The organism is Echinicola sediminis, from assembly GCF_054777495.1.
The window spans coordinates 1-44,907 of sequence record NZ_BAAHAP010000046.1; the positions used below are offsets into that span (position 1 = coordinate 1).

The window sequence follows — 44,907 nt, forward strand, 5'->3', positions numbered from 1 at the left end:
TTACCCAAGCACAAAAGGGTTCGCAATGACGCAGCGATCCTATTTCACTGCTTTTAAATCGAACTCAGGTTCATAAGTTAGCTATTGCACGTTACTTTTTTATAAGTCTTGGAATTCGGGTTTAAAGGTCAATTTCCACTTTCTGGCTCTTCAAAGGAATTTTATAAGCTCCCCTGACTTTTTCGAAGGGCAAATCCACCGTTTCATCGCTGACTCTTAAATAAGCATTTGGAGTGAATTCACCTTTCTCGTTTAAGGTAAGGCTCACCTTTTCGGTTTTGGTATTATAGTGGACTTCACTGATCGTACCCGCATCAAGCGTTAACCATAGCTTTTTAGGGGCAATAAATACCTTGGATTTTGCTGCGGTGGTCAGCTCCACCTTTACCCAATCCTCTTTTTTGCTAAGGTTGCCACCAAAGGCCAACCAGCCTAGCGCCTCGTCTTTGGTGAGGTAGGTAGCGGTATTGACGGCATAGCCATAGAAGCCCGAACCGTAGTCACCGGAGAGGTAATCGATTCTCAGGGTAGAAGGGTAGGAGTGAAAGGCTGCCGGACCAAATCCGTCTTCCGTGATATTGGCAATGCCTCCCAAGAGTCCGCCATAACCTACTTTCAAAAGGTACAGGTTGTCCGGAGTTTTCCTAAATTGTTTTAACACCGGAATGGCATTTAAAGAAGAACCGTAATGGTGGATCTGACGCTCCACCCTGGATAGTTTACCTCCATATAGAAAGTCCCAATACCTACGGGCATTTCCATTATAAGCCCAGTGGGGCATGGTGGGCATATAGGCCATGATGGCTCTGAGGGTCACCCAGGCTTTATGATCATAGCCAAAGTAATCCGACCACATGTATACTTCCTCTTGTCCCGTGGAATCCCAGGGCATTTCACTTCCGAAAGGATATTCCAGGGCTTTCCAATGGATGGCCCTGCTTTTCATCCTCGTTTCCAGGTCGGAAGCCATATCGGCAAAGCTTTCAGTTTTGAGGTCTTCTAGGATAAACAAAAATACAGAGCCCTCCATTTGTCCAAATTGGGCATAGTAAGGTGCTTGCTCTACCATGGCAATGCTGGTGTGGTAAGCCTGCTCCAAATACCAGTCCCAGGGCCTGTTGTCGACCAGTCCCTCATGGTAGCGGGCCAGTCGGTACATCACCCAATAGGCAGCAGCTACATGGGGGTAATTGTAAGATCTCCCGGGATCGTTAGCGTGTTTGTGGTCCCAGGCCGCCCAAGTATTATAATTGATACTATCACTGTAAGTTCCCTTGGGTAAGGAATCAGGCTCATAATAGAACACACTCTTTTTGACCCCGTATCGATGTTTTCCTTCACTGTATTGGATATTGCCCCAAAGGGTATGGTCTATAAAGTCCTGAAGTTGGTTGATTTCCTTTTTGTCGGGTTGGATGAGTTGTTTCATGATGGCAGCCAACCAACCTCCTGCGCCTCCCTCATCACTCAGCCCTGCCACCCAGGCCCTGCTGTCCTGGGTCAATTGCTCTTTGGTTTCGTAATCGTAACTGATAACAGAGGGATTTCTGTTAAAGATGGGATCCGGTTGGTCAAACCATTGCTCGGTAGTCAGGAAGCGACCAAAGTCCTTGACCACCTCAGTTTCCGGCTTGATGACCTTATAGTTAATGGACTGCTTTACCCCATTTTCATAAGTTAGGGTTACTCTTGACTGGCCCCATTTTATGCCTTCTACAGTGTATTTTTTGTGTCCCTTTTCCGTGAGGCCGTTTTTATTGATTTTAAGTGCTCCCTTAGGTTCGATTTCAATGGATGCGACCTTGCTATGGTAATCGAGGAACAGCTGACCTTGTGTTTTTTGGGGGAGGACATATCCCGGGATGCCCGTGATGACAGGTTTTTGCTCTTCTTTCAGGGTATTTTGAATGGCTTCTATTCCTTCTGAAAGTACCAGCTTCAAAGCGAAATTTTTGGTTTCATCGGGAGCCAGCATCAAAGAAGTAGGCTGGTTCCATTGCTGCACCCCTTTCCATTCATTTTCGGCATAGGCTTTACTGTGCACCATCCACTCATGGAATCCCTCAAAGACAATGCTTCTCGGTGTAGGGTCATCCAACAGAGGCCGATAAGCTTCGAAGGACATGTTCTCTTCAGGTAAAACCAATAATGCCTGGCCGTTACCGCTTAGTCTTTTTACCTCCAGGTACCCTGCATCCAGTCCAATATAAGGGTCAAAAAACACGTTTTGTGCATGGGTTTCATAAAGGGACTTTCCTTCCAAAATGTTGTTGAAGATCATCGGAATGCCCAAAGCACCGATTTCCACATCTGCCCTGGAGGTATTGGTGATTTCAAATCGGAGCACCAAATGACCGTTTTCCAGTTCGTAATACCTGTTGATCCTTACCGGGATATCTTTGGGTAGGGTGTTGGACAGATCGGCTGCGGCCAATACCTTATCAGTAGTTGTCAGTGGAGTGACCGTTCTCCGCTGGGTGGCGGTGGAATAGTCTTTCCAGTCTTCGCCACCTTTTCTGATCCTAAGGTTGATGTCCCCCAAATGGTACAAGCCGTCTTTGTCCCTATACTCTAAACGGTCACTTGGGGTAAAGTCAAAGTGGGGAGTCTTTATTGGGCTTAAACTGGCCACGGTTTGGGAAGCTTTAACCAGTTTTAGGTGGAAATGCGGTGTTTTCAATTTTTGATAGACATCCGCTATACCCAAGGTAGGTTCTTTTTCTTCCAAGCGGCTCCAGTAACCTTGAGCCTGGCTTTCCATGCCGATTAGCAGGCTGATGAGGAAAATGGCTGTATATTTCAATGTACTCATGAGTTATGTTTGTTAGGTTGTCCGATCAATTGAAATCGGTAGAAAATTTCCACTTTGTTTTGTAGTCCTTGCTCAGGGGCAGATCCTGTAACAGGCATCTCAATATTTCCACAGGCATAAAGTTTTCTTTTAATACCCGGTCGTGAAATTCTTTTTCCGTCCAGCCTTTTTCCAGCATTTCATTGCGCAAGGCATAAAACTGTAGCCCACCGGTCATATAAGCCATTTGATAAAGTGGGGGAGTGTAGCTTGTGGCAAAGGAACGCCTCACTTCGGCCTCTGCATTGGCATATTCATGGCCTACTTGGTCTACCAACATATCAATGCATTGCTGGGGTGTCCATTCTCCCAACTGGTACTTTAATGAAAAAATGATCCTGGCGCAGCGGTGGATACGCCAAAAGAGCATACCCATTTTTTGCTCGGGAGTTTGGGGAAAATCCTTGTTCCATAAAATGATTTCCCAGTACAGGGCCCAGCCTTCCATCCAAAAAGGAGTGCTGAAAGTCCTGCGGTAGGTCTTATGGCGGGAATTCATGAAATATTGCAGGTTGTGTCCCGGGTGCAGTTCATGCTGTACCGTAGGAAAGGAAAAGTTAGGATTGTTTCCGCGCATGCTCATCATTTTATCTTCGTAGGACATCTCTTCTGTGGGGTAGGAGATACTGATTTCCCAACCACCCGTAAAAAAGGGATTCACTTTCTGTCGTTCAGGAGTCATCATGATCATCCCCCAGGTTTCTTTGGCCAATTCGGGAATGGTGATAAGCTCCCTGTCTTCGATGAATTTCACGCTATGGTCGTATAAGTCATTGATGGCCTGAGGCTGTTTGCCCGGTGCCACATAGGTGTCTTTGACGTGTTCCAGGGCAGCTTTCCAATCGGTGCCATAGCCCATCTCCTGGGAGGCTTTGATCATTTCATTTTTACACCATTCAAACTGTTGCTCGGCTGTTTTGATCAATTCTTCAGGGCTGTAGGGAATAAACTCAAAGGCCAAGGCATTTACCAGGGCTTCCCGGCCTGCAGGTTTTCCGATGATGCCAGATCCATCATCTTTGATGCTGTTTTTGGAGTAGTTCTCCATGAGGAAGTCATGATAGTTTTTCAGCTCAGCATCCAGCGCGGTATAAGGGGCTTTTACCCACCAGGTAAATTCAGGATCATATTTATAGTAGAATTCGAAAGCTTCCTTTAACCCTCTTTGCAGGGAGGAGATAATGCCTGCGGCCTTCTCGGCTTCTATCCAAGTTTTAAAAGGGCTTTCCTTTAAAGCCTGGGTTTTAGTGGCGATAAACCCCTTTGCTGTATTGAAGTCCTGTGCCAGTTTTTTGGCATCAGGCTCTTTTCCTCTTCGTCTTTCTTTGACAAAGGTGTACAGAGGGCCGGCAAAATCGGCCGTGTGGGCTACTTGTTTAAAGTCTTCGTAGCGGCTTTTCAGCTCGTATGCTCCTTTTTCAATTTCATTTTTGAGTAAAACATAATCGGTTTTGCCATCGCTGCTCAAATCATCAAATCCAATGGCCTTGACTTTATCCTCCCATTGCGCATAGAAAAGAAGCATTCTCTGATAATATTCGGAAGATTCTCTGATATTGTAGGTAGTCTCTAGGGCCCTTTTGTCCGCCGTATAGGTGTTGATAATATCAATGAGCTCACTTGCCCTGGTCACGGAAATACAAAGACAGATCAGAAGAGTGCTGAGGATTATTTTTTTCATGTGTTGTAGGGTTGTTTTTAAATTTTCAGCCAAAGCTTATTTTAAAAGCACATCAAGGTAAACCGAATGGCGGCCGTAAGTATCGTAAAAAGGCTTGTAAGTAACCCCGTCAATGATAAACTCCAGCTTTTCAGGATCTCCTTCGATGGATTGGCCAATATCACGGGCATCCAATGTCACCTTGCGCCACTCTTTTCTAGCTTCACTTTCCTGGGCGGCCAGCAGGATAGGGCCGTAAAACAAGCTGGCGATGTTTTGCTGGTCCATGACCGGTTCCAGATGAAACTGGAAGGGCATTTTGATCTCAACGGTATCCCCGTTTTTCCATTTGCGACTGAGGGTGATATAGCTGCCAGGTTGGGCCTCTAATGACTCTTTTTTACCGTTTATTTTTACGAAGAAGCCTTTGGTGGCCCACTGTGGCACCCGAACTTTGAGGTCAAATTTTCCACTGCCCTGGATGGTCAGGCGGGTTTCGTCCTGATGTGGAAAAGCGGTGGACTGGACGAGTTTGATATTGCGGTCCGTCCAGTTCAGGGTAGAAGGAATAAACAGGTTTACGTAAAGACGTTGATTGTCCGCACTTTTGAAATAGATGGAATTCTGAAGCTTGGTGCTGCTTTCAATGGCGGTTCCATTGCAGCAGGTAAAGCCTTTCATATGTGGGTTGCCGAAATGTTTCGAAGAACCCGGCCTTAGGGGAACATGGTAGGTGTTGGCAGGTGAATTTTCAGCCACGGACGCCAGGATATGGTTGTAGAGACCTCGTTCATAATAATCCATAAATGCCGGACTTTGGTCGTATAGAAACAGGTTTCTACTTAGTTTAAGCATGTTATAGGTGGCACAGGTTTCATTCTGTCCTCCAGCGGAAAAACCGTTTTCATAAAGTGTCGCCGGTTCACTGATAAAGCATTCAGCATTTGCGGGGTTACGGGCTCCGGCCACCCCTCCAATACTGTACATATAATCCCCCGTGGTCATGTGCCAGAAGTTGTCTGCAATGTGGTAGTAGGCAGGACTGTCGGTGCCCCGGTACATCTCCAATGCCCCCATGATTTGGGGTATGTGTTGATTGGCGTGAAGGCCTCGGAAGGTGTCCACATTTTTGGCCAAGCCATGGGAGTGGTCTGCATCTCCATAGAATACACTGATATTGTCGAACAGTTCGGCTACTGCAATATAATCTACCTCATTGGTCAGTCGGTAAAGCCGTGCCATGGCCTCGTTCATGCCGCCAAACTCACCGGCAATATAGCTGTTCCACATGCTGATCAATGTTTCAGTCGGTAGTTGGCTCAAGCGGGCATGCACCCAAGTTCCCATTCCTTCGGCGATTTGAAGGGCTTTTTCATTACCGCTTACCTCATAGATATCCATCAAGCCGGCGAGGATTTTGTGCAAGGTATAGTAGGGAGCCCATACCTGGTTTTTTTGCCCTCCATAAGTGGCCCCTTGTTCCAACATGATAAATTGATCCGGTGGGTAGGCACTGATAAAACCTTCTCCCCAATTCCAATAATCGGTGCGAATGCCAGCTTCACTCAAGTCCGAATCAAAGGCCGATTTCCCCGGCCCAAAAGGAACCGCTCTGGGGTCTGCCACAAATTCGTTTTCAGCCGCTGTTGGCCGCCCCGACATCTGGGACAGGTCAAAAAGGGTATTGACCATGTATTCCATCTTTTTTGCAAAGTCCGCTTGAAGAGCAGGATCATAAGCGGTGCTGGCAAAGGCCTGGGCAATTGCAGTGAGGTAATGGCCCGTGGCATGCCCACGTAGCTTGGTTTCCTGGCTGTCCCATACTCCCAATGGTGTTGCCCCTTCAGGCTGGGACTGTCCAAAGGCATTGCGAAACATGTACAGGAAATCGTCCGGATTGGTTTTGGCCAAAGTAAGAATAAACTTGTCCCTGTTCTCAATAAATTTGGATTTACGGCCCTGCTGATCAGTATCCAGGGATACCTGGTCCAGGTCAAAGGCGGCTAAGCTAAGTTCAGGCGTTTTCTGCTCCTTGCCCTTTTTGACCGTGACGATGGCTGTGGAAGTCAAATCTGAACCGGAAATTTTGCCGGTAAGGGTATATTGGCCCTCTTCCAGTACGGCACTGTTGTCTTTAGGGGCGGGCCAGATTACCCGAACCTTTGGCCCACTGATGCCTCCTTGGTAGGTGGCCTCCACAAAGCGGGGCAAACGCGGAAGGTGTCCTATACTGGTCTCCACCTTCACATCCTCCACTGCAGTCAGGAATTCATTGTACAATTGTGGATGGTTCCCATCGAAACTTTGGAAATGGTCATTGGCTTCTTTTCTTTCATTTACACGGTTTTCATTCCCTTCATTGAGCGCATTGCGAAAGATTCTGGCGATCTGAGTTTCATTTAAAGGAATACGGTAAATCCTGAAATCAAACAAATTGGCATTCAGGAAAGTCCCCTCCGCAGTCAATGACTTTCCGATAAAAAGCTGCTGCTCCTTGTCTGTATTATCGAAGGTTTTGTCCAATTCAAGGTTGAGGCCTTTGACCTCTTCAGAAAGGCTGCCGTTGAGGTAAGTCCTGAAAGATTTGGAAGGAATGTCTATGACAATTGCAATGTGGTTCCATTGCTTGGGTTTGATTACTTCCGAAACGGCTTGGTATTTTTGGTTGGCTGAGGCTGAAATTTCCGCCTTGAAATTTTGCTGACTTCCATCACCAGAGGGAGCTACATAAAAATGGGTGTCATTGTCTTTTCCAAAATCAAAAAACACCTGATTGGCTTGGTCAGAACGCAGGTAAAGCCACCCCGTTATGCTCAAGGATTCCGTTGCAGCTAAAACATCAGCAGGAATGGAAAGATAGGCTTGGCCCTTATCATTCAGTGAAAGCACTTTTTTGAACTGCTTGTCTGCGACGAACGAACCTCCGTCTCCCTTTAGCTGGGCATGCAGGTTGTTTCTGGACCAGTCCTGCACATTGCCATCAAACACATAGCGGGCTATCAGGCCTGTTTCACCGATTCCGTCCAGGATTTGATCTCCACTTTGTGCCTGGAGCTTTGTGCACAGGGAAGCAAAGATCACCGTGAATAAGACAAATAAACGAGTTAGTTTCATGTTACATCCTTTATATTTTGACCAAGTTGTTCTACCTAATATACTCAAGCTGCGGGCTTATTTTTTTAAGCTGCTCAGCCAGACAGTTTTCCAAGATTGGAATGAAGTATAAAAGTAGAGATAATCTTTGAGGGAGGATTGCGTCATATTGGCTGACAATTGCACTATATTAACTTCTCAAAATAAGCTCAGTTAAAGTGCTTCTATTTACTGAACAATCAAGTTGATGTTGAATTTTAGAAAGGCAATAGAAGGTCTGATATGTTTTTATTTTCTGACCAATAGGCTGTAGGCCTGGAGAAATAAAATACGTTATATTAGTACTTTCGTTTGATGCCCCTCTATATAGGAATGTAAAAAGATCCGATGCGTATAAAGTCCTGTTATTTTGCTCTCAATTAAAGTAAAAGATGCTGGTGGGTTTACCGATAGCTACAATGTCCCCTTATACTCGATATTGTTTATAGAAAAAGCCGGCAAGGTTGCGGTCAATTTTGTAAAGTATGAACTAAAAGAACATACCGTATTATTCCTCACTCCTTATCAAAACTTACAATTACTGGATGGTTTTTCAGGTAAAATCATTCTACTGCAGTTTCACGGCGACTTTTACTGTATTGAATACCATAAGGAGGAGGTGGCCTGTAATGGCTTTTTATTTAATAATATCTACCTGCAGCCCTTTATATCCCTGGAGAAAAAGAGATTCTATGAGCTGCTACAGATAACGGAGAAAATGGGGGAGGAATTCACCTTTAATAGAAGATTTTCTGATGCGGTATTAAAATCTTACCTGCAGCTTCTCCTGGCAATCTGCAGCAGTGAAAAGGCTGATATATTGGATGTCGAATTTCAGCAAGGGCCAGTAAACCCTATCATCCATCGGTTTCAGGAACTGTTGGAAGATAGCTTTAAGACAGAGAGAAGCCCTTCTTTTTATGCGGAACACTTGGCAATGTCATCATCCTCATTGAGCAAAAAGATCAAGGCTCATTTCGGTAAAACTCCTACCCAGCTGATTCAGGAGCGGGTAATTTTGGAAGCCAAAAAACTATTGCACCTTACGCATAAGCCCGTCTTTGAGATAGCCACCGAGTTAGGTTTTGATGATGAGTTTTATTTTAGCAGGTATTTTAAAAAAGAAGTTGGCCTTTCCCCAACGTATTTTAGGTCAACGGTGGGCATTTCAATAGTGGCAAAATAATCCATTAAAATTCCGTGTACGTCCATTCTCAGCATTTGAATTGGTCCATACCTTTGGATCCAAAAATCATATGCTATGAATAGAATATTGGATGTATTGATCGGGAGCCAGCCTGCTTTTATCAACGCCATAAGAATGGCCATTTTTATAGTTATGGCCTGGATAGGAGGCTTAAAAGCCTTTCAGTACGAAGCTGATGGCATTGTGCCTTTTGTTTCAAACAGTCCCTTTATGAGTTTCTTTTACAAGCATTCCGGTAATGAAGTGCAAAATGCCACAGGGGAAAAAATAGCTGAATACAAACTTTATAAAAACCCTGAAGGAAAGATGGTCGAAAAGAATATAACATGGCATAAGTCAAATGGGACCTACCTGTTTTCTTATGGTTTGGGAACAGTTATCGTTTCGATAGGCGTATTGACATTGTTGGGGATCTGGTTTCCACAAATTGGACTTTGGGGCGGTTTGCTGACTGTGGGCATGTCGGTGGTAACCTTGTCTTTTTTGATAACAACACCGGAAGTTTATGTGCCCAACTTGGGAGGAGATATGCCCACGCCTCACCATGGTTTCCCCTTCTTGTCAGGAGCGGGAAGGTTGGTGTTAAAGGATATCATCATGATGGCCGGAGGATTGGTTATTGCGGTTGATAGTGCAAAACAGATTAAGCTGTCCTCCTAAAGGATTGTTGGTGATTATTGAGAATTGGTGAAGTTTTACTGTTTTGAATCAGTGGAGTTGCGAGGGCCATAAGTATATCAAATAAGGTTCTCTATGAAATAGAGTGGGGAGTCAAATTTGAATTTCCAGCGACAAATATATCCTGATAATGTAGTGGTAGATCCTCCTGCATCTTCCGGCAGAGAAATCATTTTCGTAATAAGGCCGATCAAGAATGATTGGTTTTGTCCTATGTGATTAGTTAACAGAAGCTTCTGTCTTATTGAGGGGACCAAGGGACTGGCCTGGTGCCGATAGCCACCTTAGGCAGGAAAGATTTTTTCCCACCTGATATCATGGGCGGTTCAATTCGACAAGCTCAGTGACCGTATGATTTACTAGGATGTAACCTGGGGATAGCTCCAGCAGTTCCTCTAAGCATTAGCTGCCAAAACTTCCCATGGCACTTTCAACTTTCCACTAAGACCAATGGCCACTTTGAGTTGCCTAAAATCTTCATGCAATTTATCAAACAAAGATAAACGGAATAAAAATGGCCTAACCTGTTTAGCCACTGTGGATCACATAGGCCCATAAATCAAAATAGGGGAGCTTGGCAGTCTCGCTTTTCTGTTTTTGGGATGATTTTATTTTTTGTTTGCAGCTTACCATTCTTTGGACAGTAAAGGGGGAGCAAAATGACAAAAACGTTTCCGAGGATAATAATGGGCTAGAAATTATCTTTAACTATGCTAAACCGAAAGGTCAATCAACCACTTCAAAGGGAGGATAGCTATTGGATGCTTCGGGAGAATGGGGGTAGAAAACCAAGTTGATCGGGAAAAATTTAATGGATAGTAATTGGTATCCACTAGGAAACTCTCCCTCTCTTTCAATAAGTGGTGATAAGTTGACCATGCTGTCCAACGTGCTTGGGCATTAAAATGGAAGAATTTCCTATCGGTAGGAAATTGTAAGTTTGAACTGAAAATGAAAAAGTCCTGTTAAAAATTGGTCAAAAAAGTATATTTGAAGAATTACAGAGAAGCCGAATTTGAAAACAATCAGGAACATATTCACCATTGTAGGACTGGTGGTCATTTATTCGATGGCTACAGCGGTGGTCTGTTGTCTTCAAAATCAAGTTCGAGATTTCCATCAAACGGGCACTCAAACAAGTTATGAGCTTGTTGATTTATTGGAAAGTATAAATCATGCTGGTCCAGCAAAATATTCCGCCAGCATTCCTGTGCCTCCTCCTTATGATCCTACACTTCTTGATGGACAAGGGGCATGGACAGTACCATTTTTCCATACTTTTCAGTTCAAGTGCCAGTACAAAAATCAGCTGACAAAATTGTTCAATATATTAATTGAGCAAAAAAAGGTAACCCTTCTTTATCCATTTCATTTTTTCTTCAGTCCTTCCATGTAAATGATGTATTGGGGTGAATAATGCCCCCCTAATAGTAAACCGCTAGCAGCTTCTCTGTTAGCCAATTTATTCTACATCCAATTTAATAACTGTTTTCATGGAATTAGAAACAACTGTCATAGGACTAGTGGGATTAGTCCTGTGCATATTGCCTTTTGTGCTTCTACAAAGGAGCAGAAAGAAGAAAGAAAAAGAATTACACAAAGGATTGAATGCCATAGCATCCTCCGTTGACAGTGAGCTTGGGACCAAGGACTTTGGTTTTGAATTTGCCATAGGTGTGTCAACGAACAAAAATCATATCCTTTATTATAAGAAAACCAAAGAGGAAGAGGTAGAAGAAATCATTCCAATCCAAACCGTGGAAAATTGCTCTGTCAATGCCATAAAGCGAATAATATCAAGCAAGGAAAGAGAGGAAACCATTATTGACAAATTGGAACTTGAATTCTTATTGAAGAAAAAGTCAAAAATTAGCCTGGTTTTCTATAATAGAAAGGAAGGAACTCAATTAAATGGTGAATTGGCTTTGATAAAAAAATGGGAGTCTTTAGTACACCAATGCATAAGTTATACTGGTTAATTTCTATTGGTTTATCAGGTCCTCTCAGATTTAAACTGGGAGTATCTCATAAACCGTGCAAGTCCCGAGAGCGGGCTCAGCAGCTAAGGAAAGCACTTGAAAGTATCATTGTGATTGGTTACAATCGCACCGATATTTTGATGGGACGGTGGCAGGTGTTATCCCAATGAGTGCTGGAGCCATTTGGATGACCGTAAAAACGAACAGTCTAAAAACCCACTTCACATTTGGGGCACACTACTAAAAGATAAAGAACACCTTTAATGAATCACATAGCAAAGTTCCCATGGATAGTTGGAAGTTTTGGGCCGGCATTGGTGCTCAAAAGGAAAAGCATGGCTAAAGGTGTGGAGTAGAAGGATGAAGTAATGGTTTGTAAACGATCAAATTCAAAAAAGTTAACCATTTATATTTGGGGACGCTATTAAATGAAATAATTCTAGCTAAAATGAAGGGGTATTAAAACAATATGGGTATAGATGGTGTTTAAAGAACGCTTAAAAATGGCTTGTTCTAAAATGCAAAAACAAAACCGCATTTTATAATGCGGTTTTGTTGTTAGTTGACCCACTAGGGCTCGAACCTAGACTCTTCTGAACCAAAATCAGACGTGTTGCCAGTTACACCATGGGTCAGTAATTTGTGTGTTTAAGGCCTCGTTTGCCTTAATTGTGGTACAAATGTAGGGGGTTTTTCTTTTAATGCAAACCCCCTTATGATGTTTTTTTGAGGTTTTTTTGTAAGTCCCTTGAATTCAGCTTGAAAAACTTCCTTCAAGGGACTTAGGCTATTTCCTACTTCTGATGGGATGCTACCCAGTTTTTGGCGTTGACAAAAGCCTCCACCCAAGGGCTGATTTCCTCGTCTTTACTGGCAGCCGGATAATTCGGCCAGTTCCATGGGAACAAGGACCGCTCAATATGCGGCATGATCGCCAGATGACGGCCATCCTGGGAGGCCAGACCCGCTACTGCATAATCCGAACCGTTAGGATTGCCCGGGTAGGCCTTATAGCTGTATTTCATGCCTATATTGTAGGCTGATTCTTCTTTAGGCAGACTGAACTTTCCTTCTCCATGGGCTACCCACACGCCCAGTCTTTGGCCGGCTAGTGAGCCGAACATGACAGTGTTGTTTTCGGGGATGTCCACATTGACAAAGGAAGACTCAAACTTATAGCTTTCGTTATGGAGCATTTTTGGCTTCACATCATGGGAACGGTGGATCAAGCCCAGCTCAACCATCAACTGACATCCGTTACATACCCCAAGACTCAAGGTGTCAGGACGGGCGTAGAAGTTGTCCAAAGCTGTTTTGGCCTTTTCATTGTAAAGGAAGGCTCCGGCCCATCCTTTGGCGGATCCAAGAACGTCGGAATTGGAGAAACCTCCCACAAAAACAATCATGTTGACATCTTCCAGATTTTCCCTTCCCGAGATCAGGTCGGTCATGTGGATGTCCTTGACATCAAAGCCTGCAAGCCATAGGGAATAGGCCATTTCCCGGTCACCATTCACTCCTTTTTCACGGATGATGGCTGCCTTAAGGCCAGAAGCCTCTTTGCGGAATGGATTGATAGAGAAGGCATCGAAAGAGCCATTCCATTTTTCTCCAAACTTAAAGGACAGGGATTGGTTTTTATAATTGTCGTAACGGTCTTTGGCCAGTTTTGGACCGCTTTGTTTTTGGTCCAACAGGAAAGATGACTTGAACCAGATGTCCCGGTGTTCTGCTACATCCAGTACGAGGTTTTGTCCCTCCAGGCTTACTTTTCCGTCAAAGGTGACCTCTGCAAGTACGGTAGCGCTTATTCCCTGCTTATCCAACTCGGCTTGTACTTTTGTCGGGTCCTCTACCTGAACGATTACCCCAGGATTTTCTGCAAATAATGCTTTTACCAGGTCTTTTTCTGCCAGATTCGAGGTGTTTACTTTTAGACCACATTCGGTGGTAGGGAAGGTCATTTCCAACAAAGCAGTAATCAAACCACCTGCTGAGATGTCATGTCCCGCCAGCAATTGACCGTTTTCAATCAACTGCTGAACGGCCAAAAATGCTTTGGAGAAATAGCTGCTGTCTTTTACTGTTGGTGGGGTGTTGCCAATTTTGTTGACCACTTGGGCAAAGCTGCTTCCTCCCAGCTGGGCCACATCCTTGGAGAAGTCGATGTGCAGGATTTGGCTTCCCTTTACCGCTTTAAGGTCAGGAGTAACGGTTTTTCTGATATCGGAACATTCACCTACACTGGAGATGATGACCGTACCTGGTGAATAGACCGTTTTCCCGTCGGGATATTTCTGGGTCATGGAAAGGGAGTCCTTTCCGGTCGGTATGTTGATGCCCAGTTCAATGGCGAAGTCACTTACTGCCTGAACAGCTCTGTAGAGTCGGTCATTTTCACCTTCATTTTTGGCAGGCCACATCCAGTTGGCGCTTAGCGAAATTCCGCTGAAACCATCTTCGATAGGGGCCCAGACCAGGTTGGTCAACGCTTCAGCGATGGCCAGTTTGGAGCCTGCCTCTGGATTGGCCAAGGCTGCCACAGGAGCGTGTCCTATGGAGGTGGCAATCCCTTTGTTTCCGGTATAATCAATGGCCATCACGGCCACGTTGTTGAGCGGCAATTGAATAGCGCCGGTAGTTTGCTGCGTAGCCACCCGGCCAGTTACAGAGCGGTCCACTTTGTTGGTCAACCAGTCCTTACAGGCCACTGCTTCCAGCTGCAATACTTCTTTGATATAAGAAGAAAGGCTGCCTGTCTGATAGCTGGGCTCTTCAAACTTGTTGGCCACCTTTTTATCGGTAAGTATGGTTTTGGGAGAGCTTCCAAACATATGGGCAAGATCCCAATCAACCGGTTTTTCTCCGGTGGATTTATTTTCAAACTTGAAGTGCATGTCTCCGGTGGTTTCACCGACCACATAAAAAGGTGCACGTTCACGTTCTGATATTTTCTGTAAGGTATCCACATCTTTTTCACCGATGACCAAGCCCATTCTTTCCTGGGATTCGTTGCCGATGATCTCTTTGGCAGAGAGTGTGGAGTCGCCGACAGGAAGTTTGTCAATGTCAATGCTTCCCCCTGTTTCTTCCACCAATTCAGAAAGGCAGTTAAGGTGTCCTCCCGCTCCGTGATCGTGGATGGAGATGATCGGGTTATGGTCGTTTTCGGCCATGGCCCTGATCACATTGGCTACCCGTTTTTGCATTTCAGGATTGGAACGTTGGATGGCGTTCAGTTCAATATGGTTACTGAATTCCCCGGTATTTACGGAAGATACCGCACTTCCTCCCATGCCGATACGGTAGTTGTCACCTCCCATGATAACTACTTTATTGCCTTTTACAGGGGTGTTTTTAAGGCTGTATTTTTCTCTGGTAAAACCAATGCCCCCTGCCAGCATGATGACTTTGTCAAAGCCAAACTGCTTGTCATTTTCTTCATGCTCAAAAGTAAGCACACTTCCGGAAATCAAGGGCTGTCCGAACTTGTTGCCAAAGTCACTGGCACCATTGGAAGCCTTGATCAGGATGTCCATTGGGGTTTGGTAGAGCCATTTTCTTTCTTCCAGGTTCTTTTCCCAGCTTCTGTCCTTTTCGCTGCGGGAGTATGAGGTCATATAGACCGCCGTGCCGGCCAAAGGAATGGAGGCAGTGCCTCCTGCGAGTCGGTCTCTGATTTCCCCTCCTGAACCTGTGGCAGCGCCGTTAAACGGTTCTACGGTGGTGGGAAAATTGTGGGTTTCGGCTTTCAATGAAAGTACCGTGTCGATGGTTTCCGGCTGGAAATAATCGGCAATGTCCTGACGCTTAGGGGCAAACTGCTGTGCCTTAGGGCCTTTAACAAATGCCACATTGTCTTTGTAGGCCGAAACAATCTTATTGGGATGCTTTACAGATGTCTTTTTGATCAGCTGGAAAAGGGTGCTTTCTTTTTCTTCTCCGTCGATAATAAAGGTTCCGTTGAAAATTTTATGTCTGCAGTGTTCGGAGTTTACTTGGCTGAAACCGAACACTTCGCTGTCTGTCAATGGTCTACCCAGGCTATCGCTTACTTTTTCCAAGTATTCAATTTCCTCGCCGCTCAGGGCAAGCCCTTCTTTTTCGTTGTAAGTTTTGATGTCGGTAATGGAAACTACCTCCTGAGGTTGCAGGTCGATGGTGAAAATGTCCTGGTCCAGGCATTGGTAGCTTGCCTGGAGCATTGGGTCTATGACTGCTCCTTCGGCGAGAACGGTAAACTCTTCTATTCTCAGTATACCTTGGATCCCCATATTGATGGTGATCTCAACGGCATTGGTGGACCAAGGGGTGATCATTTCTTTTCTTGGGCCTGCGTACTTGCCCTCAACCGTTTCTTGAGCCAGCTGCGTTGCTTCTCCGAAAAGCCAAGAGAGCTTTTCCAGGTCTGCAGGTGCAACAGGTTGTTTGGCTTGTACAGCGTAAATGGTGTTCTTTTGTGGGGATTGGAAAAAGAGAATCATGTCCGTGTTTATTGGATGACCATAAATTAAGGAGCAAAGGTACATAAATGCGCGAAAAGAATAAATCAAAATTTTATTTGGCGAATGTTTTTTCCTAATATTTTGTCCAAGGCTCCTTTGAGTTGTTTTTTAGGTGATAAAAGCGCCAGGCTTCCTTAAGGCAAGCGTGCAATTTGAGGGACGATCGATTACGAACACGGTTGTGTCCATAAATGATACACTAATTTTTATACGGTTAAGGTAATTGGTTGATTTGTAGTTGGTTAGTTGTTTTGGTGGACTTTTCGCTAAAAAAGCGGTGTCAGGGAAAAATAAAACTCTGGAAACTTTGAAATCCCCTAGGGTTTCCGGAGTTTTGCACTGGAAATAAAAAAACACGAAAAGAAAGTCAAGACAGTGGAGACGAGAGAAAAGATATTGGATGTGGCTATGGGGCAATTTACCCGGTTGGGAGTGAGGTATGTCACCATGGACGATATTGCCAGGGCAGCAGGTGTTTCAAAGAAGACGATCTATCAGGAATTCAAAGATAAGGGGCAGTTGGTTTTTGAGGCCTTCAAAAACAGTATGGCCAGTGATCAGGCATTTTTCATGAAACTGCATGAGGAGTGTGAATGTCCCCTGGAACATTTTGTAGAAGTGTCCAAATACATAAGGTCAAGGTTTTCGGACATAAACCCGCTGGTATTTGGGGAGATACAGCGCTACTATCCGAATAGTTGGAAGTTGTTTGAAGATTTTAAACAGAATTGTGCCATCAAGACCATTTCCGATGTGTTGCAGAACGGTCGGGATAAGGGGTACTTCAGAGACGAATTGAATTATGATATACTGGCATTGCTGAGGATGGACCAGATATCCGGGATGTTTGACCCAAACCGTTTTCCTCCTGCGCAGTACAATATACTGGAAGTACAAATGACGATCATGGATCATTTCATCCATGGGATTCTTACAGATAAAGGACGAGCATTATTTAATCAAATCAATAATTAGGACTAACTCATGAGTTTAAAAACCAGCATCTCCCTTTTTGCAACGGCTATGGTCTTGCTTTTCTCGGCAAGGGCCAGAGCGCAGGAAGTATTGGAGATTACTTTGGAGGAAAGTGTTCGCTACGCTTTGGAAAACAACGCGGAAGCCAAAAACGCCCTATTGGAGACTTTTATATCAAAGGCTACGGTAGGTGAGAAGGTGGCTCAGGGGCTTCCTCAGATCGACGGTACTTTTGATTTTACCAAAAATGTGTCCATTCCGGTGATGTTTTTGCCGAATGAGGGGCCATTTGAAGATCCTGATAATTCTTCCGATGTGGTGCCCATCCAGTTCGGGGTGAATTACCAGAGCGGGATTGCATTAAGGGTGAACCAGATGATCTTTGACGGCTCTTATTTTGTCGGGCTTAAAGCAGCAAGGACTTATAAAGAGCTGAGCGAACACGATAAGGAAAAAACGGAAAATGACGTGATAGAATCCGTGAAAAAGGCATTTTATACCGTTTTGGTCAATGAAGAAAGGCAAGCTTTGGCAGAGGCCAACAAGTCTCGGATAGACTCCCTGCTTCGTGAGACGGAGGCCTTGTATGAGGAAGGGTTTGCCGAGAAAATTGATGTCTCCAGGATAAAGGTTCAGTACAATAATATAGATACAGAACTTGAGAAGATCATAGCAGCAACGGAAATCAGCAAAGAGTTGCTGAAAATACAGATGGGTCTTCCCATAGAGGCAGAGGTGAAAATCTCCCAGTCCATGCGGGACCTTAACAGGCCCGAAGAAATCGAACATTTGCTGGATAACCCTGGGTATCGTCGAGTAGAGATGGATCAGCTGAAGACCAATTGGGAACTCATCAATTTGGACCTCAAAAACAATACCGTCCAGTATCTCCCCAGCCTCAATGCCAATTTTACCTACCAAAGGAACGGGGCAGGTCAGCGCTTTAATTCGGTTTGGGATGGAGATAACTGGTTTACCGGGGCCTTTGTTGGGCTGAGCCTTAACGTCCCCATTTTTGATGGATTGGCCAAGAGCAAGCGGATTCAGAAAAACAGGATACAGCTGCTGCAGGTGGAGAACCAGATAAAGAGATTGGATGACAGCATTGAAGTGGAAAGGTTCCAGGCCAAGACCACCCTTAAAAACAGTCTGAGGACCTTGGAGGTACAACGTGAAAACATGGAGTTGGCTTTGGAGGTTTATACAATCAGTAGGATAAAGTATGCAGAAGGTGTCGGTTCCAACCTGGAAGTGGTGGAAGCCGATTCAGACTTGAAAGAAGCTGAAATAAATTATTACAGCGCATTATACGACGCCTTGATTGCCAAGGTGGATTTAGAAAAAGCATTGGGAATATTAAGATGATAACATACCTATACCGCAACAGAAACATGAAAACCTTTTCCAAATTAGCATTGTCAGCTTTGACGATTTTGACTTTTTCTTGTGCACAAGAAGAACCGGGGCTGGCTGAAAAAAAGGCTCAGCTGAAGGAATTCAAAGACGAGTACCATGAACTGGGAAATAAGATTGAAGTATTGGAGCAAGAGATTTCTGAGCTCGATTCTTCATTTGCCATGAGCAACCGAAAGTCGGTGCTGGTAACCACCGTAAAGGCAAAGAACGAGCCTTTTGAACATTATGTGGAGGTAACCGGATCTGTCTTGTCCAAAAAGAATGTCAATATCAGCGCAGAGGTTTCTGGAAGAATCCAGGAAATCGAAGCATTGGAAGGAATGCGTGTGACCAAAGGACAGGTTTTGGCAAGGATAGATGCCGAATCGGTGGACAATAGCATCGATGAGCTGGAAAAGCAGTTGGAACTGGCCAATATCCTTTTCGAGAAACAGCAAAGACTTTGGGAGAAGGAAATCGGGACGGAAGTCCAGTTTTTGGAAGCCAAAAACAGAAAAGAAACCATGGAAAAGAACCTGGCTTCTTTAAAGACCCAGAAAAACAAGGCCGTGATAAGAGCTCCGTTTACAGGGACCATAGAAGATGTTATGGTCCGTCTGGGAGAGTTGGTGCAGCCAGGGATGCCGATTGTGAATTTTGTCGGTGAGAGTGACCTGTACATTGAGGGGGATATTTCTGAAACGTATGTAGGGGTGCTGGATAGAGGTGATTCAGTCAAGGTGGAGTTCCCGTCGATCGGAAAAGAAATCAATACCAAGGTGACTGCAGTGGGAGCCATTATCAATCCGGATAACCGGACATTTAAAGTGGAGGTGTTTCTACCCAAGATCCAATACGTCAAGCCAAATATGGTGTCAGTGCTGAGAATAAAAGACTATGAAAACCAAAAGGCCGTGACGGTTCCGACCAATCTTATTCAGCGGGACAATAAGGGAGAATTTGTTTTTGTGATCGAGGCGGGCAAAGCGGAGAAGCGTTACATCGCCAAAGGTGAGACCTATCATAGGGTTTCTGAAATCAAAGAAGGCCTTAATGGAGGAGAAGTATTAGTGGATAAGGGTTTCAGGGAAGTGGCCGAAGGTTCTAAAGTTCAAATTGTTGAAAGTTAATTTATGTCTGATCAATCAACAAACGGTAAAAAAGTAGTCAGGGAGTTTGGGCTGTCTTCCGCGGCCGTCAACAATAAGACCAGTGTGATCATCCTTTCGTTGATCATCACCTTTATGGGCTTGACGGCTTATATGACCATGCCCAAGGAAAGTTTCCCTGAAATAGTCATTCCTACGGTCTATGTGGGAACGCCTTATCCGGGCAACTCTCCAGTGGATATGGAGAACCTGATCACCCGGCCTATAGAAAAGGAGCTGAAGTCGCTGAAGGATGTGAAGAAAATCAACTCCACGTCCATACAGGATTATTCCACGATCATCATTGAATTTAACCCCAATGTGGATATTTCACGGGCCTTGCAGGATGTAAAGGATGCCGTCGACAAATCCAAAAGTGAACTGCCCACAGATTTGGATCAGGACCCCAATATCTTTGAGCTAGATTTTTCTGAAATGCCGATCATGTTTGTGAACCTTTCGGGAAATTATTCACAGGAAGAATTAAAGGAGTTTGGGGAGTACCTGGAAGATGAAATAGAGGCATTGCCTGAGATTTCCAAAGCAGACCTGACGGGAACCATAGACCGGGAGATCCGGGTGGATGCAGACCTGTTTAAGATGGAGGCCATGGAGGTGAGCTTTGGTGATATTTCCGACGCGATTTCTTCTGAGAATATTACCATTTCTGGTGGGAACCTGCTCAGTGGAGATTTTAGAAGGGCGCTCCGAATCACCGGGGAGTTTGAAGATCCTATGGAGCTGAACAATATCATCGTCAAAAACGAAGGCAATAATATTGTGTATTTAAAGGATGTGGCTTCGGTAAGTGATACTTATAAAGAGCGAGAAAGTTACGCCAGAGCATCAAAGCTGCCGGTAGTTACTGTTAATGTGGTCAAAAGAGGTGGTGAAAACCTGTTGCATGCCAGCGACAAGATCAAGGAAATCATCGAGGAGGCCAAAGCCAATCATTTTCCTTCTGATCTAAAAGTCAGCATCACTAATGACCAGTCCAAGTTTACCAGAAGCATGGTGGCCAACCTGGAAAACAGTATCATCTCAGGGGTGATTTTGGTGACACTGGTGTTGATGTTTTTCCTGGGTTTCCGAAATGCCTTGTTTGTAGGGATTGCCATTCCTTTATCCATGTTCATTTCCTTTATGGTATTGAACGCTTTTGGCGTAACCCTAAACATGATGGTGCTCTTCTCCATGATTCTGGCGCTTGGGATGTTGGTGGATAATGGGATTGTGGTGGTGGAAAATATTTACCGTCTAATGCAAGAGGGAAAAAATCCCATCAGGGCAGCCAAAGAAGGGGTAGGAGAAGTGGCTTGGCCTATCATAACTTCCACTGCTACCACGGTGGCAGCATTTGTTCCTTTGGCTTTTTGGCAAGGGATCATGGGAGAGTTTATGAAGTACCTGCCCATTACCTTGATCATTGTCCTGTCATCATCCCTGTTTGTAGGCTTGGTGATCAATCCTGTGGTGACCTCCATGTTTATGAAAATCCAGAACCTGGATAATGTAAAGCCTAAGAGAAGGTCATTTATCATTGCCGGTACCTTGATTACCATTGCAGCGCTTTGCTATGTGGCTAAAGTGTATGTAGTCGCCAATATCATGTTGATTGCTACTATTATCACTTTGATGAATGCCCTTTTCATGAAAAAGGCGATCAAGTGGTTCCAGGAAGAGTTTTTGGTATGGCTTGAAAACTATTATGAAAAGGTGCTTAAATATGCCCTTGGAGGGAAAAAACCTTATTTGTTCTTCTTTGGGATGTTTGGGGTGCTCATCTTCTCCATGGTGCTATTGATGGTGAGGTCTCCAAAGGTGGAATTTTTCCCGAGCAGTGACCCTAACTACATCAATATATTCATCGAGTATCCCATCGGTACGGATATAGAGGCCACGAATGATTTCAGCAAAAAAGTGGAAGATGAGGTGATCGCCATGATCCAACCGCACAAAGATATAGTGGAAGCTTTTATTGCGCAGGTGGGAGAAGGAACCAGTGATCCCTCAGAAGGTCCTAGTATGGGGGTGACCCCGCACAAAGCCATGCTTACTGTAAGCTTTGTGGAGTATCAGTACAGGGATGGGAAAAACACCTCGGATATCATGCAGGAGCTCCGGGAGGCCATGGCCAAATACCCAGGAGTACAGATCACCGTGGACAAGGAGCAGAATGGGCCTCCAGTGGGCAAACCGATCAATATAGAGGTGAGTGGAGAAAATTATGAGAAGTTGGTCGCCGAGGTGGAGGAAATCCGTGGTTTTATCAATGCTTCCGGTATAAGGGGAATTGAAGAACTCAAAATGGATTTGGAGACCGGCAAGCCGGAGCTGATCGTCAATATCGATAGGGAAAAGGCCAGAAGGTTTGGCTTATCCACTTATACCATCGCCAATGAACTTCGGACAGCCTTGTTTGGATTGGAAGTTTCCAAATACAAAGAAGGGGAGGACGATTATCCGATTGAGTTGCGGTTGGCAGATGAATACCGGTACGATGTGGATGCTTTGGTCAACAAGAAGATCTACTTCATGGATAAATTCGGTAATAAGAAACATATACCGATCACCTCAGTGGCCAATGTGGAATACAGTTCTACTTATGGTTCTGTAAAACGTAAGGACCTGGATAAGGTAATTACCATTTACTCTAATGTGGAGGAAGGTTATAATGCCAATGAAATCAATGAGCAGCTTAGGTCACTGATGGCAGATTATGAATTGCCCGATGGCATAGACCTTAAATTTACCGGGGAGCAAGAGGAACAGGCCAAGTCCATGGCATTTTTGATGAATGCGATGATCATTGCCGTTGCCGCCATATTCTTGATTATTGTGGCACAATTCAACTCTTTGATGACACCTTTTATCATTATGTGTTCTGTATTGTTGAGTACCATCGGCGTGTTTATCGGACTGTCTGTATTTAATATGGACTTTGTAGTAATCATGACCGGGATTGGGATCATTTCCTTGGCAGGGGTTGTCGTGAACAATGCGATTGTATTGATCGATTATACCAATCTGGTGAGAAAGCGGAAAAGGGCTGAACTACAGTTAGGAGAAGATGAACACCTGCCTTACGGTGATGTAGTGGGGAGTATCATAGAAGGAGGTAGAACCCGTTTGCGTCCTGTATTGTTGACTGCAATTACCACCATATTGGGTTTGATACCGATGGCGATAGGGATGAATATTGACTTCTTTACTTTGCTTTCATCATTCGATCCTCAGTTTTATATAGGGGGAGATAATGCAGATTTTTGGGGCCCGATGGCATGGACTGTGATATTTGGCCTAACCTTTGCAACGTTTCTAACGTTAGTAATAGTACCTGTCATGTATTTATTGGCAGACAAAATCAATATAGCTATTCGCAAAAAATAGTTTATGTAGATTTATTTAAAGGTTGGTGGTTTTTTAAGTGTTAAAACCTCCGGGACCCTGTCCCGGAGGTTTTTATTTTTAGTAGAGCTGGTGTTTTATTCATGGATGACTCGAAGTCATGCTATGAATTTATGCGGAATCAAGCGAAAAAGTTGTAATTAAATGATCCTATTATGAATATTCCTCTTCGTGTAATTAACCACAGAGGACCCGGTGGTTTCACCAAGGTCTCTGAGTTTAACGTATTTTCAGGTCACAATAGATTTTCTGTTGCATTTCCGGGTTAAACACCCCTCGTTAGTGTCATTGCATTTCTGGATCAGTATTATCAATTAGCCAGTTATTGTTTTCCCTATTGATATCGGCCAGCCTTAAGCTTGGGTCAATTTCTACGCTTTTGATGGTTTCTAATTTCTTTTCAATAATTACCTCCTTGGTAAGATTGGTCCACGGCCATCTTTGGGTAAGGATACGTTTTGGTTTTCCTGCTTCTTCAGGCTTGAGACCTCTTTGGATAACCAGTGGAAGGTAAACTGTTTCCTTGGAACCGTCCTGATAGGTAATGACCAGATCAATGGGCATTGGCATCAAGCCATCTCTCTGCAGCGTAATTTTAGTGTTGTCTCTTGAAGCTTCCACAGCCTTGATGGAATAGTCTATGGTCTTGGTGCTGTTTACCCAGTATTCCTTGTACCAATCCAATTCCAGTCCACTTTGCTTTTCCATAATGCGGATGATGTCATTGGTTTTGGGATGCTTGAATTTCCAATCATTATAATAGCGCAGCATTCCTTTTTGCAGGTTTTCCTGACCGATGATATAACCCATTTGCTCTAGGAAAACAGCTCCTTTGGAATAGGCAGCGGACCCATAGGCCAAATTGGTGTGGTAATGGTCCGAATGCGTGGTCATTGGCTCCTCTTTACCGGATTTCGCCAGTCTTTCATAGCCTACATAGGCGCCCCTTTGAGGGAAAGCGGATGGTTCTTCTGAAAAAATATTGGCCATTGTGAGGTTGGTGGCATAGGTGGTAAAGCCTTCATCCATCCAAGGATAAAGTGCTTCATTGGAAGCCAAAAGTCCCTGAAACCAGCTATGGGCCATTTCGTGGACAGTAACGCCTACAAGGCTTGCCAGTGTTCTTTCACCAGTAATGAGGGTAGCCATAGGGTACTCCATTCCTCCATCTCCCCCTTGAATGACGGAGTACTGCTTGTAGGGGTATTGGCCAAAGTGCTCACTGAGGAACTGCATGGATTTGGGAGAATATTCCTTTAGTTTTTCCCAGTTTTCAGCAGTCTTGCTGTTTTTGATATATAAATGGTGAAGGGTAATCCCGTTGTCCATTTGGATTTTGTCATGGGTATAATTAGGGTCAGCAGCCCACATAAAGTCATGCACCTGTGGCGCATGAAAGTGCCAGGTAAGTTTTTTGCCCCTTTGGCGCTTTACGGTTTGCCCTGCTTCTTCATACCCGTAGCCGATTTCTTCGGGGTTTTGGAGGTAGCCCGTTCCACCAAGGATATAAGATTTATCTATGGTGATTTTTACATCAAAATCACCCCAGATTCCATAAAATTCCCGCCCTATATAAGGGTTGGCATGCCATCCCTGGTCATCGTAATTGGCCATTTTGGGATACCATTGGGACATGGAATAACGGACGCCTTCTTTACTGTCCCTACCGGACCGTCTAACCTGCAAAGGTACCTGGCCTTCAAATTCCATAGAAAAGTTGACCGTACTGTTTGGGAGAATAGGGTTCGCAAGATTGACCTCGAGGATTGTTCCTACATGTTCGAAATCCACATTTTTTCCCTCCATTTTCAAGGAGTTTACTTTTAGGTATCCGATTTCTTCCGGGGTGAGGTGCTGGATTCGGTCCTTGACCCTGCCGTCAGGATCAATGATGGTCCTGGAACGAACGTCCATCATGCTGTTGGGCTGGAAGGCATTATAATAAAGGTGGTAGAAAACCCTGTAAAGTGTGTCCGGTGAATTATTGGTGTAAGCCAGCTCTTGTTCTCCCTTGTATTGGTTTTTATCGACATCCATTTCGATGTCCATTTCGTACTTTACGGCTTGTTGCCATCGGGTGGTCTGGGCGTGAAGGCTGAAAAAGCAGGTGGTCAGGCAGCCAATTAACGCGCTTACTCTTATTAATCTCATAGTTATAAATTTTTTCAAAAGTAAAAGAAAAACTAAAAAAGACCTAAACCGTCTGTCAAAGGTTAAAGCGAATCCCTCTTGGTCGTAAAGGATTATAGATTTTCTTCCTCCACCATAGCTGAATCAAGTGGATTTACCAAAGGGCCGGTACAGAATACGGCTTGGACAGGATAATGGTCTGAATAATCAACCTCCCTTAGTGTATTGAACTGCAAGGGCTTTAGGGTCTTACTGTAAAAGATATTGTCGATTCTTAGGAAAAAGAGCACCCGGTTAAAGGTAAAACCAAAACCTCTGCCCACCGATTCAAAGGCGTTTTCAAGAATACGCTTAATAGAAAAATAGGTATAGCTGTATGGGACGTCATTAAAGTCTCCCATCAGAATGACAGGGTATGGACTGTTTTTTATATGTTCGATAAGGATGTCTACTTGTGATGCCCTGCTCACCATTCCTTTGTTCAGTCTTCTCCAGGTCTTGCGGTAGTTTTCTTTGATGCCATCGATATTGTCAAGTTGGTCTGCCGGTATGCTCATGGATTCAAGGTGGACATTATAGACCCGGATGGTGTCTTTATTTACCCTAAGGTCAACGAACATGGCCCCGTTGGTTTTCCGGTTGTCAAATACCTTCCCTTCATGAATAATGGGATGTTTGGAGAAAATGGCCAGTCCAAAAAAACGTTTGCCTGGTTTTCCTTCCACCGACTGGACCGAGTGATGGTATTTGTCGCCATTACTGATAAGTTTTATGGCATTTCTGGAAGGGGTGGTATAGTCTTGGTAGAATTCTTGAAATCCCATGATGTCCACATCCTGTTCCCTGATCCAATTGAAGATGTTGGAAGAAATATTGGGGTCGTTGGCTTTAAGCCTTTCATAATTAAACATATGGGCATTATAGCTCATGACGGAAAGCCCCTCTTTGTTTTCATTTTTTTTGTTCAGTTGAAAAGTGACCCCGATAAATTTCCAGCCAAGTAAGATGGCTGCCAGGGGTAAAATGAAAAGCCTTCTTTTTGCCAGTGCCAAAAGTACCAAAAGGATAAAGTTGAGTACAAGAAGCACCGGTATGAACATAGGTACCAGGCCGGCATAGGGGAGCATTTCCGGAGAAATATTTACACCGAAAAAAAGGAGAGTAGAAATCAAAAATATCAGGAATACGATATATCGCATATCAGAAATTCTTATAAATGTTAGCGAAAATAGGGGATGATTAAGGGAATAACAAGTAAATAAGAACGTGTTAATCAAATATAGAAATAAACGGTCTATATTCGTTCACAAACAATAAGGGACGCTTCATCCTATTGGATGAAGCAATTCGTTTTTCTACTGGCAAATATCAGGCACTTTTGAAGTGCCATTTCAAGTAGAAGGAGGGTAAAGAGCATATTATTTGTTCAGTTTGGATAAGAATTTGAAAAAATGATTAAATTCGTTTGAAATCAACGATTCAATATTTATGAAAAAGACAAACACTTTATTTTTAATGCTATGTGTTTTTGGAGCCGCTCTTTTGAGTGGCTGTGGTGGAGGTGCTGATAAGAAGGAGGCTGCCGAAGGAAATGAACAAGAGGGGATGGCCATGCACGAGGAAGAAAGAGCCAGCCCTTTGAAAGTGGCAGAAGGACAAATTGGCGGCAAAAATGTTTCCGTTCAATATGGGGCTCCTTCTGTAAAGGGAAGAAAGATCTGGGGGGATTTGGAGGCTTATGGCGAAGTTTGGAGAACAGGAGCCAATGAGGCTACTCACGTGAATTTCTCTGAGGATGTTACCGTAGAAGGAGAGCCACTAGCTGCAGGGAAATATTCCCTATTCACGATTCCTCAAGAGGAGGGTGCTTGGACGGTGATTTTCAATTCTGAATGGAATCTGGAGCACGGCCATTATCAATACAAAGAAGAAAACGATGTGCTTCGGGTGCAAGTAATGCCTGAATGGGTCGAAGAAAACCAGGAACAATTGGAAATAACACTGGAAGATCCAGGTGTGGTAGTACGATGGGAAAAGCTTCGTCTACCGATAGAAATAAAATGAGTGCTTAGAAAAGATAGCATTAATCAATAATGAGAAGCTTCAGGGTATTTCCCTGGAGCTTTTTTTGGGCCTTGCCAAGTCACATCATTCTCATTAGTTTTTTAGTTTAAATTTGGTCCGCTAGAATTTTGAACATACTTTGGCTTATTTGGACAGAACGTAGGATGAAGTGAGTGAAAAGCTGGATGAATAGGTCAAAAGCTTAAAATATTCAGCCCTCAATTGATTGTAAATATTCTTTAATGGATTAAATTCGGATAATAATGTGACACGTAAAGTTGAACTTATGTCAGTAGCTGTTTATTCCGAAAGCATTTCTTTTAGAGTATTCTTGGTGATTTTTCATAAATCGATCGAGTGACTTAATTTATGCTGATTAGTCTCACACTAAAATCAGGAGAGATTGCATTTTATAAACCTATTGACAATAAAACAGACATTCCTATCATATGAGAGGGACGGTTTCCCTCAAAAGGTAACCATATTATGAAATATTTCGGTTTTTTGGTTGTACTTATCCTTACGCTTACCTTGGCTGTGGGGCTTTCCATTAATTTGGGGCCTGTCCCGCCTTTGGGTTATCTTTTGGATCCCAATCATGGATTTTGGCAAAACGCATACAGTGAGGATGAAAGAACAGAGGAGGAGGTCCGGTTGGAAGGCCTTCAGGGGCCTGTTACTGTTCACTATGACCAAAACTTGATCCCTCATATTTTTGCAGAAAATGAGCATGACCTGATGATGGCCCAGGGATATGTCACAGCAAAGCACAGGCTTTGGCAAATGGATTTCCAGACCCGTGCAGCAGCGGGTAGAATCGCAGAAATTGTAGGGGAAAGAGCGCTGGAATTTGACCGCATGCAGCGGCGAAAGGGACTTGTATATGGCGCCGAAATGGGATTTGAATTTATTAAAAAGAGCAGTCCGGAGACACTGGCCCTGGTGGAGGCCTATTCTAGGGGAGTGAATCAATTTATTGCTCATATGAACAGGGCTGAGATGCCTGTAGAGTATAAGATATTGGATTACAAACCCGAAAAATGGTCTGCTTTCAAAACTGTGTTATTACTGAAATACATGGCAGACATGCTGGTCGGTGACAAGGATATTGAATACACCAATTTGAGGAAAGCTTTGGGAGCAGAAATGATGGCCCGATTGTTTCCTGATTATTCTGCAGATAATGATCCGGTGATAGAGATGGGCAAAGAATGGGATTTTATTCCCCTTGAGATTCAGAAGCCAGACGATTTGGTGTATCCTGATTTTTCCATTTTGGTAGAGCCCATCCCTGGACCTGAGCCCGGGACCGGATCGAACAACTGGGCAGTATCAGGAGTGAAAACAAAAAGTGGTGACCCGATTTTGGCAAATGATCCTCATTTAAATTTGAACTTACCCAGTCTTTGGTATGCCATACAGTTAGGTACCCCAGAATTCACTGTCAAAGGGGCAAGCTTACCGGGGGCACTGGGCGTAATCAGTGGTTTCAATGAAAACGTGGCTTGGGGAGTGACCAATGCCACTAGGGATGTGAGGGATTGGTATGCCATAGAATTTAGAAATGACAGCAGACTGGAGTATCAATACAATAATCAATGGATACAAAGTACGGTCAGGGTAGAAGAAATCGACGTGAAGGGAGATTCGACTTTTATGGATACTGTCATTTACACCCATTACGGGCCGGTGGTATACGACAGGAGCTTCAGGTCTTCAGGTGAAAAAGTTGATTTTGCGCTGAAGTGGACAGCTCATGAAGGGTCAAATGAACAAAGGACATTTTTGGAGTTAAATAAGGCCAAAAATCATGGGGATTATTTGGCTGCTTTGAACCACTTCACTTCCCCCGCGCAGAATTTTGTCTTCGCGAGCAAATCAGGGGATATAGCCATGAAGGTGCAGGGCAAATTCCCTTTGAAATGGCCCGAGCAAGGAAAGTATTTGATGGATGGAAACAATCCGAAGTTTGAATGGGGCGGTTATATCCCTTTTGACCAAAACCCGGCAACACTTAATCCGGATAGGGGATTCGTGAGCTCAGCTAATCAGTATTCCGTTGGTCCCAACTATCCTTATTATGTTTTTGATGATAGTTTTGAGCATTACCGAAACAGAAGGATCAATGTGAGACTGACCGAAATGGAAAATATAACCCTGGAGGATATCAAGAAATTACAGTTTGATGATTATGATCTGCACGCTGCAGAGGCACTTCCTGTGATGTTGAATTACCTTACGCAGGATTCCACCAAAGTGTACGATGAAGCATCTAAAAATGCGATTGAGGTATTGAGAGATTGGAATTTCTTTGCCGACCCTACGGTATCCGGGCCTACCTTGTTTGCCATTTGGTGGGATAAGCTGAAAAGCAGCATATGGCAACAACTGGATCAGGAGGGGAAAGCGATTGTTTATCCGAACAATTATCAAACGACGCTTTTCATGACAGATTTCCCTAATGATTCCCTATTTGATATTGGCAGCACAAGTGCCCAGGAGGAAACGGTAAGCCATCATATCGAAGCAAGTTTTCAAGCAGCGGTGAAGGATTGGATGGCATTTAAAGATGAGGAGGAGAGTGATGCCTGGGCAAATTACAAAAAGACTTCGATTCAACACCTGGTGCCTGCTTTTTCTGCGTTTAGCTATGAGAATGTTGAAACAGGAGGAGGAAAGAGCATTATCAATGCTACCAGTTCGCGACATGGGGCTAGCTGGAGGATGGTGGTGGAGCTGGGAGACCAAGTAAAGGCTTTTGGGATCTATCCGGGAGGGCAGTCGGGAAATCCCGGAAGTAGGTTTTATGGGAGCATGATTGAAAAGTGGGCGAAAGGGGAGTACCTGGATTTTAGCTTACGATCGGTGAATCAGACCAGTGATGTTTTATTTACTACGGAGATAAATCCAAGCAAGAAATAAGATGAAGATTTTAATATATATTCTTTTGTTTGCCTTTGTGACCCTATTAGGAGGCCCATTCTTAAGTTATTGGCTGATGATGTTGGTATGGGCTATTTTGGGGGCGTTGATCGGTGGTGACAGTACCACTAAGTTTTTCTCTGCTGCTTTGGGCGTAGGAGCAGTGTGGTTTGGCCAGACCCTATGGATTTCTTTTACCACAGGATCTCCACTTCCGGAAATGATGGGGGAAATCATGCAAGTAGGAGGAAGGGCAGTGTTGATGGCAATTACCGGTTTGTTAGGTTTTTTATTGGGAGGATTCAGTGCCCTTACAGGAGACCGTTTTAGAAAGCTGTTTGAAAAGAAGAAAACTTATTATTTTAAGTGATTATCAGTGGTTTAACTGTTTTATTTACGGATCATGAAATCACTTCCAGGAACTTTCTGGATACGTTGACCATAACTGTCTGGTGGATACTTGGAACCCGGATGATAAAATAATCTTGGTTACCTTTTTGAATGCACTCACCTTCAAATCCCTGTAAAGGTCCGCCGAGTATTTTGACCTGTTCTCCTTCCTGGATTTCCGTATCTTCTACTTCTACCGCCACTCCGGTGGAAACAATCCGTTTGATCGCTTCAATTTCTTCATCCCTGACTACTGCATGGTTACCGGAAAAGTTAACGAATTTTACAGCGCCCTGTATCTGCAGCGCTTCCCAGAGACGGTTTCTTTCAATTCTGACAAAAAGATAGCCATTGAAAAGCGGTCGTTGTATTTTTTTCTTCCGGTCGCTCCATTGCCTAATCTCCTCAATTATGGGTAGATATACTTCAATACGGTTTTCTTCCAATCTTTTTGCTACCCTCTTTTCAGCCCTAGGAGCCGTATACATCACAAACCAATTGATTTCAGTGCTCATATTCCGGATCTTTAAAAAAAACAATATTAAAGAATATTTTACTGCAAAATAAAGATTTTGGGTGAATTCTGACAGATTCTATTATATAAACTGTTCAATTAAAAAGATAGGTTGTTCCGTTTCAGTGCCTTATTATGAAATAAAAAAGTCGATCTGTTAACCGGTCCAATTTGTCGGCAAAGATCTGGAAGCAACTCAATCTCGGTAGGATAAGAGAATATCTTATGAAAATGGGGCAGCACTTAGCTGTCCATCTGCTTTTGATCAAGGCCTTGATGAATTAGATCATTGGCTTTTCTATTTCATCAAGCGAGACCTGATGCATAAGAGGTCTCTTTATATTAGAGGGCTAAATATCAATGAAATATTTTCTAAAAATAAAGACCGTATTTTTTGATATAAAAAACATTTTTATATATTTGAATGTGTTTTTGGTTTATATGTGAAGGTCTAGGACATTTACCAAATGCGGAGTAACAATTGCTGAATTGGCTTATTTATAGGAAAGTCGTAATTTCGGGCTGAGTTTTTCGTTTTGGGAAATGTGGGTTTTTGATTTTAATAGGTAAAAGGGCTCAAAATATTCGGCTATTTTAATTTAAGAATGAATGCAAATAAAGGTTTAAAGATTATTTTAGCCTCATCTTACAAAAGAATTAATACTAGAATAACCATTTTCTTAGCTTTTTGGCCTTGCTTTGATAAGCAGATCAATGTCATGTAGTTTTGTGGATTTGAATAGTGTCATTGTATAGTTAAAACCATCAAAAGGATTGTATAAAATATGAAAATTACTGTAGTAGGAACTGGATATGTTGGTCTCGTATCAGGGGCTTGTTTTGCCGATGTGGGCATTGAAGTAGTTTGTGTTGATATCGATCAAAAGAAGATTGATAAGCTTAAGAATGGTATAATGCCCATTTACGAACCTGGTTTGGAAGAAATTGTGAAGCGGAATTATACAAGCGGAAGATTGAAATTTTCTACTAACCTAGGCGATGCTATCCAAGGTTCTGAAGTAGCTTTTATTGCTGTGGGAACACCTCCTGGTGAGGATGGTTCTGCAGATTTGAAGTATGTATTGGCGGTTGCGGATGAAATTGGCCGTACCATGAATGATTATATTGTCGTGGCGACCAAAAGTACGGTACCTGTCACCACAGGTTGTAAAGTAAAGCAGGCCATACAAGGGGCTCTAGACCAAAGAAAAAGTGACCTTACCTTTGCAGTAGCTTCCAATCCGGAGTTTTTGAAAGAGGGAGCAGCAGTACAGGACTTTTTGAAACCTGACCGTATAGTGATCGGAGTGGAGGACGAAAGGGCTGAAGAAATCATGAAAAGACTCTATAAACCTTTTCAGTTAAGTGGGGACAGAATTATTTACATGGATATTCCTTCCGCAGAGATGACCAAGTATACTGCGAATGCCATGCTGGCCACGAAAATCAGCTTTATGAATGATATTGCCAACCTTTGTGAGCTGGTTGGGGCAGATGCCAATATGGTGAGAGCTGGGATAGGTTCAGATCCTCGTATTGGAAACAAGTTTATCTATCCAGGTGTAGGCTACGGAGGAAGCTGTTTTCCAAAGGATGTAAAGGCTATTATCAAAACAGCCAAGCAGTATAATTATAATTTAAGGGTGCTTCAAGCGGTAGAGGATGTAAACGATGCCCAGAAACATGTATTGGTCAAAAAAGTCAAAAAGCATTTTGGAGAAGACCTAAGTGGGAAGACTTTTGCTCTTTGGGGATTAAGTTTCAAACCAAAAACTGACGACATGAGGGAAGCTCCGGCCATTGTAATCATCGATGAGTTAAAGGCAGCCGGTGCCAATATCAAGGCCTACGATCCCATTGCAATGGAAGAGGCCAAAGAAATTTATGTAGGCGATAAGGTGACGTACTGCAATGATGCCTATGATGCCTGTGTGGATGCAGACGCTTTACTGTTGGTGACAGAGTGGTCTGAATTCAGAATTCCAAGTTGGAGTGCGTTGAGCAAGCTTTTGCAAAACAAGGTTGTGTTTGATGGAAGAAATATTTACGACCGCAAATACCTAAATGAAATTGGCTTTACCCATTATGGAATAGGGGTATAAGCAAATAGAATACGACGAGGTCGTTTCATGATTTTTCCTTTATTTCTTCTCCGCCTATAGGTAGAGAAGAAATCTCCTCCGGTACGCATTTATGGCACAGGGAGATCACTTTGCTACGCTTGTGATGACAATTAATAATCATGATATGACCTCGTTTATGAATCATGTTGAATTTTTAGATAGCATATTATAAGTAATCAACGAAATGAAAATTATTAATGTAGTATTGTCAGGAGGAGTAGGAAGTAGGTTATGGCCGCTTTCGCGTAAAAGCTGCCCAAAGCAATACCTGCCTATTTTTGAAGGAAAAACCTTGTTCCAGAAAACCGTTGAAAGAAATAGGGATTTGTGCGAGCAGCTGATGGTGGTGGGAAATAAAGCAAATTATGAACTTTCCCGAAAAGATTTGCAGGGATTGGGATTGAGGGATTATGTGGAAATTATTGAAGCATGTCCAAGAAATACGGCTGCGGCAATTGCTTTTGCAGCATTGAAATCCGCACCGGAGGATATCCTATTTATTACCCCATCAGATCACCTTATTGATGCAGGAGAAGATTATGCCACAAGTGTTAATAGAGCAATTGAGCTAGCCAAACAGGACCATATAGTTACCTTTGGGCTGAGGCCAACACGGCCTGAAACCGGGTTCGGCTATATAGAGGCAAACGGGGAAGAAGTGAAGGGCTTTAGAGAGAAACCTAATTTGGATACTGCTGAGAAGTTTTTGAAGAAAGGTAACTTCCTTTGGAATTCAGGGATGTTTTGTTTTAAAGCAAAAGTGTTTCTCGATGAACTCGGAAAGTTTGCAGAGGAAGTCTTGAACAGTTCAAAAAATGCAATGGATGATGCCCAGGAAGGCTTTTTGAATCAAGAACTTTCGATGCAGATACCGTCCATATCAGTGGATTATGCTGTAATGGAAAGGACGGAGAAGATCAAAGTAGTCCCTTCGAATTTTTCTTGGTCGGATATGGGATCCTTTGAATCGATCTTTGAGTACATGGAAAACCATGGCTATAAAGCAGATGAGAATGGAAACATGATCATTGGCACGGAATTGCATACCGAGTTTGTTGGTCTTAAAGATACCATGCTCATTCAAACCAAAGATGCTATCCTAGTGCTTCAAAAAGAAAAAGCCCAGGATGTCAAAAAGGTGTTTGAAAAACTGGAAAAAGAGCGGCCCGAACTGGTAAATTAAAGTTAGCCTAAAGCGGCAAGTCTAAAGCCTGTGATTGAAAGTCGTAAATGAAAAACAGAAATCCAGAGAGATCAATAATTCTTAGGTAGATAAGGTATAAGGAGGACTTTGAGTCCTCCTTATTGTTTTCAAACAATTCAATGGGATAAATCCAGGTTTAAGTAAAATGATTTTCCGGGTTTTACTTTAAATTTCCTGAAGGGGGCTTTTTAGTTTTGCCTTGAGGAGAAGGTAGTGAATTAGAAAGGAAGGATTTCTCCATTTCCCCAAAAGAGGTTTTCAATGTTTTTATCAACAGAATTACATCATGTTCATTAATCTTAAAGAACTCACCCAGCTGGCAGTAAAAGCAGCAAGGGCAGCAGGAAAGGAAATCATGGAAGTTTACGATTCTTCCGATTTTGGAGTGGAGTATAAAAGGGATGATTCGCCATTGACCAAAGCGGATAAAGCGGCGCATCATGCCATTATGAGTTTCTTAAAGCCAACAGGACTGCCAATACTTTCAGAAGAGGGAAAGCACATTTCTTATGAGGAGAGGAAAGGCTGGGAATATTTTTGGATGGTGGACCCTATGGATGGAACCAAGGAGTTTATAAGAAAAAGTGGGGAGTTTACAGTCAATATTGCCTTGATACATAAAGGAAAGCCAGTACTGGGTGTTTTATATGCTCCGGTATTGAAGCAGATGTACTGGGCCAATCATGAAGAAGGGGCTTGGAAGGCTATTGATGAGGGAGAGGCAGTACAGCTCAAGTTGCTAAAGGTAGATAAGGTCAAAGCCTTGGTAGTCAGTTTGTCCCATCGAAACGAGGAGACACTGCGGTTCATGAAAGATTACCCTAAGGCAGAAATCATTAGCATGGGAAGTTCATTGAAGTTTATGTTGGTAGCAGAAAACAAGGCTCAGCTTTATCCTCGCTTAGGGCCGACCATGGAATGGGACACGGCTGCGGCACATGCCATTGTCGAAGCTGTAGGAGGGAAGGTGTTGGCTTATCCAGGATATCAGCCCATGAAATACAATAAAGAAAACTTACTGAATCCTTGGTTTGTGGTTTCCTCAGTTTGATGGATTGGAGTAATTTCATTTATAGAAACCAAACTTTTCCAAACATAAAAGGATTGAATGAAAGTTGTAATTTCTTAGCATCATTGCGAGAGGTCAACATTTTCTCAATTATAAAGAGCTAAACGACATAAAATAAAATATTGCTCTTACATCAAGGAAGTGAAATAAAGTTTTATACAAACTGTCGGGAGTATGTTTTTTAGGAAGCTAAGGTGCCGTTTTTTAAATTTTGCAGGTAATTTATGATAATGTTGTCAATTTTGTATTAAAGAAAGTTTTTTTGTTAAAAAACAGAAAAAGTTTGTCATAGTTCAAGGGACTGAGTACTTTTGGTGCTCATTACGGGAGGACATCTTTTTATGCTCGATTCTTTAATTACTTCCAAGACAAGATTACGACTTTTGGTAAAGTTTTTTATCAATTCAAACAACCATAGCCATCTCCGAGGGCTTGCCGAGGAGTTTGGTGAATCGACCAATGCCATTAGAAAAGAGCTGAATAATTTAAGCGAGGCAGGCTATTTACAAAAGGAGTTTGAAAAGAACCGGATCAGTTACAGTGCCAATACCCAACATCCCTTGTTTGGGTCTCTACAGCAAATCATTAGGAAATATGTTGGCTTGGACACCGTGGTAGAGGAAGTATTGAAAAGAATGGGAAGCGTAAATAAGGTGATATTGACCGGGGATTATGCCAATGGCCTGGATACAGGGACCATTGACATAGGGATTGAAGGAGATGCGTTAAATGAGGAATATCTCGACAATCTGGGGATAAGGATTCAGGCTATCATCGAACGGAACGTGAACTTTACCATTTTGGAGTCCAATACGCATTCTGGCATAATTTTATACAACAAAGCTGCCGAGTAAGGGAGGTCGTTTCCCTGCTCTTTTTATTTATCGACTAGCCCCTAAGCACAAGATGTGACTGACCGGGCGAAGCTGTGTCCGGAGCCGAGAGAGGTATGCTGAAGGCCTAAGGCCGGAAGCCGAAGGTTAACGTCGCGATTGAGTAAGCAAAAAACTCTTATAAATGTTATGTAAACGAACTTTCGACCTTAGACATTCGACAGCTATGACTATAATTATTTTGAGGAAAAGAGTATTGTGCATTAAGGGATCGGGGTTGAGCTGTAGAATCGATGAAAGGTAGAATTGTTTAATTGATGTATTTATGAAAGCTCCTTATGTTTATTTTTTTGAAAAATTGGAAGTAAGGCAATTGGCAAGACAATTAAGTGAGAAAGTTTATGAATTGCCCAAAGGTTTTCCATCTTATGGATTGTATAGCTTGACCAGTCAAATAAACGGGCTAGCACTTTAAATGATGGAGTTTAAGGCTTTTGGTTCAATACAATCCCACAGTGCAACGATAAAAGAATTCGACAATAACAAAAAAGGCATGTCCATCAATATCAAATCTTTTTATTTCACCATACTCGTTTTTATTACAGCGCTTACGCTTCAAGCCCAATCTTTGTCCAATATCCAAAATGTCAAGGTAGACGATTTGACAGATGCACAAATAGCGGCATTGGTGCAAAGGGCGGAGGAGCAAGGGATTTCCAAGTCGCAAATCCCCATGCTGGCCAGGGAAAGGGGGCTACCTGCAGGTGAGGTCAGTAAATTGACTTCCCGAATCAATCGACTCGGTATGTTCAGTGCTACAAGTCAGCAGGACAGTGTGGGGAATACCATGCGGCAGAGAAGAGTAATTACTCCTTTGGGGGGGATATTGGAAAAGGATTCTTTGAATTTATCCGAACAACAGAAAAAAATATATGGCTTCGGTTTGTTTCACAACAAGCAGCTCAACTTTACCCCTAGCCTAAACATTCCTACCCCGCAAAATTATATCATCGGAACAGACGATCAATTATTGATTGATGTCTATGGAGATTCACAGCAGTCCTATAATCTGTCCGTCAATCCAGAAGGAAAGATTTATATCCCCAATGTAGGGCCGATAAATGTTGGGGGTGCCAGTATTGGGGCTGCAACTGCCAGGATCAAAAAAGAATTGAGTAGTATCTATGCCGATTTGAACAGTGCCACCCCAAGAACTTTTCTGCAAGTCCGTTTGGGAAATATCCGTTCGATCCAGGTTTCTCTGGTAGGGGAATTGGAAAATCCAGGAACCTATACCTTGCCCTCCTTTGCTTCCGTGTTTAATGCTTTGTATGCCGCCGGTGGTCCAAATGAAGATGGATCTTTTCGAAGAATACAGGTTTTTAGGGATTCCAGGCAGGTGGCCGAAGTCGATGTTTATGAATTTTTGACCAATGGCAATGAGCAGCAGAATATTAGGCTGCGGGACAATGATGTCATTATCGTACCAGCAGTACAAACCAGAGTGGAAGTTCAAGGGCCTGTTCGGAGGGAAGGTCTATTTGAGATCAGCCCAGAGGAAGACATCAACGACCTGATCCGCTATGCAGGCGGTTTTAAAAGTGAAGCCTATACCCAACGAATTGCGGTGAGAAGACTTTCAGACCAAGCCAGAAAAGTGGCAGATGTCAGCAAGGAGCAATTTGGAAGCTTCAAGGTTCAGGATGGCGATTTATTTTTGGTAGGCGAGAAGTTGGAGCGATTCGAAAACAGGGTACAGGTCTCAGGAGCCGTTAACCATCCGGGCGAATTTGCCCTATTCGATGGAATGACGGTTAAGGACCTTATCGAAAAGGCAGAGGGATTAAGAGGGGAGGCGTTTTTGAACCGCGCGACACTTTACAGAACGCAGGAAGACATGACCTTGGAAATTGTTCCGGTAGATGTCAGGGCTGTGGTGAACGGCAATGCCCAGGATATAATGTTGAAGCGGGAGGACGTGCTGCATATTCCGAGCAAGTATGATCTGAAAGAAGAGTATTACGTGAAAATTTCCGGAGAGGTGAACCGGCCGGGAGCATTTGCTTTCGCGGAGCAAATGACCGTGGAAGACCTGATTTTAAAAGCGGGAGGATTTAAAGAGTCGGCCTCCAATGCCTATATTGAAGTAGCCAGAAGGGTGAAAGATCGAACCAATGGGCAGATTGCGGAGATTTTTACGATTGACATAGATGAGCATTTGGAAGTGAGTGGCAAGGAAAAAGAATTGGTTTTAGCGCCATTTGACCATGTAATTATCAGAAGAAGTCCGGGTTTTCAAAGAGAGAAGATAGTGACAGTGGAAGGAGAGGTGAATTATCCCGGGGAATATACGATCGCTACGGCAACAGAACGGATTTCCGATCTTTTGAAGCGTTCAGGGGGACTTAATCAGTTTGCCTATTCCAAGGGAGCCAAGCTGATCAGAAGAACTGAATATTTTACCCCCCAGAGCGATAATGAAGTCAATGCCCAATACCTTCGGGAGGTGAAAAATAACCTGATCAAAGAAGACGGAAAAAATACTGAAGCGGAGAACAATATCCTTTTGCGCATCGATGAAAAGATCAGTCAACGGGGAGGGAATATTTCCAATCAAAAGGGGTTGGCTGCCGATGAATTTAGGGCAGAAAGGGTGGCCGATGTATTTCAGGCCGATAGCACTGGGGGCACCAAAGAGGCTTTTAAAACGCAGGAATTGATTGGGATCGATTTGGATTATATCATGGAACACCCTGGATCAGATCAGGATTTGATTTTACAGGCGGGGGATATTTTAAGCATTCCTAAAGAATTGCAGACCGTAAGGATGCGCGGAGAAATATTATTGCCGACCTCTGCCCGGTATGAAAGTGGGCATGGTTTCAAAAAATACATTTCAAAAGCAGGAGGTTTTACGGACAATGCCCGTAAAGGGAAGTGCTATGTGGTGTATGCCAATGGGGATGTGGAACGGACCAAAAGCTTTTTGTTCTTTAAGAATTACCCTCATATTGAGCCGGGCGCGGAGATTATTGTTCCTGAAAAACCTGAGAGAGAAGGGATGTCTGCCACCAATTGGATTGGATTGGCCTCTAGCTTGGCTACCTTGGGGATACTGATTGACCGGTTGGTGCAATAGGAACCCGTCACTCCGAGGCTTGTGGGCAGGGTCCGGGGGAGAAAGCCGTGGGAGTCCCGCATTTAGAATAGTGATTCGAGTAATCGATAATCGTGATTTGGGATTCGAGTAATAGAGATTAGAATAGTCGGGATTGGGTATTTGAGTAATTGGGATTTGTGATTGGAGAATCGGGGATTGGTAATCTGGGATTAGTGTTTTTGGGATTTGAATAGAAGCATATGGTTTTCCAATTAATAATGAACAAGGAATAGATATGGGAGCTTATACATCGTTTGAAGAATTGAAATGCTGGCAGTCATGTGATGAACTCAAGCGGTTTATAAGGGAGGAGGTACTGACAACGTTACCCAAGCACGAGCGATATGAATTATTTAGCCAGCTGTTAAGAGCAAGTAGGTCCGCTACGGCGAATATAGCAGAAGGCTGGGGCAGGTATCATTATAAAGAAAACATTAAATTTTTATTGAACGCTCGAGGGTCTGTTGCTGAAATTTTAGATCATGGTATTGAAGCGAAATCTTGGGATTATATCGATGATGCAGCTTTAAATCATATAAGAAAAGACTGTGAAAAGTGTCTCCAATTAATCAATGGGTATATTCGATACCTGAGAAATCAAAATGGGGAAAAGTGAACCATTGGGATTTCAGCAATTGGAAATTGAATGTTGCTTTCTAAATCCCGAATCAACGAATCACCAATCCCGAGTAATCCAATACCGAATCTCGAATAGCAACAACATCCTAGGCCTTTAGAATATTTATTATAAAGTATGAACAACGATTCAAACAAAAACACCACCCCAGATACAGAAGACGAAATCGACCTCCTTGCCTTGGCCAAAACCATTTGGGATAAGCGAAAGCGGGTGTACCGTATAGTGGGGCTTTTTATTGTGCTGGGTTTGTTGGTTGCTTTGCTTTCTCCAAAGGAGTTTACCGCCAGTGGAATTTACCTGCCCCAAACTTCCGAAGGAGCAAAAGGGGGCGGCTCTTTGTCCGGGTTGGCCTCTTTGGCAGGGATCAACTTGGGAGGAGCTGTAGGAGGTTCAGAAATACCGCCAACCTTATATCCTAAGATTGTGGGAAGCATTCCTTTCAAGAAAGAAATGCTGAAAGCACCGTTAAACTTTGAGGGAATTGATCATGAAGTGAGCTACCAAGAGTATTATGAAGAATATTATTCGCCTGGTGTATTGGGGCTTATAAAAAAATATACGATTGGATTACCGGGGGGGCTCATCAAGGCAATTAAGGGAGATGCTGAAGAAAGCTTAATAGCTGAGGAGGGGGAGACAATTCTTAACGTTAGTCAGAAAGAACTGGCACATTTCAAAAGGTTAGATGGCCAGGTTTCCATTTCTTTCAATGATAAAGAAGGCTTTGTGCAATTATCTGTTGTTATGCCGGAAGCAAAGGCTGCAGCGCAACTCACAAAGTATGCAGAGGCTTTGCTGCAAAAAGAAGTAATTGCTTTTAAGGTTGATAATGCCCAAGAGCAGTTGAAATTTACGGAAGAACGCTATCAGGAAAAGAAGAGGGAATTTGAGGAGGCTCAAGGGCGTTTGGCCAAGTTTAGGGACCGCAACCAAAATATTTCAAGTTCGGTAGCTTTAAATCAATTGGAAAAACTGGAAGCAGAGTACAACCTGGTTTTCTCCGTTTATTCTGAGTTGGCCAAGCAACTGGAACAGGCCAAATTGCAGGTGAGCAAGGATACGCCGGTATTTTCAGTGATCCAGCCGGTTACCATTCCTGCAGAAAAATCAGCACCCAAAAGACCGTTGATTTTGGTGGTTTTTAGTATGCTGGGAGTGGTGATTGCTTTCGGGATTGTTTTTGGTGATGAATATCTTCGGAGTTTAAAGCAAGAGTGGAATCAAGTTTAAAACAACCAATTATAGTTTTCTATTAACGGGATTTCAAAGTTATCCACATACCTTTATTGGGCTTTTAATTAATAAACTAAATATTAAAAACAAATATTTACTAATATGAACACACCACTTTTACCGCTAAATCAATCAAAAATTGCAGTGATAGGTTTAGGATATGTAGGCTTACCATTAGCCGTAGAATTAGCAAAGTTTTATCCAACTGTGGGATACGACATTTCTCCTAAAAGAATAAAAGGATTAGAAGAAGGTCATGACTTTACCTTGGAGGTGGAAGATGAAAAGCTGCAGGCTTCTTTGATAAAATCTCCAGTAGATTTGGATAAAAAAGAGAAAGGTTTTTTACCTTCCAATGCGATCACTGCTATTTCCTCTTGTAATGTCTTTATAGTAACAGTTCCTACCCCAATTAATGAGCATAAGACACCAGATCTTCAGCCCTTGATTGCTGCCAGCACCATGCTGGGAAAAGTGCTGAAGAAGGGAGATGTGGTGATTTATGAGTCTACTACTTACCCTGGTTGTACAGAAGAGGATTGTGTGCCGGTTTTGGAAAGAGAATCAGGCTTGAAGTTTAACCAGGACTTTTACTGTGGTTATTCCCCGGAAAGAATTAATCCAGGAGATAAAGTAAATACATTAACTAAAATCAAAAAAGTAACTTCCGGATCTACGCCAGAAGTAGCTGATTATGTAGATGACCTTTATGCTTCCATCATTGAAGTAGGAACGTACAAAGCCTCCTCCATCAAGGTAGCGGAAGCATCTAAGGCCATTGAAAATGCCCAAAGGGATGTGAATATTTCTTTTGTTAATGAGTTGGCCTTGATTTTTGATCGATTGGGTATAGATACCAACGAAGTATTGGAGGCTGCCGGGACCAAATGGAATTTCCTGAAATACAAACCTGGTTTGGTAGGAGGCCATTGTATTGGAGTAGATCCGTATTATTTGGCCCATAAGGCAGAGCAAGTGGGATATCACCCAGCAGTGATACTTTCGGGAAGAAGGGTGAATGATAATATGGGTATGTTTGTAGCCAATAAGGTGATCAAGTTGATGATCCAAAAGGGAAAAACCATCAAAGGCAGTAAAGCTTTGATTTTGGGCTTTACCTTTAAAGAAAACTGTCCGGATATCCGAAATACCCGAGTGATAGATATCTATAAAGAATTAAGTCAGTTTGGTCTGCAGGTAGATGTTTATGATCCATGGGCATCCAGCGAGGAAGTTTATGAAGAATATGGTGTCAGTTTAACTCCAAAAGATGATTTGAGTAAATACGATACCATTATTTTAGCAGTTGGACATAAGCAATTTTGTGATATGGATCTGGAAGCCATTAAATCAAATGGTCATACAGTGCTGTATGATACGAAGGCTTTTTATGCGAAAGAACTGGTTGATGGGAGATTATAAGTAGGCTTATATATGATGGATATCTTAAACTTAATAGGACGAGACAGAGCCCTTTTTAGTGAGGATATAGGAGCTTTTGAGGAGGAGTTATCAAAAAAAGTTACTAAAGCTAAATTTTTGGTAATAGGCGGAGCAGGGTCAATAGGTCAGGCTGTAACCAAAGAGATTTTTAAAAGAAATCCTCTGAAACTCCATGTTGTTGATATTAGCGAAAACAATATGGTCGAGCTTGTCAGGGACATAAGAAGCTCTTTAGGCTATATTGATGGAGATTTTAAGACTTTTGCCTTGGATATAGGTTCGGTTGAGTTTGATGCATTTATCAAGGCGGATGGTAATTATGATTATGTAATGAATTTGTCTGCGTTGAAGCATGTAAGAAGTGAAAAGGATCCTTTCACTTTAATGAGAATGGTTGATGTTAATATATTAAATACCATCAAAACCATCCGTCAGTCTCAGAAAAATCGAGCCAAAAAGTATTTTTGCGTGTCAACTGATAAGGCTGCAAACCCAGTGAATATGATGGGGGCTTCTAAGCGGATAATGGAAATGTTTTTGATGCGAGAAAGTAAACAGATTCCTATTTCAACCGCTCGTTTTGCCAATGTAGCCTTTTCAGATGGTTCTTTGCTTCATGGTTTTAATCAGAGAATATTAAAAAATCAACCCATAGTAGCTCCCAATGATATAAAAAGGTATTTTGTTACTCCTCAGGAATCTGGTGAGTTATGTTTGATGTCATGTCTTTTGGGAGAAAATGGAGATATTTTCTTTCCTAAACTGAGTGATGAGCTGCACTTGATTACTTTTTCTGAAATAGCTGAAAAATATTTACTCGAAAGAGGATATGAGCCTTATTTATGTGGCTCTGAAGAGGAAGCACGTGAATTGATTCATACTCTTCCGTCAGAAGGGAAGTGGCCTTGTTTGTTTACCTCCAGTGATACCACTGGAGAAAAGGATTTTGAGGAATTTTTTGTGGAACATGAAGAATTGGATTTGGAAAGGTTCCTCAATTTGGGAATAGTAAAAAGCCAATTGGAATTCGACGAGCAAAAGCTGGAAGAATTTTTAATGAAGATTGATACATTGAAGCGGGGGCTGGAATGGTCCAAGCAAGATATAATTACTTTATTTAATAATCTTTTGCCTAACTTCGATCATAAAGAAACCGGCAAATACTTAGATAGTAAAATGTAAATGATATGAGTTATAGAGTTCCATTATTTGACCTCAATTTTGACGAAAGAGAAGAAAATGCAGTAATAAGTGTCATAAAGTCAAAATGGATTTCAACAGGGCCAAAAACGCATGAGTTTGAAAAGAAATTCTCTCAAATGCTGCAAGTGGAGCATGCATTAGCAGTTTCCAATTGCACTGTTGCGTTACATTTGGCTTTGCAATTGGTTGGAGTAAAAGAGGGAGATGAAGTAATATGTCCTTCTTTGACATTTGTGGCAACCTGTAACGCAATTAGATATGTCAATGCTGTACCCGTTTTTGCAGATATTACGGATGCTGCGACACCAGTGGTCGATCCTGAAGATATTGCACGCAAAATCACGAAAAAGACTAAAGCTATCGTGGTCATGCACTATGCAGGTTTCCCTTGTGATATGGAAAAGATCATGCAAATAGCTCAAAAGCATAATTTGAGGGTGATTGAGGATGCTTGTCATGCGCCTCTATCTGAATTGAACGGTAAAAAATTAGGGACAATTGGAGATATCGGATGCTTTAGCTTCTTTTCTAACAAAAATATCAGCACCGGAGAAGGCGGAATGTTGGTGACCAATAATCCAGACTATTTTGATAGAGCAAAATTGCTCAGGTCACATGGAATGACCACGATGTCTTTTGAACGAGCCAAAGGCCATTCTACAGCCTATGATGTCATTGATTTAGGCTATAATTACCGAATGGATGATATACGGGCTTCAATAGGGATCGTTCAATTGGATAAGCTGGAGGAGGATATAAAAAGGAGAGCTTTAGTGAGGAACTATTATTTGGAAAGCCTAAAAGAGTGCAAAGAAATTATTATTCCATTTAAAGATCATATTGTATTTAGTTCCAATTATATCTTTCCTGTGGTTTTGAAAGATGCTTCTGTCGAGGAAAGGGATGAAATACGAAACATTCTTGCCGAGAAAGGAATTCAAACCAGTATTCACTATCCTGCCGTTCATAGGTTTTCGATCTACAAAGAGTTTTATGTAGACCTGCCTAAAACAGATGAACTTGTCAATAAGCTTATAACAC

Annotated in this window: 28 protein-coding genes and 1 tRNA gene; 21 read left to right on the forward strand and 8 right to left on the reverse strand. The window is 42.9% G+C overall.

Going from position 1 to position 44,907, the window contains the following annotated elements; translation table 11 throughout:
- Positions 1–121: 121 nt before the first annotated feature.
- Genes ACYVAA_RS12950 through ACYVAA_RS12960 form a run of 3 tightly spaced genes read right to left on the reverse strand, consistent with a single transcriptional unit; the run spans position 122 to position 7,625 of the window.
- Positions 122–2,812 (reverse strand): DUF5695 domain-containing protein, encoded by a 2,691-nt coding sequence (locus ACYVAA_RS12950; protein ID WP_460542323.1) that lies wholly within the window; start codon positions 2,810–2,812, stop codon positions 122–124.
- Between the two features lie 25 nt (positions 2,813–2,837).
- Positions 2,838–4,532: a DUF885 family protein gene (locus ACYVAA_RS12955; protein WP_460542325.1), complete on the reverse strand. Its 1,695-nt coding sequence runs from the start codon at positions 4,530–4,532 to the stop codon at positions 2,838–2,840.
- Between the two features lie 36 nt (positions 4,533–4,568).
- On the reverse strand, positions 4,569–7,625 hold the full coding sequence (locus ACYVAA_RS12960) for a beta-L-arabinofuranosidase domain-containing protein (RefSeq protein ID WP_460542327.1): 3,057 nt from the start codon (positions 7,623–7,625) through the stop codon (positions 4,569–4,571).
- 388 nt (positions 7,626–8,013) lie between these two features.
- Here ACYVAA_RS12960 and ACYVAA_RS12965 point away from each other — a divergent pair, with 388 nt between their 5' ends.
- The 4 genes from ACYVAA_RS12965 to ACYVAA_RS12980 all read left to right on the forward strand — a co-directional run bounded on the left by ACYVAA_RS12965 (position 8,014) and on the right by ACYVAA_RS12980 (position 11,507).
- Entirely contained in the window at positions 8,014–8,829 is an 816-nt protein-coding gene (locus ACYVAA_RS12965) for a helix-turn-helix transcriptional regulator (RefSeq protein ID WP_460542329.1), read from the forward strand.
- A 75-nt stretch (positions 8,830–8,904) separates the two neighbouring features.
- A complete protein-coding gene (locus tag ACYVAA_RS12970; protein WP_460542331.1) occupies positions 8,905–9,510 on the forward strand; it encodes a DUF417 family protein in 606 nt (201 codons plus the stop codon).
- Between the two features lie 1,087 nt (positions 9,511–10,597).
- The gene (locus ACYVAA_RS12975; RefSeq protein WP_460542333.1) at positions 10,598–10,924 is read left to right on the forward strand and encodes a hypothetical protein; all 327 of its coding nucleotides are present in this window, start codon (positions 10,598–10,600) and stop codon (positions 10,922–10,924) included.
- Positions 10,925–11,021: 97 nt separating this feature from the next.
- Positions 11,022–11,507 carry a hypothetical protein gene (locus ACYVAA_RS12980; protein WP_460542335.1) on the forward strand — a complete coding sequence of 162 codons (486 nt, stop codon included), beginning with the start codon at positions 11,022–11,024 and terminating at the stop codon, positions 11,505–11,507.
- Between the two features lie 562 nt (positions 11,508–12,069).
- On the opposite strand, the gene ACYVAA_RS12985 is transcribed toward ACYVAA_RS12980, so the two are convergent.
- Positions 12,070–12,142: transfer RNA gene (locus tag ACYVAA_RS12985), tRNA-Gln, on the reverse strand.
- Between the two features lie 159 nt (positions 12,143–12,301).
- Positions 12,302–15,991 (reverse strand): phosphoribosylformylglycinamidine synthase, encoded by a 3,690-nt coding sequence (gene purL / locus ACYVAA_RS12990; RefSeq protein ID WP_460542337.1) that lies wholly within the window; start codon positions 15,989–15,991, stop codon positions 12,302–12,304.
- Positions 15,992–16,387: 396 nt separating this feature from the next.
- Between purL and ACYVAA_RS12995 the strand changes: the two genes are divergently transcribed.
- The 4 genes from ACYVAA_RS12995 to ACYVAA_RS13010 are packed head-to-tail and all read left to right on the forward strand — an operon-like array spanning position 16,388 to position 22,920.
- Positions 16,388–16,987: a TetR/AcrR family transcriptional regulator gene (locus ACYVAA_RS12995; protein WP_460542339.1), complete on the forward strand. Its 600-nt coding sequence runs from the start codon at positions 16,388–16,390 to the stop codon at positions 16,985–16,987.
- 9 nt (positions 16,988–16,996) lie between these two features.
- Positions 16,997–18,352, forward strand: coding sequence for a TolC family protein (locus ACYVAA_RS13000; protein ID WP_460542341.1), 1,356 nt, complete (start codon positions 16,997–16,999; stop codon positions 18,350–18,352).
- Positions 18,353–18,378: 26 nt separating this feature from the next.
- Positions 18,379–19,512, forward strand: a complete 1,134-nt coding sequence (locus ACYVAA_RS13005; RefSeq protein WP_460542343.1) for an efflux RND transporter periplasmic adaptor subunit — start codon at positions 18,379–18,381, stop codon at positions 19,510–19,512.
- A 3-nt stretch (positions 19,513–19,515) separates the two neighbouring features.
- Positions 19,516–22,920 carry an efflux RND transporter permease subunit gene (locus ACYVAA_RS13010; RefSeq protein ID WP_460542345.1) on the forward strand — a complete coding sequence of 1,135 codons (3,405 nt, stop codon included), beginning with the start codon at positions 19,516–19,518 and terminating at the stop codon, positions 22,918–22,920.
- Between the two features lie 303 nt (positions 22,921–23,223).
- On the opposite strand, the gene ACYVAA_RS13015 is transcribed toward ACYVAA_RS13010, so the two are convergent.
- Together ACYVAA_RS13015 and ACYVAA_RS13020 are read right to left on the reverse strand one after the other, a co-directional pair.
- Positions 23,224–25,089, reverse strand: coding sequence for a M1 family metallopeptidase (locus ACYVAA_RS13015; protein ID WP_460542347.1), 1,866 nt, complete (start codon positions 25,087–25,089; stop codon positions 23,224–23,226).
- Positions 25,090–25,181: 92 nt separating this feature from the next.
- Entirely contained in the window at positions 25,182–26,267 is a 1,086-nt protein-coding gene (locus ACYVAA_RS13020) for an endonuclease/exonuclease/phosphatase family protein (protein WP_460542349.1), read from the reverse strand.
- A gap of 289 nt (positions 26,268–26,556) precedes the next feature.
- Here ACYVAA_RS13020 and ACYVAA_RS13025 point away from each other — a divergent pair, with 289 nt between their 5' ends.
- The 3 genes from ACYVAA_RS13025 to ACYVAA_RS13035 all read left to right on the forward strand — a co-directional run bounded on the left by ACYVAA_RS13025 (position 26,557) and on the right by ACYVAA_RS13035 (position 30,424).
- A complete protein-coding gene (locus ACYVAA_RS13025) occupies positions 26,557–27,132 on the forward strand; it encodes a DUF2911 domain-containing protein (RefSeq protein ID WP_460542351.1) in 576 nt (191 codons plus the stop codon).
- 486 nt (positions 27,133–27,618) lie between these two features.
- On the forward strand, positions 27,619–30,054 hold the full coding sequence (locus ACYVAA_RS13030) for a penicillin acylase family protein (protein ID WP_460542353.1): 2,436 nt from the start codon (positions 27,619–27,621) through the stop codon (positions 30,052–30,054).
- A 1-nt stretch (position 30,055) separates the two neighbouring features.
- On the forward strand, positions 30,056–30,424 hold the full coding sequence (locus ACYVAA_RS13035; protein ID WP_460542355.1) for a hypothetical protein: 369 nt from the start codon (positions 30,056–30,058) through the stop codon (positions 30,422–30,424).
- 31 nt (positions 30,425–30,455) lie between these two features.
- Here ACYVAA_RS13035 and ACYVAA_RS13040 read toward each other — a convergent pair whose 3' ends face one another.
- Complete coding sequence (locus tag ACYVAA_RS13040) at positions 30,456–30,959, reverse strand: UpxY family transcription antiterminator (protein ID WP_460542357.1); 504 nt, start codon at positions 30,957–30,959, stop codon at positions 30,456–30,458.
- 784 nt (positions 30,960–31,743) lie between these two features.
- Between ACYVAA_RS13040 and ACYVAA_RS13045 the strand changes: the two genes are divergently transcribed.
- From ACYVAA_RS13045 to ACYVAA_RS13090, 10 genes are all read left to right on the forward strand, one after another.
- Positions 31,744–33,060: a UDP-glucose dehydrogenase family protein gene (locus ACYVAA_RS13045; RefSeq protein WP_460542359.1), complete on the forward strand. Its 1,317-nt coding sequence runs from the start codon at positions 31,744–31,746 to the stop codon at positions 33,058–33,060.
- 205 nt (positions 33,061–33,265) lie between these two features.
- Positions 33,266–34,264: a mannose-1-phosphate guanylyltransferase gene (locus ACYVAA_RS13050; protein WP_460542360.1), complete on the forward strand. Its 999-nt coding sequence runs from the start codon at positions 33,266–33,268 to the stop codon at positions 34,262–34,264.
- A 307-nt stretch (positions 34,265–34,571) separates the two neighbouring features.
- Positions 34,572–35,336 carry a 3'(2'),5'-bisphosphate nucleotidase CysQ family protein gene (cysQ, locus tag ACYVAA_RS13055; RefSeq protein ID WP_460542364.1) on the forward strand — a complete coding sequence of 255 codons (765 nt, stop codon included), beginning with the start codon at positions 34,572–34,574 and terminating at the stop codon, positions 35,334–35,336.
- A gap of 359 nt (positions 35,337–35,695) precedes the next feature.
- Entirely contained in the window at positions 35,696–36,208 is a 513-nt protein-coding gene (locus ACYVAA_RS13060) for an ArsR family transcriptional regulator (RefSeq protein WP_460542366.1), read from the forward strand.
- Between the two features lie 532 nt (positions 36,209–36,740).
- On the forward strand, positions 36,741–39,326 hold the full coding sequence (locus ACYVAA_RS13065; protein WP_460542378.1) for an SLBB domain-containing protein: 2,586 nt from the start codon (positions 36,741–36,743) through the stop codon (positions 39,324–39,326).
- Between the two features lie 256 nt (positions 39,327–39,582).
- Positions 39,583–39,963, forward strand: coding sequence for a four helix bundle protein (locus tag ACYVAA_RS13070; protein ID WP_460542368.1), 381 nt, complete (start codon positions 39,583–39,585; stop codon positions 39,961–39,963).
- A 138-nt stretch (positions 39,964–40,101) separates the two neighbouring features.
- Positions 40,102–41,217, forward strand: a complete 1,116-nt coding sequence (locus ACYVAA_RS13075; RefSeq protein WP_460542370.1) for a Wzz/FepE/Etk N-terminal domain-containing protein — start codon at positions 40,102–40,104, stop codon at positions 41,215–41,217.
- Between the two features lie 105 nt (positions 41,218–41,322).
- Complete coding sequence (locus ACYVAA_RS13080; protein ID WP_460542372.1) at positions 41,323–42,642, forward strand: nucleotide sugar dehydrogenase; 1,320 nt, start codon at positions 41,323–41,325, stop codon at positions 42,640–42,642.
- Between the two features lie 12 nt (positions 42,643–42,654).
- Positions 42,655–43,845: a UDP-N-acetylglucosamine 4,6-dehydratase gene (locus tag ACYVAA_RS13085; RefSeq protein ID WP_460542374.1), complete on the forward strand. Its 1,191-nt coding sequence runs from the start codon at positions 42,655–42,657 to the stop codon at positions 43,843–43,845.
- A gap of 5 nt (positions 43,846–43,850) precedes the next feature.
- The coding region (locus tag ACYVAA_RS13090; protein ID WP_460542376.1) for a DegT/DnrJ/EryC1/StrS family aminotransferase at positions 43,851–44,907 on the forward strand (1,057 nt) is incomplete at its 3' end.

What these genes read in the sequence shown, in the direction of transcription:
- ACYVAA_RS12950 (WP_460542323.1), bottom strand. Translation starts at nt 2,812, where the DNA reads ATGAGTACATTGAAATATACAGCCATTTTCCTCATCAGCCTGCTAATC.
- ACYVAA_RS12980 (WP_460542335.1), top strand. Translation starts at nt 11,022, where the DNA reads ATGGAATTAGAAACAACTGTCATAGGACTAGTGGGATTAGTCCTGTGC.
- purL (WP_460542337.1), bottom strand. Translation starts at nt 15,991, where the DNA reads ATGATTCTCTTTTTCCAATCCCCACAAAAGAACACCATTTACGCTGTA.
- ACYVAA_RS13020 (WP_460542349.1), bottom strand. Translation starts at nt 26,267, where the DNA reads ATGCGATATATCGTATTCCTGATATTTTTGATTTCTACTCTCCTTTTT.
- ACYVAA_RS13000 (WP_460542341.1), top strand. Translation starts at nt 16,997, where the DNA reads ATGAGTTTAAAAACCAGCATCTCCCTTTTTGCAACGGCTATGGTCTTG.
- ACYVAA_RS13010 (WP_460542345.1), top strand. Translation starts at nt 19,516, where the DNA reads ATGTCTGATCAATCAACAAACGGTAAAAAAGTAGTCAGGGAGTTTGGG.
- ACYVAA_RS13085 (WP_460542374.1), top strand. Translation starts at nt 42,655, where the DNA reads ATGATGGATATCTTAAACTTAATAGGACGAGACAGAGCCCTTTTTAGT.
- ACYVAA_RS12970 (WP_460542331.1), top strand. Translation starts at nt 8,905, where the DNA reads ATGAATAGAATATTGGATGTATTGATCGGGAGCCAGCCTGCTTTTATC.
- cysQ (WP_460542364.1), top strand. Translation starts at nt 34,572, where the DNA reads ATGTTCATTAATCTTAAAGAACTCACCCAGCTGGCAGTAAAAGCAGCA.
- ACYVAA_RS13075 (WP_460542370.1), top strand. Translation starts at nt 40,102, where the DNA reads ATGAACAACGATTCAAACAAAAACACCACCCCAGATACAGAAGACGAA.
- ACYVAA_RS13045 (WP_460542359.1), top strand. Translation starts at nt 31,744, where the DNA reads ATGAAAATTACTGTAGTAGGAACTGGATATGTTGGTCTCGTATCAGGG.
- ACYVAA_RS13040 (WP_460542357.1), bottom strand. Translation starts at nt 30,959, where the DNA reads ATGAGCACTGAAATCAATTGGTTTGTGATGTATACGGCTCCTAGGGCT.
- ACYVAA_RS13015 (WP_460542347.1), bottom strand. Translation starts at nt 25,089, where the DNA reads ATGAGATTAATAAGAGTAAGCGCGTTAATTGGCTGCCTGACCACCTGC.
- ACYVAA_RS12960 (WP_460542327.1), bottom strand. Translation starts at nt 7,625, where the DNA reads ATGAAACTAACTCGTTTATTTGTCTTATTCACGGTGATCTTTGCTTCC.
- ACYVAA_RS12955 (WP_460542325.1), bottom strand. Translation starts at nt 4,532, where the DNA reads ATGAAAAAAATAATCCTCAGCACTCTTCTGATCTGTCTTTGTATTTCC.
- ACYVAA_RS13035 (WP_460542355.1), top strand. Translation starts at nt 30,056, where the DNA reads ATGAAGATTTTAATATATATTCTTTTGTTTGCCTTTGTGACCCTATTA.
- ACYVAA_RS13025 (WP_460542351.1), top strand. Translation starts at nt 26,557, where the DNA reads ATGAAAAAGACAAACACTTTATTTTTAATGCTATGTGTTTTTGGAGCC.
- ACYVAA_RS12975 (WP_460542333.1), top strand. Translation starts at nt 10,598, where the DNA reads ATGGCTACAGCGGTGGTCTGTTGTCTTCAAAATCAAGTTCGAGATTTC.
- ACYVAA_RS13065 (WP_460542378.1), top strand. Translation starts at nt 36,741, where the DNA reads ATGTCCATCAATATCAAATCTTTTTATTTCACCATACTCGTTTTTATT.
- ACYVAA_RS13005 (WP_460542343.1), top strand. Translation starts at nt 18,379, where the DNA reads ATGAAAACCTTTTCCAAATTAGCATTGTCAGCTTTGACGATTTTGACT.
- ACYVAA_RS13080 (WP_460542372.1), top strand. Translation starts at nt 41,323, where the DNA reads ATGAACACACCACTTTTACCGCTAAATCAATCAAAAATTGCAGTGATA.
- ACYVAA_RS13060 (WP_460542366.1), top strand. Translation starts at nt 35,696, where the DNA reads ATGCTCGATTCTTTAATTACTTCCAAGACAAGATTACGACTTTTGGTA.
- ACYVAA_RS13070 (WP_460542368.1), top strand. Translation starts at nt 39,583, where the DNA reads ATGGGAGCTTATACATCGTTTGAAGAATTGAAATGCTGGCAGTCATGT.
- ACYVAA_RS13050 (WP_460542360.1), top strand. Translation starts at nt 33,266, where the DNA reads ATGAAAATTATTAATGTAGTATTGTCAGGAGGAGTAGGAAGTAGGTTA.
- ACYVAA_RS13030 (WP_460542353.1), top strand. Translation starts at nt 27,619, where the DNA reads ATGAAATATTTCGGTTTTTTGGTTGTACTTATCCTTACGCTTACCTTG.